General features: G+C 70.5%; 50 protein-coding genes (1 of these 50 only partly in view). 23 read left to right on the top strand and 27 right to left on the bottom strand.

From position 1 onward, the window contains the following. From carB to ACVFYP_RS07950, 3 genes are all read left to right on the top strand, one after another. Positions 1–3,031 carry the 3' portion of a carbamoyl-phosphate synthase large subunit gene (carB, locus tag ACVFYP_RS07960; RefSeq protein WP_499199629.1) on the top strand. Its footprint begins 215 nt before the window's first position, so only the last 3,031 of its 3,246 coding nucleotides appear in the window; its start codon lies off the left edge, out of view; the stop codon is at positions 3,029–3,031. A 140-nt stretch (positions 3,032–3,171) separates the two neighbouring features. Next, complete coding sequence (greA, locus tag ACVFYP_RS07955; RefSeq protein ID WP_499199628.1) at positions 3,172–3,645, top strand: transcription elongation factor GreA; 474 nt, start codon at positions 3,172–3,174, stop codon at positions 3,643–3,645. 15 nt (positions 3,646–3,660) lie between these two features. Further along, complete coding sequence (locus ACVFYP_RS07950; RefSeq protein ID WP_499199627.1) at positions 3,661–4,887, top strand: threonine ammonia-lyase; 1,227 nt, start codon at positions 3,661–3,663, stop codon at positions 4,885–4,887. 7 nt (positions 4,888–4,894) lie between these two features. Here ACVFYP_RS07950 and ACVFYP_RS07945 read toward each other — a convergent pair whose 3' ends face one another. The 3 genes from ACVFYP_RS07945 to ACVFYP_RS07935 form a co-directional block, all read right to left on the bottom strand. Beyond that, positions 4,895–5,446 carry a nucleotide exchange factor GrpE gene (locus ACVFYP_RS07945; RefSeq protein WP_499199626.1) on the bottom strand — a complete coding sequence of 184 codons (552 nt, stop codon included), beginning with the start codon at positions 5,444–5,446 and terminating at the stop codon, positions 4,895–4,897. Between the two features lie 129 nt (positions 5,447–5,575). Beyond that, positions 5,576–7,036: a methyl-accepting chemotaxis protein gene (locus ACVFYP_RS07940; protein ID WP_499199625.1), complete on the bottom strand. Its 1,461-nt coding sequence runs from the start codon at positions 7,034–7,036 to the stop codon at positions 5,576–5,578. Between the two features lie 5 nt (positions 7,037–7,041). After that, positions 7,042–7,431, bottom strand: coding sequence for a hypothetical protein (locus ACVFYP_RS07935; RefSeq protein WP_499199624.1), 390 nt, complete (start codon positions 7,429–7,431; stop codon positions 7,042–7,044). Positions 7,432–7,539: 108 nt separating this feature from the next. Between ACVFYP_RS07935 and murJ the strand changes: the two genes are divergently transcribed. Next, the gene (gene murJ / locus ACVFYP_RS07930) at positions 7,540–9,096 is read left to right on the top strand and encodes a murein biosynthesis integral membrane protein MurJ (protein ID WP_499199623.1); all 1,557 of its coding nucleotides are present in this window, start codon (positions 7,540–7,542) and stop codon (positions 9,094–9,096) included. 121 nt (positions 9,097–9,217) lie between these two features. Here the strand turns inward: murJ and ACVFYP_RS07925 are convergent, their stop codons facing one another. From ACVFYP_RS07925 to ACVFYP_RS07895, 7 genes are all read right to left on the bottom strand, one after another. After that, complete coding sequence (locus tag ACVFYP_RS07925) at positions 9,218–9,610, bottom strand: DoxX family protein (RefSeq protein ID WP_499199622.1); 393 nt, start codon at positions 9,608–9,610, stop codon at positions 9,218–9,220. Between the two features lie 99 nt (positions 9,611–9,709). After that, a complete protein-coding gene (locus ACVFYP_RS07920; RefSeq protein ID WP_499199621.1) occupies positions 9,710–10,294 on the bottom strand; it encodes a nitrile hydratase subunit alpha in 585 nt (194 codons plus the stop codon). Further along, a complete protein-coding gene (locus ACVFYP_RS07915) occupies positions 10,294–10,581 on the bottom strand; it encodes an SH3-like domain-containing protein (RefSeq protein ID WP_499199620.1) in 288 nt (95 codons plus the stop codon). Before ACVFYP_RS07915 ends, ACVFYP_RS07920 begins: the two co-directional genes overlap by 1 nt. Further along, on the bottom strand, positions 10,578–10,877 hold the full coding sequence (locus ACVFYP_RS07910) for a nitrile hydratase (RefSeq protein WP_499199619.1): 300 nt from the start codon (positions 10,875–10,877) through the stop codon (positions 10,578–10,580). The genes ACVFYP_RS07915 and ACVFYP_RS07910 overlap by 4 nt, the downstream gene beginning before the upstream one ends. Before the next feature lie 10 nt (positions 10,878–10,887). Then, entirely contained in the window at positions 10,888–11,817 is a 930-nt protein-coding gene (locus tag ACVFYP_RS07905) for an SH3 domain-containing protein (RefSeq protein WP_499199618.1), read from the bottom strand. An 81-nt stretch (positions 11,818–11,898) separates the two neighbouring features. Further along, positions 11,899–12,273 (bottom strand): DsrE/DsrF/DrsH-like family protein, encoded by a 375-nt coding sequence (locus tag ACVFYP_RS07900; RefSeq protein ID WP_499199617.1) that lies wholly within the window; start codon positions 12,271–12,273, stop codon positions 11,899–11,901. Beyond that, entirely contained in the window at positions 12,270–13,094 is an 825-nt protein-coding gene (locus tag ACVFYP_RS07895) for a HesA/MoeB/ThiF family protein (protein ID WP_499200462.1), read from the bottom strand. Before ACVFYP_RS07895 ends, ACVFYP_RS07900 begins: the two co-directional genes overlap by 4 nt. A gap of 245 nt (positions 13,095–13,339) precedes the next feature. Between ACVFYP_RS07895 and ACVFYP_RS07890 the strand changes: the two genes are divergently transcribed. After that, complete coding sequence (locus ACVFYP_RS07890) at positions 13,340–14,023, top strand: SGNH/GDSL hydrolase family protein (RefSeq protein ID WP_499199616.1); 684 nt, start codon at positions 13,340–13,342, stop codon at positions 14,021–14,023. A 166-nt stretch (positions 14,024–14,189) separates the two neighbouring features. Here the strand turns inward: ACVFYP_RS07890 and ACVFYP_RS07885 are convergent, their stop codons facing one another. Further along, positions 14,190–15,581 (bottom strand): MBOAT family O-acyltransferase, encoded by a 1,392-nt coding sequence (locus ACVFYP_RS07885; protein WP_499199615.1) that lies wholly within the window; start codon positions 15,579–15,581, stop codon positions 14,190–14,192. 4 nt (positions 15,582–15,585) lie between these two features. Further along, positions 15,586–16,890 carry a GDSL-type esterase/lipase family protein gene (locus ACVFYP_RS07880; protein WP_499199614.1) on the bottom strand — a complete coding sequence of 435 codons (1,305 nt, stop codon included), beginning with the start codon at positions 16,888–16,890 and terminating at the stop codon, positions 15,586–15,588. A 105-nt stretch (positions 16,891–16,995) separates the two neighbouring features. Between ACVFYP_RS07880 and ACVFYP_RS07875 the strand changes: the two genes are divergently transcribed. Beyond that, positions 16,996–17,766: a DUF459 domain-containing protein gene (locus tag ACVFYP_RS07875; RefSeq protein WP_499199613.1), complete on the top strand. Its 771-nt coding sequence runs from the start codon at positions 16,996–16,998 to the stop codon at positions 17,764–17,766. 18 nt (positions 17,767–17,784) lie between these two features. Here the strand turns inward: ACVFYP_RS07875 and ACVFYP_RS07870 are convergent, their stop codons facing one another. From ACVFYP_RS07870 to ACVFYP_RS07860, 3 genes are all read right to left on the bottom strand, one after another. After that, a complete protein-coding gene (locus ACVFYP_RS07870) occupies positions 17,785–18,135 on the bottom strand; it encodes a bleomycin resistance protein (RefSeq protein WP_499199612.1) in 351 nt (116 codons plus the stop codon). Then, on the bottom strand, positions 18,132–18,740 hold the full coding sequence (locus ACVFYP_RS07865; RefSeq protein WP_499199611.1) for a nitroreductase family protein: 609 nt from the start codon (positions 18,738–18,740) through the stop codon (positions 18,132–18,134). Before ACVFYP_RS07865 ends, ACVFYP_RS07870 begins: the two co-directional genes overlap by 4 nt. Positions 18,741–18,837: 97 nt before the next feature. After that, on the bottom strand, positions 18,838–20,541 hold the full coding sequence (locus tag ACVFYP_RS07860; RefSeq protein WP_499199610.1) for a DUF6311 domain-containing protein: 1,704 nt from the start codon (positions 20,539–20,541) through the stop codon (positions 18,838–18,840). A 239-nt stretch (positions 20,542–20,780) separates the two neighbouring features. Here ACVFYP_RS07860 and ACVFYP_RS07855 point away from each other — a divergent pair, with 239 nt between their 5' ends. Beyond that, the gene (locus ACVFYP_RS07855) at positions 20,781–21,521 is read left to right on the top strand and encodes a superoxide dismutase (protein WP_499199609.1); all 741 of its coding nucleotides are present in this window, start codon (positions 20,781–20,783) and stop codon (positions 21,519–21,521) included. A 36-nt stretch (positions 21,522–21,557) separates the two neighbouring features. On the opposite strand, the gene ACVFYP_RS07850 is transcribed toward ACVFYP_RS07855, so the two are convergent. Then, positions 21,558–21,890, bottom strand: coding sequence for an NIPSNAP family protein (locus tag ACVFYP_RS07850; RefSeq protein ID WP_499199608.1), 333 nt, complete (start codon positions 21,888–21,890; stop codon positions 21,558–21,560). A gap of 164 nt (positions 21,891–22,054) precedes the next feature. Here ACVFYP_RS07850 and phnC point away from each other — a divergent pair, with 164 nt between their 5' ends. Genes phnC through phnE (ACVFYP_RS07830) form a run of 4 tightly spaced genes read left to right on the top strand, consistent with a single transcriptional unit; the run spans position 22,055 to position 25,725 of the window. Then, positions 22,055–22,888: a phosphonate ABC transporter ATP-binding protein gene (gene phnC, locus ACVFYP_RS07845; RefSeq protein WP_499199607.1), complete on the top strand. Its 834-nt coding sequence runs from the start codon at positions 22,055–22,057 to the stop codon at positions 22,886–22,888. Positions 22,889–22,940: 52 nt separating this feature from the next. After that, positions 22,941–23,933: a phosphate/phosphite/phosphonate ABC transporter substrate-binding protein gene (gene phnD, locus ACVFYP_RS07840; protein WP_499199606.1), complete on the top strand. Its 993-nt coding sequence runs from the start codon at positions 22,941–22,943 to the stop codon at positions 23,931–23,933. A 14-nt stretch (positions 23,934–23,947) separates the two neighbouring features. Beyond that, positions 23,948–24,856: a phosphonate ABC transporter, permease protein PhnE gene (gene phnE, locus ACVFYP_RS07835; protein ID WP_499199605.1), complete on the top strand. Its 909-nt coding sequence runs from the start codon at positions 23,948–23,950 to the stop codon at positions 24,854–24,856. A gap of 5 nt (positions 24,857–24,861) precedes the next feature. After that, complete coding sequence (phnE, locus tag ACVFYP_RS07830) at positions 24,862–25,725, top strand: phosphonate ABC transporter, permease protein PhnE (protein ID WP_499199604.1); 864 nt, start codon at positions 24,862–24,864, stop codon at positions 25,723–25,725. Positions 25,726–25,727: 2 nt separating this feature from the next. On the opposite strand, the gene ACVFYP_RS07825 is transcribed toward phnE (ACVFYP_RS07830), so the two are convergent. Both ACVFYP_RS07825 and ACVFYP_RS07820 read right to left on the bottom strand, forming a co-directional pair. After that, positions 25,728–26,963 carry an MFS transporter gene (locus ACVFYP_RS07825; RefSeq protein ID WP_499199603.1) on the bottom strand — a complete coding sequence of 412 codons (1,236 nt, stop codon included), beginning with the start codon at positions 26,961–26,963 and terminating at the stop codon, positions 25,728–25,730. After that, the gene (locus ACVFYP_RS07820) at positions 26,960–27,631 is read right to left on the bottom strand and encodes a nitroreductase (protein ID WP_499199602.1); all 672 of its coding nucleotides are present in this window, start codon (positions 27,629–27,631) and stop codon (positions 26,960–26,962) included. The genes ACVFYP_RS07825 and ACVFYP_RS07820 overlap by 4 nt, the downstream gene beginning before the upstream one ends. Positions 27,632–27,799: 168 nt before the next feature. Between ACVFYP_RS07820 and ACVFYP_RS07815 the strand changes: the two genes are divergently transcribed. After that, positions 27,800–32,944 (top strand): two-partner secretion domain-containing protein, encoded by a 5,145-nt coding sequence (locus ACVFYP_RS07815; protein WP_499199601.1) that lies wholly within the window; start codon positions 27,800–27,802, stop codon positions 32,942–32,944. Between the two features lie 12 nt (positions 32,945–32,956). On the opposite strand, the gene ACVFYP_RS07810 is transcribed toward ACVFYP_RS07815, so the two are convergent. The 3 genes from ACVFYP_RS07810 to ACVFYP_RS07800 all read right to left on the bottom strand — a co-directional run bounded on the left by ACVFYP_RS07810 (position 32,957) and on the right by ACVFYP_RS07800 (position 36,430). Further along, entirely contained in the window at positions 32,957–33,811 is an 855-nt protein-coding gene (locus ACVFYP_RS07810) for a hypothetical protein (RefSeq protein ID WP_499199600.1), read from the bottom strand. Beyond that, positions 33,808–35,010, bottom strand: a complete 1,203-nt coding sequence (locus ACVFYP_RS07805) for a hypothetical protein (protein ID WP_499199599.1) — start codon at positions 35,008–35,010, stop codon at positions 33,808–33,810. Before ACVFYP_RS07805 ends, ACVFYP_RS07810 begins: the two co-directional genes overlap by 4 nt. A gap of 67 nt (positions 35,011–35,077) precedes the next feature. Beyond that, a complete protein-coding gene (locus ACVFYP_RS07800) occupies positions 35,078–36,430 on the bottom strand; it encodes an APC family permease (protein WP_499199598.1) in 1,353 nt (450 codons plus the stop codon). A gap of 142 nt (positions 36,431–36,572) precedes the next feature. On the opposite strand from ACVFYP_RS07800, the gene ACVFYP_RS07795 reads away from it, so the two are divergent. The 3 genes from ACVFYP_RS07795 to ACVFYP_RS07785 are packed head-to-tail and all read left to right on the top strand — an operon-like array spanning position 36,573 to position 39,552. Continuing rightward, the gene (locus tag ACVFYP_RS07795) at positions 36,573–37,544 is read left to right on the top strand and encodes a Bug family tripartite tricarboxylate transporter substrate binding protein (protein ID WP_499199597.1); all 972 of its coding nucleotides are present in this window, start codon (positions 36,573–36,575) and stop codon (positions 37,542–37,544) included. Continuing rightward, positions 37,544–38,047 carry a tripartite tricarboxylate transporter TctB family protein gene (locus ACVFYP_RS07790; protein WP_499199596.1) on the top strand — a complete coding sequence of 168 codons (504 nt, stop codon included), beginning with the start codon at positions 37,544–37,546 and terminating at the stop codon, positions 38,045–38,047. The genes ACVFYP_RS07795 and ACVFYP_RS07790 overlap by 1 nt, the downstream gene beginning before the upstream one ends. Next, on the top strand, positions 38,047–39,552 hold the full coding sequence (locus tag ACVFYP_RS07785) for a tripartite tricarboxylate transporter permease (protein ID WP_499199595.1): 1,506 nt from the start codon (positions 38,047–38,049) through the stop codon (positions 39,550–39,552). Before ACVFYP_RS07790 ends, ACVFYP_RS07785 begins: the two co-directional genes overlap by 1 nt. Positions 39,553–39,585: 33 nt before the next feature. On the opposite strand, the gene ACVFYP_RS07780 is transcribed toward ACVFYP_RS07785, so the two are convergent. After that, positions 39,586–41,148, bottom strand: coding sequence for an ABC transporter substrate-binding protein (locus ACVFYP_RS07780; protein WP_499199594.1), 1,563 nt, complete (start codon positions 41,146–41,148; stop codon positions 39,586–39,588). A 172-nt stretch (positions 41,149–41,320) separates the two neighbouring features. Here ACVFYP_RS07780 and ACVFYP_RS07775 point away from each other — a divergent pair, with 172 nt between their 5' ends. The 7 genes from ACVFYP_RS07775 to ACVFYP_RS07745 all read left to right on the top strand — a co-directional run bounded on the left by ACVFYP_RS07775 (position 41,321) and on the right by ACVFYP_RS07745 (position 48,013). Beyond that, positions 41,321–42,175: a metallophosphoesterase family protein gene (locus ACVFYP_RS07775; protein WP_499199593.1), complete on the top strand. Its 855-nt coding sequence runs from the start codon at positions 41,321–41,323 to the stop codon at positions 42,173–42,175. 141 nt (positions 42,176–42,316) lie between these two features. Further along, a complete protein-coding gene (locus ACVFYP_RS07770) occupies positions 42,317–43,342 on the top strand; it encodes an ABC transporter substrate-binding protein (protein ID WP_499199592.1) in 1,026 nt (341 codons plus the stop codon). Position 43,343: 1 nt separating this feature from the next. Continuing rightward, positions 43,344–44,387: an ABC transporter substrate-binding protein gene (locus tag ACVFYP_RS07765; RefSeq protein WP_499199591.1), complete on the top strand. Its 1,044-nt coding sequence runs from the start codon at positions 43,344–43,346 to the stop codon at positions 44,385–44,387. A 14-nt stretch (positions 44,388–44,401) separates the two neighbouring features. Continuing rightward, positions 44,402–45,355, top strand: coding sequence for an isopenicillin N synthase family dioxygenase (locus ACVFYP_RS07760; protein WP_499199590.1), 954 nt, complete (start codon positions 44,402–44,404; stop codon positions 45,353–45,355). A 101-nt stretch (positions 45,356–45,456) separates the two neighbouring features. Beyond that, positions 45,457–46,308 (top strand): 3-deoxy-8-phosphooctulonate synthase, encoded by an 852-nt coding sequence (gene kdsA / locus ACVFYP_RS07755; RefSeq protein WP_499199589.1) that lies wholly within the window; start codon positions 45,457–45,459, stop codon positions 46,306–46,308. Next, positions 46,305–47,039, top strand: coding sequence for a 3-deoxy-manno-octulosonate cytidylyltransferase (locus ACVFYP_RS07750; RefSeq protein WP_499199588.1), 735 nt, complete (start codon positions 46,305–46,307; stop codon positions 47,037–47,039). The genes kdsA and ACVFYP_RS07750 overlap by 4 nt, the downstream gene beginning before the upstream one ends. Beyond that, positions 47,036–48,013, top strand: a complete 978-nt coding sequence (locus ACVFYP_RS07745) for a KpsF/GutQ family sugar-phosphate isomerase (protein WP_499199587.1) — start codon at positions 47,036–47,038, stop codon at positions 48,011–48,013. Before ACVFYP_RS07750 ends, ACVFYP_RS07745 begins: the two co-directional genes overlap by 4 nt. Before the next feature lie 2 nt (positions 48,014–48,015). Here ACVFYP_RS07745 and ACVFYP_RS07740 read toward each other — a convergent pair whose 3' ends face one another. The 3 genes from ACVFYP_RS07740 to ACVFYP_RS07730 are packed head-to-tail and all read right to left on the bottom strand — an operon-like array spanning position 48,016 to position 51,697. Then, positions 48,016–50,019 (bottom strand): tripartite tricarboxylate transporter permease, encoded by a 2,004-nt coding sequence (locus ACVFYP_RS07740; RefSeq protein WP_499199586.1) that lies wholly within the window; start codon positions 50,017–50,019, stop codon positions 48,016–48,018. Continuing rightward, a complete protein-coding gene (locus tag ACVFYP_RS07735) occupies positions 50,019–50,759 on the bottom strand; it encodes an aspartate racemase/maleate isomerase family protein (protein ID WP_499199585.1) in 741 nt (246 codons plus the stop codon). The genes ACVFYP_RS07740 and ACVFYP_RS07735 overlap by 1 nt, the downstream gene beginning before the upstream one ends. Continuing rightward, complete coding sequence (locus tag ACVFYP_RS07730) at positions 50,759–51,697, bottom strand: tripartite tricarboxylate transporter substrate-binding protein (protein WP_499199584.1); 939 nt, start codon at positions 51,695–51,697, stop codon at positions 50,759–50,761. The genes ACVFYP_RS07735 and ACVFYP_RS07730 overlap by 1 nt, the downstream gene beginning before the upstream one ends. A gap of 155 nt (positions 51,698–51,852) precedes the next feature. Between ACVFYP_RS07730 and ACVFYP_RS07725 the strand changes: the two genes are divergently transcribed. Continuing rightward, a complete protein-coding gene (locus ACVFYP_RS07725) occupies positions 51,853–52,875 on the top strand; it encodes an ABC transporter substrate-binding protein (protein ID WP_499199583.1) in 1,023 nt (340 codons plus the stop codon). Positions 52,876–52,923: 48 nt separating this feature from the next. Here ACVFYP_RS07725 and ACVFYP_RS07720 read toward each other — a convergent pair whose 3' ends face one another. Both ACVFYP_RS07720 and ACVFYP_RS07715 read right to left on the bottom strand, forming a co-directional pair. Next, on the bottom strand, positions 52,924–53,934 hold the full coding sequence (locus tag ACVFYP_RS07720; protein WP_499199582.1) for an SMP-30/gluconolactonase/LRE family protein: 1,011 nt from the start codon (positions 53,932–53,934) through the stop codon (positions 52,924–52,926). 122 nt (positions 53,935–54,056) lie between these two features. Continuing rightward, positions 54,057–54,962 carry a PfkB family carbohydrate kinase gene (locus ACVFYP_RS07715; RefSeq protein ID WP_499199581.1) on the bottom strand — a complete coding sequence of 302 codons (906 nt, stop codon included), beginning with the start codon at positions 54,960–54,962 and terminating at the stop codon, positions 54,057–54,059. Between the last annotated feature and the right edge of the window lie 75 nt (positions 54,963–55,037).

Below are 55,037 nucleotides of genomic sequence, written 5' to 3'. Positions count from 1 at the left end.
GATGGTCGAGAAGATCATCGCCAAGGAACGGCCGGATGCGCTGCTGCCCACAATGGGCGGGCAGACCGCGCTGAACACCGCGCTCAAGCTCGCCGAGGCCGGCGTGCTGGAGAAATATGGCTGCGAGCTGATTGGCGCGAAGGCGGAGGTGATCGACAAGGCGGAGGACCGGCTGAAGTTCCGCGATGCCATGTCCAAGATCGGCATCGAAAGCCCGAAATCCGCCATCGCGCACACCATGGAACAGGCGCGCGCGGGCCTGGAACAGGTCGGCCTGCCCTGCGTCATCCGCCCGAGCTTCACCCTCGGCGGTACCGGCGGCGGCATTGCGTATAACCGCGAGGAATTCGAGCAGATCGTCGCCGCGGGCCTCTCCGCCTCCATGACCACGGAAGTCCTCGTCGAGGAAAGCGTGCTGGGCTGGAAGGAGTATGAGATGGAGGTCGTGCGCGACAGCGCCGACAACTGCATCATCATCTGCTCCATCGAGAATCTGGACCCGATGGGCGTGCATACCGGCGACAGCGTGACCATCGCCCCCGCGCTGACGCTGACCGACAAGGAATACCAGCGGATGCGCGATGCCAGCATCGCCTGCCTGCGGGAGATCGGCGTCGACACCGGCGGGTCCAACGTGCAGTTCGGCATCAACCCCGTCGATGGCCGCATGGTGGTCATCGAGATGAATCCGCGCGTGTCGCGGTCTTCCGCGCTGGCGTCCAAGGCCACCGGCTTCCCCATCGCCAAGATCGCCGCGAAGCTGGCGGTGGGCTACACGCTGGACGAGCTCAAGAACGACATCACCATGGTGACTCCGGCGAGCTTCGAGCCGACGATCGACTACGTCGTCGTGAAGATCCCGCGTTTCACCTTCGAGAAATTCCCGGGCACGCCGGCGACGCTGACCACCTCCATGAAGTCGGTCGGCGAGACCATGGCGATCGGCCGTTCCTTCGCGGAGGCGCTGCAGAAGGGCCTGCGTGGGCTGGAGACGGGCTTCACGGGGCTCGATGAGATCGAGGTGCCGGGCGACGGTTCCCACGCCGCCATCCGCACCTCCCTGGCGACGCCGAAGCCGGACCGCGCGCTGGTCGTGGCGCAGGCGCTGCGCGCCGGCATGTCCGTCGAGGAGATCCACGAGGCCTGCCGCTTCGACCCCTGGTTCATCCGCGAGATCGCCAAGATCGTCGACGCCGAGACGGAGGTGAAGGCCGAGGGCCTGCCGAAGACCGCCGACGGTTTTCGCACGCTGAAGGCGCTCGGCTTCGCCGATACGCGCCTGGCAAAGCTCACCGGCAAGACCGAAGCGCAGGTGTTTGCCGCGCGCGACGCGCTGGGCGTGCATGCCGTGTTCAAGCGCATCGACACCTGCGCGGCGGAGTTCGCTTCCGACACGCCCTATATGTATTCGACCTATGAAGGCGGCTTCGGCGCGCCGGAATGCGAATCCCGGCCGACCAACCGCCAGAAGATCATCATTCTGGGCGGCGGGCCGAACCGGATCGGCCAGGGCATCGAGTTCGACTATTGCTGCGTCCATGCCTGCTACGCGCTGCGCGATGCCGGCTACGAGACCATCATGGTCAACTGCAACCCCGAGACGGTCAGCACCGACTACGACACCTCCGACCGCCTGTATTTCGAGCCGCTGACAGCGGAGGATGTGCTGGCGATCTGCCGCAAGGAACAGGAAAGCGGCGAGCTGCTGGGCTGCATCGTGCAGTATGGCGGCCAGACTCCGCTGAAGCTGTCCCAGGCGCTGCACAAGGCCGGCATTCCGATCCTCGGCACCAGTGCGGAGGCCATCGACATCGCCGAGGACCGCGAGCGCTTTCAGCTTCTGCTGAAGTCGCTCGGCCTGAAGCAGCCGCAGAACGGCATTGCCCGGAACCTCGATGAGGCCTTGGTGGAAGCCGAGCGCATTGGCTACCCGGTGGTCGTGCGCCCGTCCTACGTTCTCGGCGGCCGCGCCATGGAGATTGCCTACACCCCGGCGCAGCTCCGCCGCTTCGGCGCAGAGGCCGTAAAAGTGTCGGGCGAGAATCCGATCCTGATCGACCAGTACCTGGCCGATGCCATCGAGGTCGATGTGGACTGCATCGCCGACGAGACCGGCGATGTCTACGTCGCCGGCGTGATGGAGCATATCGAGGAAGCCGGCATCCATTCTGGCGACAGCGCCTGCTCCCTGCCCCCCTATTCCCTGCCGCCCGCCATCATCACGGAGCTGAAGGCGGAGACGGAGGCGATGGCCAAGGCCCTGAAGGTCAAGGGCCTGATGAACGTGCAATACGCGGTCAAAGGCGGCGAGATCTTTGTTCTGGAGGTGAACCCGCGCGCATCCCGCACCGTGCCCTTCGTCGCCAAGGCCACCGGCATCGCCGTGGCAAAGATCGGTGCGCTGGTGATGGCCGGCGCGCATCTGAAGACCTTCGGGCTGGACGATACCGCCGTGTCACGCCACGTCGCGGTCAAGGAAGCCGTCTTCCCCTTCAACCGCTTCCCGAATGTGGATGTCATCCTCGGCCCGGAGATGAAATCGACCGGCGAAGTGATGGGCCTCGACCTGTCCTTCGAGAAGGCTTTTCTCAAGTCCCAGATGGGCGCGGGCGTAAAACTGCCGGAGACGGGCACGGCCTTCCTCTCCGTGAAGGATAGCGACAAGGCCGGCGCCGTCACCCTGGCGCGCCGCCTGATCGAGATGGGTTTCCGGATCCTTGCCACACGCGGCACCGCCGCCCGGCTGCGGGAGGTCGGGCTGGACTGCACGGTGATCAACAAGGTTGCCGAAGGCCGGCCGCATTGCGTCGATGCGATCAAGTCGGATGCGATCCAACTGGTGATCAACACCGCCAGCGGCGGGCAGAGCGTCTCCGACAGCTTTGACATCCGCCGCAGCGCCCTGACGCACGGTGTCCCGCACTACACGACACTCGCCGGCGCGCGGGCCGCGGTGCATGCCATCGCCGCCCTGAAGGGCGGAACACTTGATGTAACGCCCCTTCAGGCCTATTTTACACGCTCATTCTGAGCGGGCGGGGATGGGATCATACCCTTCCCCGCCTCGCCTGTTTCAGCGCGCCCCACGATCAGCCTGCCTGTCACCAGCCCCGTTTCAGGGCGCTGGCCAACAGCGGGCCGGGCGCGGGGTGCCCGGAGGAAGGACGCGACGTGCAGAAGTTCCCGATGACCGCGGAAGGCCTGGCTCGACTGACGGAGGAGCTGCGTGAGCTCAAGGTCGAGGAACGCCCCGCCGTGATCCGCGCCATCGCGGAAGCGCGGGCGCATGGAGACCTGTCCGAGAACGCCGAGTACCACGCCGCCCGGGAACGCCAATCCTTCATCGAAGGCCGCATCGCGGAGCTGGAATCGGTCATCCCCTCCGTCGAGGTGATCGATTCCACCAGCTTCACCGGCGACAAGGTGCTGTTCGGCGCCCATGTCACCGTGGTGGATGAGGAGACGGAGCAGGAGAAGACCTACCGCATCGTCGGCCAGTACGAAGCCGATATGAAGAATGGTTCGATCTCCAACTCCTCCCCGCTCGCCAAGGCGCTGATCGGCAAGAAGGTCGGTGACAGCGTGGAGGTGCCGGCCCCGGGCGGCGCCAAGGTCTATGAGATCGCTGGCGTCCGCTTCGTTTAAGCCATGAGCCCCGTGGTGAGCCTGACGCCGGTCGAGGCGCCCTCGATCGGCCTGGCGGATGTCCGCGCCGCCGCCGCTCGCATCAAGGGCGCGGTGCTGCGCACGCCGACCATCTTCTCCGACGCGCTGTCCCGCGCCACCGGCGCGCGGGTGCATCTGAAGCTCGACAATCTTCAGGCCACCGGCGCCTTCAAGGAACGCGGCGCGGCCAATCGCATCGCCCTGCTGACGCCGCGCGAACGCGCCGCCGGCGTCATCGCCATGTCCGCCGGCAACCATGCCCAGGCGGTTGCCCGCCATGCCTCGCTGGCCGGCATCAGCGCCACCATCGTCATGCCGCGATTCACCCCCGCCACCAAGGTGACCCGCACCGAGGGCTGGGGCGCCAAGGTGGTGCTGCATGGGGAGACGCTGGCGGAGGCTGCCGCCCATGCCCATGAGCTGGCGCTGAAGCAGGGGCTGACCTTCGTCCACCCCTATGACGATGTCGCCGTGATCGCCGGCCAGGGCACCGCGGCCCTGGAAATGCTCGAAGATTTCCCCGATCTCGACACGCTGGTCATCCCGGTGGGCGGTGGCGGGCTGCTGACCGGCTGCGCCGCCGCGGCGCTGGAGATGAAGCCCGGCATCCGCGTGATCGGCGTCGAGGTCGAAGGCTACCCCGCCATGGCCCAGCGCCTAGCCGGCCAGCCGGTCTCGGTTGGGGGCCCGACCGTGGCGGAGGGCATCGCCGTGCGCGACGTGGGCGAAGTGCCCTATGCCTGGCTCAAGCGCATGGGCATCGAGGTTCTGGTCGCCCCCGAACGCAGCGTCGAACAGGCCATCGCCCTGCTGGCGGAGGGCGCCAAGCTGGTGGCGGAGGGCGCCGGCGCCGCCGGCCTCGCCGCCCTGCTCGCCCATCCGGAGCGTTTTGTCGGCCGCAGCGTCGGCATTCCGATCTGCGGCGGCAATATCGATGCCCGGGCGCTGTCCAACGTGCTGCTGCGCCAATTGCTGCGCGACGGCCGCATCCTGCGGCTGCATTTCGACATTCCGGATCGGCCCGGCATGCTGGCGGACATCGCCGCCCGCATCTCCACCCTCGGCGGCAATGTCATCGAGGTGAACCACCAGCAGCTTTTCGGTGCTCCGACGGTTCAGAGCACCGAGCTGTATCTGATGGTGGAGGTGCGTGACGGCGCCCAGGGCAACGCCATCATCGCAGCCCTGCAAGCCGCCGATTACGTGGTCCGGCGGGGCTAGCCCCGCCCTACTTTCCCGCCACCACCACCATGGCCGGCTTCAGCAGGCGGCCATGCAGGGTCCAGGCGGGCGTCCAGGCCTGGATCACGGTGCCAGGCTCCGTGCCCTCCGGCGCCGGCTGCTCGGCCATCGCCTGGTGCAGCTCCGGGTCGAAGGCTTTGCCCGTGGCGTCGAGCCGCGCGATCCCATGGCGTTCCAGCATGGTGACAAAACCGCGTTCCACGCTGTCGAAACCGCCGCGCAGCTTACCGATCAGCTCCGGCTCGTCCTCGGTGGGGGCGGGCAGGCTGTCCAGGCCACGGCGCAGGTTCTCCGCCGTCTCCACCACGTCGCGGGCGAATTTCTGCACGGCGTAGAGCCGCGAATCCTCGATCTCGCGTTTGGTGCGGCTGCGGAGGTTCTGCATCTCGGCCTCGGCCCGCAGCCACTTCTCCCGCATCTGGCCCAGCTCCGCCTCCAGCGCGGCGATGCGCTCGGCATCGCTTTGCGGCGGCGCGGCCTCGGTGGGGGCTTCGGCCGGGGTCTCGGCGGGGATTGGCGTGTCCTGGGTATCGCTCATGGATCGGCTGTCTGACTCGCGCGAAGTGGGTCGGAATCGCTGGCCCTTCACCTAGGCGCCCGGTGGCGGCGGGGCAAGCACTTGCACCCACCGCCAGCTATCCTCATGAGGCATCCCCATGCGCCATTCTCAGGCGGCGCGCAGCCCGTCCACCGTCGCCTGCAAGGAATGCCGCAGCGCGCCGGCGCTGTCGTCCAGGGTGCGGGACGTGTCCTCGATCTGCGCCACCGCCTGGGCGGTGGTCTCGATCGCGGTCTCCGCCCGCAGCACGGCCTCCGCCGCGCGTTCGGTGCTCTGCGCCACGCGGGCGGCGGTATCCGCGATCTCCCGCGTCGCGCCGCCCTGCTGCTGCACGGCGCTCGCCATGGCGGCGGAAACCTGTTCCAGCTCCGCCACCACTTCCGCGATGCCGCGGATGGCCTGCACCGCCTCGCCGGTCGCGGCCTCGATGCTGCCGGCCTGCTGGCCGATCTCCTCCGTCGCCTGGGCGGTCTGGGCGGCCAGCGCCTTCACCTCCCCTGCCACCACGGCAAAGCCCTTGCCGGCCTCTCCGGCGCGGGCGGCCTCGATCGTGGCGTTCAGCGCGAGCAGGTTGGTCTGGCCGGCGATGGCGCCGATCAGGCGCACCACCTCCCGGATCCGGCCGACGCCCTCGGACAGGCCGGCGACGATGCCATCCGTGGCGCGGGCGCGCTCGGCGGCGCTGCGGGCGACCTGGGCGGCGCTGGCCACCTGGCGCGTCACCTCCTGCACCGTCGCGGCCAGTTCCTCCGCCGCCGCTGCCACGGTCTGCACGCCGGCGGCGGATTCGGATGTGGCGCGCGCCGCGTGCTGGGCGGCGTCGGTGCCGCTCTGGCTGGCATGGCCGAGGCCCTGGGCGGCGCCGGACAGGCCCCGCGCGGCGCTGGTCAGCTTGCCGGCGAGCCCGCCCACCTCGCTTTCCACCTGATCCGCCAGGTTGACGCGGCCCTGCCGCGCCGCCTTTGCAAGGTCGGCGTCCCGCGCCAACTGGCGGGCATGTTCCGCCTCCTCCCGCTGCCGGGCGGCCTCGGCCTCGGCCAGGGCGGAGCTGGCGGTGGCGGCGGCCTTTTCCAGGCTGGCCAGCAGCAGCAGCAGGCTCGCCGCCTCGCCCACCAGGATGGAGGCATGCAGCGCGACGCGGCCGAGCGTGCCGGTGCCGCTGAACACCGCCATCGGCGCCAGCTCGTTCAGCAGGGTGTGGTGCAGCGCCACGGTCAGCGTGGCGAGCAGGATGGCGCGGCGGTCCACCAGCCCGGCCAGCACCGCGAGGGCGGCGAAATAGGCCATGTGCATATCTGTGCGCAGCGCGGCCGGCGCCACCCAGACCAGGACCGAGACCTGCACCATCAGCGCCACCGCCATGGTCTGGCGCGCCGCTGGCCGCGACGGGTCGCGGAAGCCCACGGCCAGGGCAACCAGCGCGACGAGCGCCGCGAGGCCCGTGCCGCCCCAGATCTCCTCCATCGAATCGTCCGAAAGCCAGGCCACCGGCCCTGTGATGAGCGCCAGGATGCCGAGCAGCACAAGCAGCCCGAGGCCGGTGCGACGGCGAAGCAGATCAAGATCCATGTGGTTCAGCCTCTCCTTGAGGCGGGTACGTCAGTGGTATTGGCGGTGCAGGGGGCGCGGCCAAAGGCGGGCAGGGCGAACCAGGCGCCCGGCGGCGCCGCATCCGCCGTGGAAGGGGGCGCGACAAGCGCCAGGGTGAAGGGGCCGAGCCGCCGCAAGGCGATCGGGTCCCAGCCCGGATGGGCCAGGACCTGGACCAGCGCCTCGGCTTCCGTCACGCCGGCCGGGAAGACCAGCGCAAGCGGATCGCCCGGGCGCGGCTGCGCCTGAACCACGCCGAGACCGAGCGTGGCAGCGGCCAGCAGCAGCAGCGGTGCGGAGGTAGCGAGTCGACTTTCGGGCCGAGCCGTCGCGCCGAGAAACATCCGATCGCGGCCGGCGGGCATATTGGGCATGGTTCGAGTGTGACGGGACTCTGCCGAACAAACGCTTAATCGCATGTTCGGGCCAGCGTGCGACGGCGGGCGATTCCCGTCGGTCCGGTTCCGGCCTACACAGGCCGGATGCTACGCAGCGTCTTCACCGTCGGCGGCTGGACCATGGCGAGCCGCATCCTCGGCTTCGCCCGGGACATGCTGATCGCGTCACGCCTTGGCGCCGGGCCGGTCGCCGATGCCTTCTTCATCGCCCTCAAACTGCCGAACCTGTTCCGGCGCCTGTTCGGGGAGGGCGCCTTCAACGCCGCCTTCGTGCCCGCCTTCGCCGGCAGCTTCGCGCTGGACGGGCCGGCCAAGGCGCGGGCGCTGGCCAATTCCCTGGCCGGGCTGATGTCGATCTGGCTGGCCTTCCTGGTGATCCTCGGCATGGTCTTCATGCCGCAGCTGCTGTTCGTGCTGGCGCCGGGCTTTTCGGGGGAAAGGCTGGATCTGGCGGTGGAGATGACGCGGATCACCTTCCCCTATCTGCTGTTCATCTGCCTGGCCGCGCTGGTCTCCGGCGTGTTGAACGGCATGAACCGATTCGGCGCGGCCGCGGCGACGCCGGTGCTGTTCAACCTGACTTCCATGGCGGCGCTGCTGGGCCTGACCCCCTTCGTGGCGACGGCGGGGCATGCGCTGTCCTGGGGCGTGATGCTGTCGGGCATCCTGCAGCTCGGCCTGCTGCTGGTCGCGGCGCGGATGGTGGGGATGACGATCAACCCGCTGTCGCGGCCGGTGCTGACGCCGGATGTGCGGGCGGTGCTGCGGCGGATGGTGCCGGGGCTGTTCGGCGCGGGCGTCACCCAGCTCAACCTCGCCATCGACGTGGTGCTCGCCTCGCTGCTGCCGGCGGGGGCGGTGAGTTTCCTGTATTACGCCGACCGGGTGGCGCAATTGCCGCTCGGCGTCATCGGCGCGGCGGTGGGCACGGCGCTGCTGCCGTTGCTGGCGCGGCAATTGCGCACCGGCAAGGCGCTGGCCGCGCATCGCAGCCAGAACCGCGCCATCGAGCTGTCCCTGGCCTTCGCCCTGCCGGCGGCGCTGGCCATCGCCGTTACCGCGACGCCGATCATCATGACCCTGTTCGAGCGCGGCCTGTTCGACGCCCGCGCCACCGCGGCCACCGCCGCGGCGCTGGTGGCGGGCGCCATCGGCCTGCCGGCCTTCGTGCTGGTCAAGGCGCTGACGCCCGGCTTCTTCGCCCGCGGCGATACCGCGACGCCGGTGAAGGTGGGGCTGGTGGTGGTGGCGCTGAACCTGGCGCTGAACCTGGCGCTGATTCCCTTCCTCGCCCATGTCGGCATCGCGCTGGCCACCTCCATCGCCGCCTGGGTGAATGTGGTGATCCTGGCGGTGCTGCTGACCCGGCGGCGGCAATTGGTGCTGGACCGGCGGCTGCGCCGGCGCGCGCCGCGGCTGCTGGCGGCGGGGGTGGTGATGGCTGTGCTGCTCTGGGCGATGGCAGGGGCGCTGTTCCCGCTGGACGGCACGCTGGCGCGCTTCGCGGCCCTGGCGGCGCTGATCGCCGCCGGCATGGTCACCTATTTCGGCAGCGCCCAGGTTCTGGGGGGCATGGACCTGCGGGAGGCGGCGCGGATGCTGCGCCGCCGCCCGGCTTATACCAACGGCCCTGTCGCGTGACCGCTCCGGGGCCGCCCTCATACGCCGGGCGGAAACCTCCGGTTTCCTTGGCTTCGCGGCACTTGCCGCGGCGCCCATTCGGGCGCTCGGACCGGTCAAAAGACCGGTCCGCTGGTATTCATCAGCGACGCGAGGCGTCGACACTCCAGGGCCCCGGCCCGGCCGCGACGATGTAGAGGAAGACGAAGCAGTACAGGATGGCCGCGTCGCCGCCATTGTTCACCGGGAAGAAGTCCCGCGGCGCATGCGCCAGCCAATAGGCCGCGGCCATGGTGCCGGAGGCGAGGAAGGCCGCCGGCCGGGTGAACAGACCCAGCGTCAGCAGCACGCCCGTCATGATCTCGATCACGCCGGCGATCCAGGGCAGCGACATCGCGGCCGGCCCGCCACCGGAGCCAGCCGGGAAGCCCAGCAGTTTTTGGGTGCCGTGCTCCAGGAAGAGCAGCGCCGCGACGATCCGCAGCACGGAGAGCAGGCGCGGCGCCCAGAGGGCCAGCGAGGTTTCGGTCGACATGCAGTGATCCCATGGACAATTCAATGGGATGGCATGTGGTTGCTGCACCGCACAATACGACGCCCCGACGGCACCCGCTCGCGCAGCCGTGACTTGAAATCAGCCCACCAGGGGCAGCCGGGTCCCCACCAGCACGTCGCGGCCGATCAGCCCGGCAAGCCGCGTCGCATCCCAGCCCTCGGTGCCGGCGGGGCGCAGTGGCAGCACCATCCAGCGATAATCAGCCGTGCTGTCCACCACGCGAACCTCGGTATCCGCAGGCAGGGTGGTGCCCCATTCGGCCAGGACGCCGCGCGGGTCCCGCACCGCGCGGGCGCGGTAGGCGGCGGATTTGTACCAATGCGGCGGGTAGCCGAGCACGGCGCGCGGATAGCAGGAGCACAAGGTGCAGACGACCAGGTGATGCACCCCCGGCCGGTCCGCCAGCACGCCAAGCGGCGGTGCCCCGGCCATGGAAACGCCCATCGCCTCCGCCGCCTGGCTGCCATCGCGCAGCATCAGCGCGTGGTAGTCCGGATCGGTCCAGGCGCGGGCCACCATGGCGGCGCCGATGCGCGGATCGGCGCGGTCGGTGCGCTCGATCTGCGCGGCGATCTGCGCCTCCGTCACCACGCCACGGGCGGCCAGCGCCGCCGTGAAACGGTCGAGCAGGGCAATGCTGTCGGGGCCGGGGGCGTGGGCCATCAGGCGGCGGGCTCCAGCCAATGCTCGTAGAGCTCCACCAGCACCGTGTCGCCGGCCTGGCCCTCGTTCCACAACGACGGCTGCTCGAAGCGGACGTGATACAGCGGGATGGTCGCCGCCGGCCGGGCGAAGGCCAGGTCCTCCGGATTGCGGAAGGCGCCGAGCTGGCGCTCCACGAACCCTTCCCGCCCGCGCAGGTAATGCGGCGTGCGGATATGGCAGGGGCCGCGCGTTTCGGGGAAATCCGCCTTCACGCGGATGCGGGCACCGGGCGTGAAGCGGGTCATGGGCGCAGCTCCTCCGGAAGGACGACCCCCTTTTCCAGCATCAGGGCCGTGATGGATCGCAGCCAGCGTTCGTAATAGCCGAGCGCGTGGTACTCGGCCTCGGGGATGGCCTCCACGCCACGCCGCAGTTCATCCACCGTCATCAGACCGCGCTGGGCCAGCAACTGCCGCAGCGCGTCCACGCGCTTGCCGAAGGCGTCGGGCGGGGCCTCGTCATCCGGCTCCACCGGGGTGCAGCGGAAGCGGGGGGCGCCGCCAATGTCGTGGGTGGCAGGGGGTGGGGCTGCGTCGGGCATGCCCGGAAGCCTATTTCACTTCCTCGTCGCTGCCCACGCCCCAGATCTCGGCGCGGCGCAGAAAACCGCGATGGCTCGCCACCTGCACTTCGCACCAGCTGCTGCCGGCCGCGCATTCGCGGATGCGGGCGATGACGCCGGGGCTGATACGCGCCACCGCCGTTGCGCCCTCCTCCGCCCGGCGGCGCAGGGTTGCCTCGCTTGCGGTGCTGACCGGCTGGGCGCCGGCGGCGGCTGAGGCGGCGGGGCGGACCAGCACGGTGCGGCGCCCGGCCAGGGTCGAGGAATGCACCCAGCCCTCGGCCCCGTCCGGGTCGCGGATGCGCCGCCAGAGCTGGAATTCCCCGATGATCTGCACCGGCAGGTCGCGGCGCTGGAAGGTCCATTCGATCGGGTAGGAGGTGCTGGGCCCGACCCGCATATTCACCTCATCCGAGCGCAGGGAGGCGAAGCGCGGCAGCGGCAGGCCGGTGACGGAGCCGGTGCTGGGCGCGGCCGGGCTGGGCGGCAGAGTGGGTTCCGGCGGGCGCGCGGCGGCCGCCGCTGCGGCAGCGGCCGCCGCGCCAGCGGGGGCCGCGGCGGGGCGGCGGTTCGGCGGCGGGCTGGGCCGGCCCACGGTGGGCGTCGCCGTGCGGCCGGGCGGATTGGGCGCCGACGGGCGGGCCGGCGCGGCGGAGGGCTGGCTGCGCGGCGGTGTCGCGGCACGGGGCTGTGGCGTGGGGGTCGTCGTGGGAGTCGTCGCGGGGGCGGCCCGCCGGGCTGGCGGGGCGGCCAGGTTGCGCGGCTGTTCCCCCGGCACAGGCTGTGCGGCGGGTGGGGCGCTGGGGCGCGGCGGCGGCAGGCTGCCCTGGGCCGGCGCCAGGCTCGACTGCGCCAGCGCCGCCCCGGAGGCCAAGGCGAGCAGCGACAAAGCGAGCAGGGCGGGACGGACAGGAGACATGACCGATCCCTCCCCCATTCCGCCGTATTCGGTCAAGCGCGCAAAGCGCCGCCAGCCGCTGCCAGCCCGTGGCGCGGTCAACTAAAGCGTGACGATCTGCCCCGCCCCGATCGCCGCCAGGAAGGTCACCACGCCGGCCACCTCCACCCCGGGCGCCAGCGCCGCCGGGACCAGCCCCTCGGCCTTCAGCCCGGCCTCGCAGGCGATTCGGCGGATGCCAAGCTCGGCAGCGGCCTCCGCCAGTGTGGCAATGGTCGCGACTCCGATCTCGGCCAGATGGGCCTCCCGCGCATCGGCCAGCAGGGGCGAGTCGGACAGGAACAGGCGGCAGCCGGCATTGGTCGCGAAGACCGCCACCTCCCGCCCGATCGCCGCGGCGCCGGTGGCCAGCACCAGCGCGTAATGGGCGCGGTCATGGTCGCCGGAGAGCAGCAGGATGCCGAGCGGCGCGGTCACACCGCGCAGACCGGCGCCGCCGGACTGGCATGGGCGGACAGGTCATGGATGGTGGGATTCTCGCCACACAGGGCGCAGGCCGGGTCGCGGCGCAGCTTGACGGTGCGGAAGCGCATATCCAGCGCATCCCACAGCAGCAGGCGGCCGGACAGGCCCTCGCCGATGCCCATCACCAGCTTCAGCACCTCCGTCGCCTGCAAGGTGCCCATCACCCCGGTGACGGCGCCCAGCACCCCGGCCTCCGAACAGCTGGGCACCAGCCCATCCGGCGGCGGTTCCGGGTGGAGGCAGCGGTGGCAGGGATGCGGCGCGCCCTCATGCCCGCGGAAGACGGACAGCTGGCCTTCGAATCGCAGCACCGCGGCGGAGACCAGCGGGCGGCCGAGCAGGTGACAGGCATCGCCCAGCAGGAAGCGGGTGGCGAAGTTGTCGGTGCCGTCGCAGACCAGATCGTATTTCGGGATATTGGCCCAGGCCCAGTCGGCATCCAGCCGCCGCGCATAGACTTCCACCTCGGTTTCCGGGTTCAGCCGGGCGATGGTCTCGGCGGCGCTTTCGGCCTTGTTGCGGCCGATCCGGTCGGTGCTGTGGATGACCTGTCGTTGCAGGTTCGACAGCTCCAGCCGGTCGTCGTCGATCAGCCCAAGCTTGCCGATGCCCGCCGCGGCGAGGTAGAGGCCCAGCGGCGAGCCCAGCCCGCCGGCCCCCACCAGCAGCACGCGCGCCTGGCGCAGCTTCGCCTGGCCGATGGCGCCCACCTCCTCCAGCAGGATGTGGCGGGAATAGCGGCGGATCTCCGCCTCGGAGAAGTCCAGGTCCATGGCGCCGATATGGGCGCGGCGGGGGCTGGCTTGCAAGCGGTGCGGCAAGGGTTCACCGCCGGTTAGCGGAAGCGGTGGCAGATGCTACCGCAAAAGGCGGATCGGTCACTTGACCGATCCGAGCGCCCGAACGGGCGCCGACGCTTATGCGTCATGCCGAAGGCATGCCTTCGGCATGACGAAGCCAAGCGCGCGGAGCGCGCGCCCGGCGTTTGAGGGCAGTGTGAAGGGGATTTGGATTGCGGATGCGATGGCTGGCCTGTGCGGCACTGGGATTGGGGCTCTGGGCGGCGGTGCCAGGGCGGGCCGAGGCGGCCTGTCCGGACCTGCTTCTGGGCGACAGTCTCGCGGTGGGCATGGCCGACCTCGCCCGCGCCGAGGGTTTTCAGGTGGTGGCGCAGGGCGGCGCCGGAATCACCTGGCTGCGGCAGCAGACGCCGCGCTGCGTCGACCGTCTGCTGCTGGTCTTCGGCACCAATGACCTGCGCGGCCTGGCGCCGGAGGCGGCGGAGGATTACGCGCGGCAGATCGCGGCGGTGATGGAACGCTGGCCGGCGGCGCGAATCGTCTGGGCGACGCCGGGCTGCTTCGCCCGCGACCGGGCGCTGGAATCCGGCAGCCAGTCGCTCGACCGGGCGCTGCTGCGGGCACAGACCGTGGCGGATGCCAGCCTGGCGCATCTGCCGGCGCTGCATCGTGGCCGGGTGGCGCGCTGCGACTATCCCAGCGCCGATGGCGTGCACCCGACGGCGGCGGGCTATCGCGCCTGGTGGCAGGGCTTGCAGGGGGTGATGGCTCAGCGCCCCAGGCCGAGCAGCCCGCGCGCCGCCTCCGCCGACTCCGTCACGCCCAGCATGGCCATGGCGCCATCCCAGCTTTCGGCCACGACGATCAGCGCCTCCGTCCCCGGCAGCACCGGCAGGCCATAGGCGGCATCGAGGATCGCGCCGGACCGTCCGGCCGCGAAGACCAGCAGCGCCAGCCCCACCACCCAGGCCGCGCGCCCGGTCGTCATGGTGGCGGAACGCGGCGAGAAATCGTCGGGCCGGGTGCTGGGCGTCTGCTGGAGCCAGGGTTGGCGCATCGGCTGTTCCCTCAGAACTGGAAGTAGATGAAGGGCGCCACGCCCTCCGGTGCCGCCAGGATGATGGCGAGCATGGCGAGGCCGAAGACCAGGCCGAGCAGCGGCGCGGGCAGCGGTCGCAAGGCCGACTCCAGCCGCTGGCGCAGATCCGGTGGCAGGAAATGCAGCGCCAGGCCGAGGGCGATGATGGCCAGCAGGCGCGCTGTCCAGGCCGTATCCGCGGCACCTGCCAGCAGCCCCTGCCCCAGCGCGCCGATCGTGGCGAGGTCCGGCGCGCGGAACAGCACGAAGGCGACGACCACGATGTGGAAGGTGATCGCCCAGCGCAGGAAGCGGCCCGCCGCACTGGCCGGCACATCCCGCAGCCCCAGCCAGCGCTCCACCACCAGCGCCGCGCCATGCAGCGCCCCCCAGGCGACGAAGGTCCAGGCGGCGCCGTGCCAGATGCCGCCGAGCAGCATGGTCACCAGCAGATTGCGCGCCGTGCGTCCCTCGCCGCCCCGGCTGCCGCCCAGCGGCTTGAACAGGTAGTCGCGCAGCCAGGTCGACAGGGAAATGTGCCAGCGCCGCCAGAAGTCGGAGAGGGTCAGGGCGCGGAAGGGCTGGTTGAAATTCTGCGGGAAATGGTATCCGAGCAGCGCCGCCAACCCGATCGCCATGTCCGAATAGCCGGAGAAATCCAGCCAGATCTGGATGGTATAGCCATAGCAGGCGAGCAGGATGTCGCCCGCCCCGAAGCCGGTCGGGTCGCGGAAGACGGGGTCCACCAACCCGCTCGCCAGCTCATTCGCCAGCAGCATCTTCTTGGCCAGCCCGCCCAGGATCAGCAGCCCGGCCATCACCACCGGCACCCGCCAGCGATCCGGCAACTGCGAGAGCTGCGGCAGGAAATGCGCGGCGCGGACGATGGGGCCGGCGGCCAGATGGGGGAAGAAGGTCAGGTAGACCAGCACCTTCAGCGGTCCGCGCTCCGCCGGCACGTCGCCGCGATGCGCGTCGACCATGTAGGAGATGGCCTGGAAGACGTAGAAGGAGATGCCGACCGGCAGCAGCACCTCCGGCACTGGCAGGGGCGGCAGGCCCAGCGCGACTCCGAGGGGCGAGGCCTCCCGCGCCAAGAACCCCGCATATTTGAACCAGCCGAGCCAGAGCAGCGTGCCGGCGATGCCGACCCCCAGCAGCCCGGGCCGCCGGCGCTCCGCACAGAGCAGCCCGAAGCCCCAGGCCCAGAGGCCGAAGACCAGCAAGGCGAGGCAGAAGACCAGGCTGAAGGCGGAATAGAAGACCAGACTCGCCGCCAGCAGGAAGGGCAGCACGGCGCGCGGCGCCTGGCGCACCAGCAGCCAGTGCGTACCGAAGACGCAGGCGAAGAAGATCGCGAAAAGCCCGGTCGGAAACAGCATGGCGTCAGGCCGCGGCCCCGCCCAGGCCCGCGCCACGCAGCAGATGCGCGTGCAGCCGCTCCGCCGTCAGCCGGTAGCCATCGGTGGTGAAATGCACCAGGTCCGGCCGCATCAGGGGTGGGCTCGCACCGGCCAGGCTGGGCAGGCGGCAGAGTCCGCCGGTCACCTCCTCCGCCCAGTCGAAGAAGCCGACTCGCTCGGCGGCGGCCACGCGGCGCTGGGTGGCGCGCACCGCCGTCAGCGCCGGCAGGGGCGTGACCGGGCAGGCGCCGCGGCCGCGGCGGATCGGGCGGCCGGCATCAGGCGCGCCCATCAGCAAGATGCCGCTGCGGGGGCTGGCGGCGCGCAGCGCGGCGATGCGGCGGGACAGGGCCTGGCCATAGGCGGCCGGGTCGAAATCCCGGTCGGTCGCCTCATTCGTCCCGTATTCCAGGATGATGAGCGCCGGCGACGCCACCGCCAGCTCCTGCCGCAGGATCGCCGGGTCGCGGTTGTCCAGCGTCGCCAGGGTGGCACCGTTGATGCCGAAGGATTCCACCATGGCGCCGCGGCCGCGCCGGTCGACACCCCAGCCGAGTAGCGTCACCGGCCCATCGCCCATCAGCTCCAGTGTCACCGAACGTTGGCCGGGCGGCAGGTCCAGCCGGATCAGGCGCAGCCGGGGCGTGTCGGTGCGGGTCGCGCGCGGCGTTTCCGGAATGCCGGCGCCGAGCAGCCGGAAACTGCCGCTTTCCGGCCCGCAATGCAGCGTGAGATGCAGCCGGTCGAAGCCAAGCGGATCGGCGCTGGCCAGGCTGAGACGGTCACCCGCCTGGCTGCCGGTCAGGCGATAGCCGGCCAGGCCGAAGGGACCGGGGGTGGCGGCGCGCAGCGCATGGGCCGTGCTCCAGCTGCCCTCCTGCGACAGGGTGATGCCGGCGGGCACGAAGCTGCTCTGCGCCCGGCCTGGGGGCATGCGACCGGGGCCGACGGCGCCGAAGCGCGCCTGCAACAAATCGCGCAGCCGCTCCGCCATGCGCGGAAAGGCGATGTGGCTGTCGCCCAGCATCAGCACCAAAGCGCGGCCCTGCCGTCCGGCCTCCAGCCCCCGCAGCGCGGCGCCGAGCGGGGCGAGGGGGTTGGCGGCGGGGCTCGCGGTGAGCAGCGCTTCGAAATCCGGGTCCGGGCCGGGGTCCAGCCCTTCCGCACGCCGCGCCGCCTCGGCGGGCGGGGTGCCGCCGGGCGTGGTGTCGCTGCGGCAGCCGGGCAGCAGCGTGGCGAGGCCGAGTCCTGGCAAAAAGCCGGCAATTAGGCGGCGTCGTTCCAACATCCTGCGGTCGCCGTCCTTATCTCGTTCACGCTCCGCTGCTACTCTGCCGCAATTCCCCGTGGATGCGGAGTGCCCCGGATGCGGCCTGGTCGCGATCCTGCCGTTTTGACCCGTCGTCGCCTGCTTCTGACCACCGCCCTGGCGGCCGCCGGGGGGGGTGCGCGCGCGGAATCCGGCGCGGAACGATCGCCCGGGCCGCCCCCTGTGGTGCCGCCCGACCGGGTGAACCTGCTGTTCCTCGGCGACTCCCTCGCCCAGGGCATGTTCCTGGCGCTGCATCCCGTGCTGCGCCGGCGCGCCACGCCGCGCCTGATCAACGGCACGCTGCACGCCACCGGCGTGACCCGCACGGATGAGCATGACTGGACCGCGGTGACCCGCGACCTGGTGGCGCAGCACCGACCGCAGCTCGTCGTCTTCTGGATCGGCGCCAATGACTTCCGCCCCCTGGTGGTGCGGGAGGAGCGCACCCGCCACCGCTTCGGCACCCCCGGCTATGCCGAGCATTACGGCCGGCGGGTGACGGAGATGGTGTCGCATGCCACCCAGGCCGGCTGCCGCGTGGTCTGGCTCGGCCTGCCCAATATGCGCGAAACGCAATTCGCTGGCGCCGCCCGGCAGCTGAACAGCATCCAGCATGACGCCGCGGAGGCCGCGGGCGCCGTCTGGGTCGATACCTGGGAGGCGACCAGCGACGCCCAGGGCCGCTTCCTGCCCGCGGTGGCGATGGAGACCTCGACCCGCAGCTTCCGGGCGGAGGATGGGGTGCACTTCACCGGCTGGGGCTATCTGCGCATCGGCACGCTGCTGTTCGACGCCGCCGCCGAGCGTTTTCCGGAATTGGCGCCCGGGCTGGGACGGCTGACCGACGCCTGAGGCGTCGGCCCCGGTTGGCTAAACCTCCGCGCAGCCGAAGCGCAGCAGGTTGCCGTGCGGGTCGAGCAGGTGGAATTCGTGCATGTTCCACGGGCGCAGCTCGAAGGGCGACAGGCCTGGCACCTCCGCCTCCTGGAATTCGGCGTGCAGCGCCGGCACCTGCCCGCCCCGGATGTAGCAGGAGCTGCGTTCCGGATGGGTCTGGTCGTCGCTGAGCCAGAAATGCAGCTCCATCGCGTCCCGTTTCACGATGGCATAGTCCGGGCCATAGGCCTCTCCCGCAAAGCCCAGACGGTCACGGTAGAAGGCCAGCGTCTCCGCCAGGTTGAGCGAGGCGAGGACGGGGATGCATTGGGCGAGGTCGGTCATGCCGGCTGCCAGTCGTGCCAGAGCCCCTCGGGCGAAGACCGTTGCGGGCGGGGGCGCTCGGCCTCCGGCGTGCCGACATAGATCCAGCCCAGCAGCCGGTCGGTCGCCGCGAAGCCCAGCGCGGCCTTGATCGCCGGGTCCTGCAAGGCGCCGGAGGACAACCAGCAGCAGCCGAAGCCCATCGCGTCCAGGGCATTGAGGAAGTTCATGATGCCGGCCGCGGCGGTGGCTTCCTGTTCCCAGGCCGGGATCTTGGAATGCGCCCGCAGCACGGCGCCAGCGGCGACGACCAGCGGCGCGCGCAGCGGCTTGCCGCGTTCCAGGTCGAGCCGCGCCTCCGTCGTCTCCGGCTCCCGCGCCTTCAGGGACTGGGCGAGCAGATCGCCAAAGGCGGCGCGGGCCTCGCCCTGGATGCCGACGAAGCGCCAGGGACGCAGCCAGCCATGGTCGGGGGCGCGGATGGCCGCGGCGACGGCCAGCGACAGCGCCGCCGCATCCGGCGCCGGGTCGTGCAGCTGGCGTGGCGGGACGGAGGCGCGGGCGAGCAGGGCGCGGACCGCCTCATTCGCCGGGGCCGTGGAGATGGGAAAGGGCGCTTCGGGCATGGTCGTCCTGCGGCGAGTGGCAGACCCCAGATGATGCGAATCATTCGCAATTACAAGTCTCGGATTGTCACGGCCGGGCGCGACCGCGCCGCGGCCTTCAGCGCGCGAACCAGCCCGGCGCAAACACCTGCAGACCATCCTTCACCGCCAGCAGGTCCCGCGTCGGATCGGCCCGCGCCGCCACCAGGGCCAGCGTCTCGGCATCCCGCAGTACATAAAGCGTCCCCCGCTCCCACCGCCCCGCCGCCAGCGCGGCGCGGCCGCGGCGTTGCAGGCGGCGCAGCGCCGCGGGATCGACGCGGGAGTGATAGGCGGCATCGGTCGGGATGCCGCGCGGCGCGGCGAAGCGGGACAGCGGCTCCCAGGCAGGTCCGAAATTCGCCGCCGGCACCGCGCGCAGCCGCTGGTAGCGCCGGCCGGCTTCCGCCCAGAAGGGATCCGGCAGGCGTTCCGCCGCCACCGCCGGCGCGGCGGCGACCAGGGCGCGGAAGCGGCCCATGCCGGCCTGGATATCGACCACCTGCACCAGCAGCAGCGCGCCCAGCAGCCAGCGCGCCTGCACCACCGGCAGCCGCCGGACCACCACCACCACGCCGCAGAACAGCGCCGTATAGGCCAGCGGCCAGAAGAAACGCTCCGAGGCGCGCAGCATATCCGCCACCCGCTCCAGCGGCGCCGGCAGTTCGAATTGCAGCACCTCATGCCCGGCGATGGCGACATGGTTGGATAGGGCGAAGGCGAGCATGCCCAGCAGCATCAGCGCCAGCATCGGAAAGCGGCGGATCGCGTCACGCAGCGCGCCACGCGGTGCCAAGGCGAGGGCCAAAGCGAGCAGCACCAGGATCCCGGCACCGAGATAGGACCCGCCGGCCTCCCAATGCCGCAGCCCGGGCAAGGCGGGCAGCAGCCGGCCCCATTCCGTCGCGTCGAAGGGGGCGGTCAGGTCGAGCTGGGAATGGCCGTAATGCACCCCCATCGGCACCACGTCGCCGGCCAGGGTGAAATACCCCGCCAGCCACAGCGCACCTCCCATCGCCGCCGGCACCAGCAGAAGCTGTGCGCCGAGCGACTGCCAGGCCAGCCCGTCGCGGGCGCGGCCGAACCAATCCGCCACCCAGAGCCCGCCGCACATGGCCATGACATAGGGGTTCAGCATGGCGACCACGCCGAGACAGCCGGCCCATTGCAGCGCCTGCCGCCGTGGATCGGGCCGCAGGCACAGCCACAGCGCCCAGAGCATCGCCCATTGCGAGACCAGGGCGAAATGCCCGCCCATGCGGTTCAGCAGCAGCGGCTGCCAGACAAACAGCAGCGCGGCGAGCGCCCGGCTCGGCGCGTCCTCCACCTCCAGCGCCAGCAGCCGCCAGGCGAAGGCGCCCTGCAGCGCGGCGCTCAGCACCATCCAGGGACCCCAATATTGCGGGATCTCGACCAGCGGACGCAGCGCCTTGGCCAGGAAGGCCATCAGCGGCACCACATCGACGTAGAAGATGGCGCTGGAGAGTTCGAGCCCGTAATCCGGATTCAGCCCCGGCGGCCAGGACCAGGGGGCGGGAGCGAAATAGGTCCAGGCCATCAGATAGGCGACCGGGTCCGGCCCCAGCGTGCCATGCAGCAGCCAGCCGAGGTCATGGATGTCCAGGATGCGCGGCCCGAGCGTCGCGATGGCGGCCAGCCCGCCGCCGAGGACGGCGACCAGCAGCATGGCCCTGTGCAACAGCGCGGAGTTGGGCCTGGCGACCGAAGGGGCAGCCAGGGCAGGGCCGGAAGTCGGCGGGGCGACGCTGTCAGCCTGGATCATGCTTTTGCCACCATGGGACCGACATTACGGTCGTTGCTGAGTCCGGCGCGCCGATGGTCGGGTTGCGGCTTATCCTGGGCATCTTGTCGCCCAGGCCATGCATTCACGAGCTTGTGAGGCTAGCCCTGTGCGGGGAAGGGAGCAACCTCCGGCGCTCCGCGGGCTTCCTCCTGCGGGCGCACCGGCACTGAACGGGCGGTGCCGGCCGGACGTCCCCCAAAATCCAAGGAACGCCTTCCATGAACCTGCAACGCCGCAGCCTGCTCCGGGGCCTCGCCCCGCTTTCCGCCGCCATGGCGCTGCCCGTCTGGGCCACCCCTCGCGCCGCTTTGGCCCAGGCGCCGGCTCCCACCGGCCCCTACACCCAGGCCGCCATGCCCTATGCCTTCGGGGCGAATGAGGCGGCGATCGATGCCAGGACGATGGAGCTGCATTACCGCTTCCACCATGGCGGCCAGGTGGCCGGGCTGAACAATGCGCTGCGCGAGCATGGCCAGCTCTCCGCCCTGCCGCTGGACCAGCTGCTCGGCAAGCTGGGCGAGGTGCCGGAGGCGGTGCGGACGGCGGTGCGCAACAATGGCGGCGGCCATGCCAACCACACGATGTTCTGGGAGATCATGGGCGGGTCCGGCGGCGAGCCGCAGGGCGAGCTGGCCGAGGCCATCACCCGCGACTTCACCGATTTCGCCACCTTCCGCAACCGCTTCAACACCGCGGCCAATGGCGTCTTCGGCAGCGGCTGGGCCTTTGTCACGGTGAACCGCGAGGGACGTCTCGCCTTGGTCACCAAGCCCGGCCAGGACAGCCCGCTGATGGATGGCCAGCGCGTGCTGATGGGCAATGACGTGTGGGAACACGCCTATTACCTGCGCTACCAGAACCGCCGCGCCGAATACACCGGCAACTGGTGGAGCGTGCTCGACTGGCAGAAGATCGCGGCTCGCTATGCGGCGGCCAAGGCCGGCACGCTGACCGTCTGATCCGAAAGGGCGGGGCCTCGCGCCCCGCCCACAAACCTACTTCTTGGCCTGAAAAGCGCTGAAGAAGCCGGTCGGCTTGATGATGCGGTTTTCCATCTTCACCAGAAGGTTCCTGGCACCGGCCTCGGCCAGGTATTCGCCCCAGGCCGGGTCGGCCGCCATGGCGGTGCGGCGGCGTTCACGGTCGCCCTGGTCGGCATAGCCCCACATATGCACCACCGTGTTCAGCGCGCCTTCGACGGTGGTGTACCAGCCCAGGCAGTTCTCCAGGTATTTCAACTGGATCGGCCAGGCCTTCGCCTCATACAGCGCCACGAATTCCGGCAGCTTGTTGGGCAGCGTGGTGTAGATTCGTAGGTCGACGATCATCTGGGGCTCTCCCGTTGCGGGACCAGCATGGCGCGCCAGCGGCCCGCCGCCCAGACGGGGTGTGGACACCTCGGGCCGGATATCCGCTGCAATCCGTTCATCATCTGGCTGTCACAGGGACGTCATGGGGTGCTTGTATAGCCCGGCTTGAGAAGGGGCATTCCATGCTGGAACTGCGGGGCCTGACGCGGCGCTTCGGCGCCGTCACGGCCGTCAACGATGTGCGGTTGGTGATACCGGACGGCCAGATGGTCGGCGTGATCGGCCGCTCCGGCGCCGGCAAATCCACCTTGCTGCGCATGATCAACCGGCTGACGGAACCCTCCGCCGGACAGGTCCTGTATGGCGGGCGGGACATCACCGCGCTGCGCGGGGCGGAGCTGCGCCGCTGGCGCACCGACTGCGCCATGATCTTCCAGCAGTTCAACCTGGTGCAGCGGCTGGACGTTCTGACCAATGTGCTGGTCGGCCGTCTGAACCACCGCCCCGGCATCATGGGCACCGTCACCAGCCTGCTGAAGATGTTCACCGCCACCGAACGCGCCATGGCGCTCGCCGCGCTGGACCGCTTCGACCTGGCGGAGGTCGCCCTGCAACGCGCCGACACGCTCTCCGGTGGTCAGCAGCAGCGCGTCGCCATCTGCCGCGCCCTGTTGCAGCAGCCCAGGCTGATGCTGGCGGATGAGCCCATCGCCAGCCTCGACCCGCGCAACGCCAAGACGGTGATGGACGCGCTGCGCCAGGTGAACCGGGAGGACGGGATCACCGTCCTGACCAACCTGCATCACCTGAACACCGCCCGGCAGTACTGCGACCGCATCGTCGCCATGCAGGCCGGCCGGGTGATGTTCGATGGTACGCCCGCCGAGCTGACCTCCGCCCGGGTGCAGGAGATCTACGGCGTCACCGAGGATGAGTTCGAGGAACAGGCGCAGGAAGCCGTCAACCCGGCCGCGCGCCCGTCCCTGCCCGCAAAGTCCGGCCTCGCCCTCGCCTGAGCGCGGCGGTGTGGTCGGCGGAATCCCCAAGCTCCCCCTGGAGAGAACCGCAATGATCACCCGTCGTCTTCTGGTTGCCGGCGCCTCGCTGGCGCCCCTCGTCGGTGCGACGCTGGCGCCCTTCGCCGTGGCCGCCCAGACCGCGGCCCCCACCGCCATGCCGGCCACTGGCCGTCGCGCCTGGGCGCAGCAGGTGCCGCAGCTTCGCCTCGGCCTGCTGGGCGGTGAGAATGAGCAGGACCGGCTCGGTCGCTACGAGGCCTATCGCGCCTTGCTGGAGACCACCTTCGGCATCCCCGTGCGCCTGTTCCCGGCCGCCGACTATGCCGGCGTGATGCAGGCCTTCAGCGCGAAGCAGATCGAGGGTGCCGCCATGGGCGCCTCCGCCTATGCCGGCGCCTGGCTCGACACCAATGGCGGCGTCGAGCCGCTCTTCGTGGCGCGGGAGGCCGATGGCGGCATCTCCTACGTCTCCGTCATGGTGGTGCGCGCCGATAGCGGCATCACCAGCCTGGAACAGCTCCGCGGCAAGTCGCTCGCCTGGGCCGATGCCAATTCCACCTCCGGCTACCTGGTGCCGCGCTCCGAGCTGCGCGCCGCCGGCATCGGCACGGAAAGCGGCCAGTACTTCTCCCGCACCGGCTTCGGCGGCGGGCATGAGCAGGCGGTGGTGGCGGTGCTGCAGCGCCAATACGATGCGGCGGTCACCTGGGCCTCGGGCCAGGGCGAGGTCAGCCAGGGCTTCACCCGTGGAAATCTGCGCGCCATGGTGGAAAAGGGCATGCTGAACATGGCCGATCTGCGCATCATCTGGACCTCGGCGCCGATCCTGAACGGCCCGATGACCGTGCGTTCCGACCTGCCGGCCGCCTTCAAGAAGGACTTCACCGATTTCCACCTGGCGCTCGCCACCGCCCATCCGCAGATCTACGCCCAGGTCGAGCGTGGCGGCGGCCAGGGCTATGCCCCGGTGACGCATGACATGTTCGAGCCGATCGTCCGCCTGCGCCGTGAAGAGGCGGCCGAGCGCCGCCGCCGTTCCTAAGGCCTATTGATCGCATGGATGCCGCGCTGCCCCTGACCACCTCCGCCCGCGGCGCCATCGCCCGGGGGGAGGCTGAATTCCAGGCGGCGCGGCGACAGCGGCGGCGCGCCACCCTGCTCTGGGGCGCCATCCTGCTGGTCTGCCTGCTGCTGGCCGCGCGGCTGTCGGAGATGACGCCGCAGGCCTTGGCCGATGGCCTGCCGCGCATCGGTGAATACTTCTGGCGCATCCTGCCAACCCTGCGGTGGGAGACGCTGTTCGCGGACTGGGAGACGGAGGGCAGCCTGGCGGGCTGGTTCTACCGCCTCGACAAATGGGCCTGGCTGATCTTCGAGACCAGCCAGATGGCCCTGCTCGGCACCTTCTTCGGCACGCTGATCGGCTTCGCGCTGTGCTTCGTGGCCGCCCGCAATCTGGCGCCGACGCCCTGGGCCTTCCATCTGGCGCGGCGCTTCCTGGAATTCTGTCGCACGGTGCCGGAGATCGTCTTCGCGCTGATCTTCGTCTGGGCCTTCGGCATCGGCCCGATGGCCGGCATCCTGGCCATCATCATCCATACCGCCGGCGCCAACGGGAAGCTGTTCGCCGAGGTGGTGGAGAATGCCGAGACCTCCGCCATGGAAGGCGTGCGGGCTGCCGGCGGCAACTGGTTCCATCGCGTGCGCTTCGGCGTGCTGCCGCAGGTGGCGCCGAACTTCCTCAGCTACGCGCTGCTGCGCTTCGAGATCAATGTGCGCGGCGCCAGCGTGCTGGGCTTCGTCGGTGCCGGCGGCATTGGCGAGGAACTCTATCACGTGATCTCCTTCAACTATTACGAGGAGATCAGCGCCATCATCGTGCTCATCATCCTCAGCGTGGCGTCGATCGACATGATTTCGGAAAGGCTCCGCCGGCAGTTGTCGGCCGGCGCGGCGCGGGGCTGAGACCGATGGCGATCGCAACCCCTACACCGGGCCAGATCAAGCAGTGGCGGGCGCGCATGCCGGCGGCCTTCGGGGTCAGCCCGGCGACGCGGGCGCTGCGCTGGGTCGGCGGGCTTGCCGCGCTCGGCTGGTTCGTCTTCCTGTTCTGGTGGTTCCAGATCACGCCCATCCGGCTGTGGAACGGGCTTTCGGGCCTTGGCACCATCGTCGTGCTGATGATCCCGCCCTCCCCCGGCGCGCTCTGGCTGGATATCCTGAAAGGTATCGCCGAGAGCGTGGCCATGGCCTTCCTCGGCACCTTCATCGCCGCGGTCATCGCCGTGCCGTTGGGCTTTCTGGGCGCCGGCAATGTGGTGGTGAACACGCTGGCCCACTTCTCCATCCGCCGCGTCTTCGACGGGTTTCGTGGCGTGGACCAGTTGATCTGGGCCTTGGCCTATGTGCGCGCCGTGGGTCTCGGCCCGCTGGCGGGCGTGCTGGCCATCGCCACCGCCGATATCGCCGTATTGGCAAAACTCTATGCCGAGGCGATCGAGACGGCGGAGCGCAAGCAGGCGGAGGGCATCGACGCCGTGGGCGGCAACAAGCTGCTGCGCACACGCTTCGGCCTGCTGCCGCAGGTTCTGCCGGTGATGATCGCGCAGGCGCTGTACTTCCTGGAAAGCAACACGCGCTCCGCCAGCGTGCTCGGCATTGTCGGCGCCGGCGGCATCGGCCTGGCCATCGCCGAGCGCATCAAGATCCGCGCCTGGGACGAGGTGGCCTTCATCATCATCCTGATGCTGATCACCGTGGCGATCATCGACCAGATCTCCAGCCGCATCCGCCGCAAGCTGATCGGCGGGCGGGAAGCGCTGACCCCGCGCTAGAGCTATTTGTTTTTGCGGCTGCGGATCAGCAGCCAGCTCATGATGGCGAGATTCACCGCGTTCCAGCCGATGCCATTCAGGAAGGCCATGGCGTAGCTGCCGGTCCAGTCGAAGACGAGGCCGGACAGCCAGCCGCCCAGCGCCATGCCCAGCAGCGTCGCCATCAGCACGATGCCGACCCGCGTGCCGGCCTGGCGCGCCGGAAAATACTCCCGCACCACAACCGCATAGCTCGGCACGATGCCGCCCTGGAACAGGCCGAACAGGGCCGAGATCAGGTAGAGCGACACCAGGCTGTCGAAGAACAGGTAGAAGGCCAGCGCCACCGCCTGCAGCAGCGACCCCAGCAGCAGTGTCGCCAGCCCGCCGATCCTGTCCGCGATGAAGCCCGATGCGATGCGGGAGACGATGCCGCAGGCCAGCATCAGGGACAGCATCTCCGTCCCCCTTGCCACGCCGTAGCCCAGGTCGCCGCAATAGGCGACGATATGTACCTGCGGCATCGCCATCGCCACGCAACAGCCGACGCCTGCGATACAGAGCAGCGCCGTCAGTGTATTGGGCCGCAGCCCGAGCGGCCGTGCCGCGGCCGGCGGCGGCGCCCCCGCCGCGCGCGGCACCAGGCGCGGCATGGGCGCGCGGGTACGCAGCAGCAGGGCCAAGGGCAGCATGGTGACCAGCAGAGCGAGCCCCACCAGCAGATGCGCCGTCCGCCAGCCCTGCGCCACGATCAGCGCCTGGAGGATCGGCGGCCAGACCGTGCCGGCCAGGTAGTTGCCGGAGGCCGCCAGCGCCACCGCGATGCCGCGCCTTCGCCGGAACCAGAGCGAGGCATCGGCCATCAGCGGCCCGAAGGCGGCGGACGACCCCAGCCCGCCGATCAGCACCCCCTGCGCCAAAGCAAAGGCCATCAGGCTGCCGGCCATCGAGGCCAGCACATAGCCGGCCGAAAGCATCACCGTGCCGAACAGCACCGGCACCATGATGCCGAAGCGGTCCGCGAGCCGGCCCATCAGGATGCCGCCCAGCGCGAAGCCGATCATGGTCAAGGTATAGGGCAGCGAGGCGTCGGCGCGGCTGGCGCCGAATTCCGCCTGCACATGGGGCAGGGCCACCACCACGGTCCACATGCCGGCGCCGCCCAGCGTCGCCAGTCCGACGATCGCCGCCAGCCGGATCCAGGCCTGGCGGCTGTCGATCAGCGCCTCCGCCGGGTCGGGCGATTCGGCTGGCGTCACGCCTCCGGCCCGAAGGTGGCGAATTCGGCCAGCGGCTCGCGCTCCGTCACCAGCCGGTTCACCGCGGCCTCGGGGTCGGCGAAGCCGAGCGACATGCCGCAGACCAGAACCTGATCCTCGCGGAGGCCCAGCACCCGGCGGACGATGTCGTGATGGTCGCACCAGGCGGCCTGGGGGCAGGTATCCAGGCCCAGCCCCCGCGCGGCCAGCATGACGGATTGCAGGAACATGCCGTAATCCAGCCAGGACCCCTGTTCCATGTCGCGGTCGATGGTGAAGAACAGCCCGACCGGCGCGTCGAAGAAGTCGAAGTTCCGCAGCCGCTGCGCCAGCCCCGCCGCCCGGTCGCCGCGCGCCACGCCCGCCAGCTCGTAAAGCCCGAAGCCGCAGGCGCGGCGGCGCGCCTGATAAGGCTCCCGCCACTGGCGCGGATAGTAATGGTATTCGCGGGGCGCCAGAGCACCCGCCGCATGGGCCGCGCGCACCGCCGCCGCCAGCCGCGCCCGCTCCGCCCCCTGCGTCACCCGCACATGCCAGGGCTGGATATTGGAACCGGAGGGGGCGCGGGCGGCGGCTTCCAGCAGGCGCTCCAGCGTGGCGCGCGGCACCGGGTCCGGCCGGAAGCCGCGGATGGACCGGCGGCTGGCCAGGGCCTCGAACACATCCATGTGAGGCGTTGTCCTTCTCGCGCCACGTCGGGCGGCGTTATCCCTTTGTTCATCCTGCGGTGGGGACCGGCCCGGCGCAACCCGTTCACCTGTGGGTAATTATTTAGACCAGTGTGGGTAAATTATTCATCTTTCACACCATAGGGTTGATGAAGCAGGATGCGCGCCATGCGCCGTTCCTCATTGCTTACCGCCGTCTTCGCCATGCCCGGCCTCACCCTGCCGGGCTTCGCCGCCGCGCAGGCCACGGATGCCCGACCCCAGGGCGGCGCTGTGGTGGCCGGCCAGGCCAGCATCAGCCAGACCGCCAGCCGCACCCAGGTGCAGCAGACGACGGACCGCGCCGTGCTGGAATGGCAGTCCTTCAATGTCGGCGCGAACCATCAGGTTGATATCCGCCAGCCCGCCGCGACATCCTGGTCGCTGAACCGGGTCACCGGCCCCGACCCCTCCGCCATCGCCGGGCGGGTCACCAGCAATGGCGGCGTGGCGCTGGTGAACCCCAATGGCGTGCTGTTCCATCAGGGCGCGCAGGTGGATGTCGGCGCGCTGATCGCCACCACGGCCGACACGGCCAACCGCGCCTTCATGGAAGGGCGGATGAATTTCGACCGCCCCTCCCCCCGCCCCGGCGCCCGGGTGGAAAATCGCGGCCGCATCACCGTGGCCGATCGCGGACTCGCGGCACTGGTCGCCCCTGAAGTGGCCAATTCCGGCATCATCCAGGCCCGGCTCGGCCGCGTCGCCTTGGCGGGCGGGGAGGCCTTCGCCCTCGATCTCGCCGGGGATGGGCTGCTGTCGCTGGATGTGACGCAGCAGGTCCGCAGCGCCCCCAATGGCGCCACCGCCCTCGTCACCCAGACCGGCACGATCGAGGCGGAGGGCGGATCGGTGCTGCTCACCGCCGCCGCCGTCTCCGGCGTGCTGGAGACGCTGGTGCAGTCCGGCGGCAGCATCAGCGCCCGGCAGGTGGCCCTGCGGACGGAAGGCGGCGGCTTGCGCATCGATGGCGCCCTGGCCGCCCAGACCATCGAGGCGACGGCCAGCGGCACCGTGCAGGTCGCCGGCACAGCCCGGCTGCGCGCCGCGCCCGGTGGGCAAGTGACGCTCGGCGCCGGGGCCGAGAGCCGCCTCGGCCAGCCCCGCCGCCTGTCCGCCCGCACCCTGGTGGAACGCGGCGCGGAGATCGAGGCGCCCGGCGGCACCGTCATTGTCCATGCCGCCGAACGCACCGAAATGCGCGGCACCATCCGCGCCGAGGGCGGCGCCATCGAGGTGTCGTCCCGCGGTGCGCTGGCGCTGGATGGCGTGATGCAGGCCGGCGAGGGCGGCCAGGTGCTGGTGGACCCGGAGACGCTGCGCATCGTCGCCACCCTCAGCGGCGCCACCGAACCGGCCGAGATCACCGCCAGCGCCATCGCCGCCGTCACCGGAAGCCTGACCTTGCAGGCGGAACGGACGATCCGTGTGGAGACGGCGGTCAACAAGACCTCCGGCCCGCTGACGCTGGAGACCACCAACACCACCGCCGCGGCCGGCGAGGGCATCCAGATCCTCCGCGGCCTGACGGTGACCGGCGACCTGATCCTGCGCTCCGCCGGGGACATCACCCAGAGCAGCACCGGCGCGCTGAATGTAGGCACGCTGGAGGCGCATAGCAGCGGCGGGATGGTGCGGCTGAACCAGGCCAATAACAGCATCCGCGCCATCGCCGGCGGCAGCGCCGCGACGCGCTTCGACCTCAGCAGCCGGCTGGCGATGACGGTGGATGGCGCGCTGACCGCGGCCGATATCTCGCTGGACACCTTGCAGACCATCGGGCTTTTCGCGCCGATCACGGCCAGCGGGGCACTGGACCTGATCGCGCTGCGCGGCGTGACGCAGCAGCCGACCGGCGCCGCCGTTTCGGCCGGGCTGCTGCGGCTGGACTCGGCCTTGGGCGAAGTCAGCCTGCAAGGCGCGGGCAATCGCATCGCCCAGCTCGGCGATTCCTTCGTGCCGCGCGGCCTGTCGCTGCTGAACGGCCAGGGGCTGGAGGTGGTGGGCGGCATCAATGCCGGGCCGCTGCTGCTGGATATCCGGGGCGGCGACCTGACCCAGGCGGCCAATTCCCGGGTGATCTCCGAAAGCCTGAATGTTCAGGTGCTGGACGGTTCGGTGCGGCTGGATGGCCCGCAGAACGGGATCGCGGAGCTTTATGGCCGGGCCGGCGACGTGCTGCATATCGCCAGCCAGGGCAACCTGCTGATCGCCGCCGCGCTGGCAGCGCCCGAGGTCACGCTGAACATCGGCGGCAACATCGCCCTGGACCAGGGCGGCCGGCTGACCACGCTGCGGCTTAACCTCGATGCCGCCGGCAGCGTGACCCTCGTCGATCCCCAGAACGCCATCACCAGCCTCGGCACGCTGCGCAGCGATGGCGCGCTGGCCCTGTCCACCAATGGTGGGCTGACGGTGGAAGGCAGCGTCACCGCGCCCTCCATCCGCCTGAGTGCCGGCGGCGCCCTGCTGGCCGGGATGGGCAGCGCCCTGGTGACCGATCTTCTGACGCTGCAAGGCAGCAGCGTGCGGGTGGAGGGGACCGGCCACAGCTTCGGCCGGCTCGGCGCCGGTGGCGCCAGCGGGGACTTCCGGGTCGCCGCCCCCGGCGCGCTGCGGGTGGAGGGCGCCCTGACGGTGGGCGGGGCGCTGGTGCTGGAAGCTGCCTCGCTCGCCCTGGATGCCACGGTGGGTGCCGGCAGCGCCACGCTGCGCGCCAGCGCCGGCGACATCACCCAGACCGCCGCCTTGACCACTGGCGCGCTGCTGGCCGAGGCGCCGGCCGGTTCCGTGGTGCTGGAGGCGGTGGGCAATCGCGCCACCCAGATCGCCGGCCAGGCCGCGGGCCAGTACCGCTTCGCCGGCAGCGGCGATGCCGTGCTGGGGGATCTTTCGGCCGCCGAGGTGGCGCTGCGCCTGACCGGCAGCCTCACCCAGAACCCCCTCGCCGCCGCCGGGCTGCGCACCGGCCTGCTGAGCCTCGACCTCGGTGGGCGGGCGGAGCTGCGCGCCGCCGCCAATAGCATTGCCAGCCTTGGTGACGTGACCGCGCCGCTGGGTCTGGCGCTGGCCACCGATGGCGCGCTGAGCCTGACCGGGCCGGTCGCGACCAATGGCGAGGCCTGGTTCAACACGCCGCTCGGCCTCAGCCAGACCAGCGGCGGCCGCCTCTCGGCGGGGCTGCTGACGGTGAATGCCGGCAGCGGCGACATCACCTTGGAAAATGGCGGCAACAGCCTGCCACGCATCGGCGCGCTGACGGCGGGCGGCGACATCCGGCTGGTGACCGCCGGCACCATGGCGCTGGAAGCACCGATCACCGGTCAGAACCTCGTCTCCCTGCTGGCCGGTGACAGCCTGACCCAGGCGGCGACTGGCGCCGGCATCACCGCGCCGATGATCCAGGCGCGCTCGATCTTCGGCAGTGTTTCGCTCTGGGGCACGGGCAATCTGCTGGGCGCGGTTGGCGCCAGCGGCGCGGCGGGCGATTTCGCCCTGGCGCAGGAGGGGCTTTTCGCCCTGGCCCTGGCCGGGCCGGTGGCGGCACCCAACCTCGCCTTCCGCACCGAAAGCGGGCTGTCCGACCTGGCCGGCGGATCCCTGCGCGGCGCGAGCCTGACGCTGGAAACCGCCGGGCCGGTGCGGCTGGACGCGGCGGGGCGGCATTCCATCAACGCGGTGGGTGGACAGGCGGGCAGCCTGGCCCTGGCGGTGGACGGCCCCTTGCAGGTGACGGCGGCGTTGGACGCGCCGGGCGCGCTGAGCTTGTCGGCCAGTTCGCTCGACATCCTCGCGCCCGTCTCCACCAGCACCGCGCAGTTGGAAGCGACGTCGGGCGATATCACCCAGACGATGCGTGGCGCGGGCCTTTCGGCCACGCTCCTCTCCGCCCGGGCGCTGAACGGGCAGGTGCTGCTGGATGGGCAGGGCAACCAGGTGGCGGCGCTGGGCCAGGGCGCGGCGCTGGGCGTCTTCGCCCTGGCGCAGGAAGGCAGCGCGCCGCTGCGCCTGACCGGCGACCTGACGGCCGGCACGCTGTATCTGCGGGCGGGGGCGGGCATCGTGGACAGCCCGGGCATGACCCTCTCGGCCGGGCTGCTGCGGATGGACACGCCCGGCGCCGTGGATTTCTCCAACACCCATGCGGTGAATCGCCTCGGTGGGCAGGTCGGCGCGCTGCGCATGGCCAGCGCCGGCGCCCTGGCGCTGGACGAGGCCCTGGATGTCGCCGGGGTGCTCGACCTGTCCGCCACCACGCTGCATCTCGCCGCCCCCCTGCGGGCCGGCGCGGCGACGCTGGTGGCGCGGGAGGGTGACATCACCCAGGCGGCGAGCGGCGCCGGGCTGCAGGTTGGCGCCGCGGGGCTGAGCCTGTCCGCCGCCGGATCGGTGATGCTGGAAGGCGTGGGCAACAGCCTGCCGCTGCTGCGCGCCGCCAGTGCCGGCGGCACTCTGGGTATTCTGGCCGATGGGGCGATGACCCTGGGCGGCACCGCCAGCGGCAGCGAGGTGGTGCTGCGCGCCGCCGGACCGCTGCGGCTGGATGGCGCGGTGCTGGAGGCTGATCGGGCCGTGCTGCTGGCCAGCCCGCAGGGCTTCACCGCCGGCGCCGCCAGCCGGCTGGTGGCGCGAGATTCGGCGCAACTGCCGCTGCTGCTGCTGGACAGCCGGGCCAATGGGCTCTCCGCCATTCCCGCCGGGCTGCAACCCGACCAGCCGGGCCTGACCCCGGCGCAGCAGTCGACGCAGCTGGCCAGCTTCGGCCCGGTACAGGCAGCACCCGGCGGCTCCGCGGTGTTCGACCTGAATGCGGGCGCCTCGCCGGTCTTCCTGCTGCTGGATGGCGGCTCCGCCCTCGGTACGGTCGAGGCCGGGCGGCTCGGCCTGCTGGCCCAGGGCGGCTCCGCCTTCATCCTGGGCGTGCTGGGCGGGGTGGGCGGGGAGGCTGCGGCGCAGCTTGTCTCGGTTCCGGCCTCCGGCAGCAGCTACCAGTTCAACAACTGCGTCATGGGCTCCGCCTTCTGTTCCGGCGCGCCGCCGGTGCAGCCGGAGATCCCGGTCGATCCGCCCGTGGTCACGCCGCCGGTGGTGGAACCGCCCGTGGTGGAAATTCCGATCGAGCCGCCGGTGGTGACGCCGCCGGTGCTGGTCTCCCTCAGCCTCGCCTTGCCGGCGGCGGATACGGCGCCCCGGCTGGTCGAATGGGACCTCCGCCACAGCGTGCCCACCATGCTGCTGCCGCAGCGGCGCGAGGATGATGAGGAGGAGGAGTAGCCGCCTGCCCCCTCAGCGCCAGTTCGCCAGCCCCTCCATCAGGCCGCGCAGCATCCCCGCGCCTTCCGCCACGCCGTCCATCCGCAGCGGCCGGCCCGCCGCATTACCAGGGGCGGTGGCGAAGGCGGCGCGGTCCTGTGCCAGTTCGGCGGCGGAAAGCCGGCCGTCGCCGTCATAGTCCAGGCTTTCCACCAGCAGCCGCGCGGCGGCGAGGCCCGCCAGACCGCCGACGCCGAGCGTCGCCACCATGGCCTCCTGCCCCGCGCCTTCCTGCACCGCCGCCAGCCAGGCGGCGCCGCGCAGCAGCCGGGCGATTTCGGCGGAGGAGAGCAGCCGGTCGCCGCTGACATCGCCCTGAGCCAGGATGGCGGCGGCGCAGGCACCCGGGGTGCCGCTGCCGCAGCCGGCCTCCAGATGTTCCAGCGCCGTCAGGAAGGCCGCGCCTTCGCCATGCAGGGCGGCGAGCGCCACGGGCGGGGCGGCGCAGCGGTGCCAGGCCTCGACCTCCGTGTCGCCGGGCAGGCGGTCGTCACGCAGCTTGGCGTCGGGCTCCGCCGTCTCCAGCCCCGAAGCGGCGGGGCGCAGCAGCAGGCGCGGCGCGGTGGGGCCGCCGGCGGTGCCGAGGCTCCAGCCTTCCAGCGCCCGCATCTCGCGAAAGCGGAACAGCTGGGATGAATCCTGCTGCACCCGCGCCACAGCGCGCGGCGTGACCAGCAGCATCGTCTCCGGATCGGCGCAGTCGCCGAGGAACCAGGCGCCGCGCAGCGGCTCGGCCAATCCCTGGTCCAACCCCTGGGCCCGCACGGGGGCGCAGGCCAGCAGCAGGGCGGTGGCGATCGCCCAGGCCTGCTTTCCAAAGCATGTCATGGCAGCGCGATCTCCTGCTCCTCGCACAGATCCACGCCGGGGCGCGTCACCTCCCGCCCATCGCGGAACACCGCGACGAGATCGGCGCGGCAGGCATCGCCATCGGGCAGGTCGAGCGCCAGCGTTTCACCCACGCCGAGCACATCGGCGCCCAGCCGGTCCGCCCCGCGCGGTTCGCCGGGCGGGGCGGCGTAAAGCTCCACGATGGGCAGCGTGCCGGCATTGCGCAGCGTCAACTGGGCGGCGACCGGGGCGGATTCCGCCGCGGACATGGCCGGAGCCTGCTCGCCCACCACCCAGCCGGGGGTGAGCAGGATGCGCGGGGTGGCGCAGACATCCACCTCCCGCCGCTCCTCCGCCCCGCCATTGGGGAAGACGATGCGCAGATCGACCACGCAGTCGCCCCGCACCTCCAGCTCTGTCTCCTCGCCCACCGCCAACGGGCCGGTGGCGGCCAGGCGGTCAGGACCCCAGTCACCGTCATTGCTGGCGGCGGCATAGGCCTCCTGCACCGCCGCCCGGTGGCGGTTGGCCAGGACAAGGGAATGGCTGGGGCGAGGAATGCCGCTGCGGTCGAAGACCACGCCGCGCTCGGCGCAGAGGTCGAAGGCGGGCTTCACCTCCTCCAGGTCATCCGCATAGACGGCGCGCAGGTCGAAGACGCAGGCGCGGGTGCGGATGCGCAGACGGAAACCCTCCCCGGGCTCCACCACCTCCGTGCCCAGCCGGTCCGGACCCCAGCCTTCCGCGCTGTTGGGGGCGGCGTAGAATTCCCGCAGCACCATCTCCGACCGATTGGCCACGGCCGCCTCCAGCGTCGGCATGGCGGGGTCGCCGAAGATCAGGCGCTGGTTGCGGCAGATGTTGAAGGCGCCGCGCGGCTCCTCCCGCCCATCCTGCCAGACGGCGATGACATCGAAGACGCAGACGGATTGCCGGCCGAGCCGGACGCGCGCGGTGGTGCCCGGCGCCACCACCTCACTGCCCAGCCGGTCAGGTCCCCGATCGGTCTGGCCCGGCGGGAACAGGTACAGGAAATGCAGCGCGAGATCGGTCTCGTTCTGCACCATCAACTGGCGGTTCTGCGCCGTCTGCTGCGCCAGCGCAGGGCCGAAGGCCAGGGCGAAGGCAAGGACCGCGCAGGCGAAAACCGGGGCGCAGGCGCGCAAGAACGGCAACGGGGCCGGAACACCGCGCATCAGAACCCAAATCCCTTCTGGATGGCTCAAGAATGCGGAGTGGCGCGCCGCCGCGCAAGACCTGCGTTCAGCTCTGCATCGCCTCCGCCGTCACCTTCGGCCGCAGCAGCGCATAGGCCACCAGGATCAGGGCGATCAGCGTGCCGGCCAGGGCCGGGGCGCGCCAGTCGCCGGTGCCCAGCCGGTTCAGCAGCAGCGCGCCGCAGATCAGGGCACCGGCCGCCGGCACCGGCCAGGGCACCTCGAAGCCGCCCTTCTTCTCCCCAGGCCGGCGCTGCAACACCAGCAGCGCCACATTCACCACGGTGAAGACCGCGAGCAGCAGCAGCACGGTGGCGGCGGCGAGCTGGCTGATATCGCCCACCAGTATCAGCGCCACCAGCACCGGCAGCAGCGCCAGAGTCGCCACATGCGGCGTACGGCGCCCCGCATGCACGGCCGCCAGCGCCTTCGGCATCAGCCCCTGCCGCGCCATGCCGAACAGCAGGCGAGAGGCGGTGACGTAGTTCAGCAGCGCGGTATTGGCCACGGCGAAGACGGTGATGGCGACGTAGAACCAGCCCGGCGCCCAGGGCGCGGCGCGGGCCATCACCTCCGCCAGCGGCCCCGGCGCCGCCGCCAACTCCCGCCAGGGCACCACGGACACGGCGGTGACCGCCACGGCGATGTACAGCACCGTCGCCACCAGCATGGCGCCGATGATGCCGAAGGGCAGGGTCCGGCGCGGGTCGCGCGCCTCCTCCGCCACATTGATCGTGTCCTCGAAGCCGATGAAGGCGAAGAAGGTCAGGATCGCGCCGGTCATCAGGAAGGACAGGCCGATGCCATCGGCGCTTGGCGTCTCCAACAGGTCGGCGCTGCCCCAATAGGGAATGCCCACGGCGATCACCAGCAGCAGCCCGGCCGCCTCCACCGTGGTGCAGACGATATTTGCCCACATGCTTTCCTGGATGCCGCGCAGCACGATGCCGCAGATGATCAGCAGGAAGCCCAGCGCCAGCACGATGGCCGGCACGCCATCCAGCCCCGCCAGCCGCAGCAGGTTCTCCGCCACCACCCGCGACTGGGTGGCGACGGAGGACAGGCCGGAGGCCATGACCGCCAGCCCGACCACCCAGGTCAGCAATGGCCGGGCGAAGGCGCGCTGGGTGATGGTCGCGGCGCCGCCCGCCTGCGGGTAGCGACTGCCGAGCGAGGCATAGGACAGGCCGGTGAGCAGCGCCGCCACCATCGCCACCAGGAAGCCGAGCCAGATGGCCGAGCCCAGCTCCCCCGCCGCGCGGCCCACCAGCCCGTAGATGCCGGCGCCCAGCATGCCGCCGAGGGTGTAGGCGAAGAGCTGGAAGGGACCGATGCTGCGCGCCAGGGTGGGTTCGGCGGCCGGCCGGTCGGGAATGTCGGTGGCGGAGGATGCGGACATGCGGCGGAACTCCTTCACCCACCAGGACGCGTGACGAATAGGCAAGGTTCCGCTACCCCGTGGCTCGCGGCGCGTTCCCCGCCTTCCGGCGCGACGGAAGGCTGATTAAGCTGTTCTCCGGAATGCGCCCACAGGAGGAAACATGACAAGCCGACGTACCCTGATCGCCGCGACAGCGGGCCTGGCCACGGCCGGTCTGCTCGGCCGCTCCGCCTCGGCGCAGCAGCGCTTCGAGAGCCTCTTCGTCTTCGTCCCCGCCGGCCCCGGCGGCGGCTGGGATGGGCTTGGCCGCGCGCTGGAGCAGGCCTCCCGCGCTGCCGGCCTGGTCGGCAGCTTCCAGTTCGAGAATGTCGGCGGCGCCGGCGGCATGGTTGGTCTGCCGCGCTTCATCAGCCAGCGCCGCGGTCGCCCGAACGCCCTGATGGTGGGCGGCGCCGTGATGGTGGGCGCCGGCATCACCAACCGCACCCCGGTCAGCATCCGCGACGTGGTGCCGATCGCGCGCATGACGACGGAGCCGGGCATCATCGTGGTGCCGGCGAACAGCGAGTTGCAGACGCTGGCCGACTTCACCAATGCGCTGAAGGCGAACCCCGGCGGCGTCGCGGTGGCCGGTGGCAGCGCCGGCGGCATCGACCACATCATCCTTGGCCTGATGCTGAAGTCGCTCGGCCGCAATGCCCGCGAAGCCAGCTACGTGGCCTTCGCCGGCGGCGGCCCGGCCCAGGCGGCGATCCTCGGCGCGCAGGTGAAGGCCGGCATTTCCGGCGTTTCCGAATTCAGCGAGCAGGTGAAGGCCGGCCGCATGCGGGCCCTGGCCACCACCGGGGAGACGCGCAGCCTGGACGGCGTGCCGACGCTGAAGGAAAGCGGCATCGACATCGTCATGGGCAATTGGCGCGGCCTGTTCGGCGCCCCCGGCATCAATGCGGCGCAGACCCGCGCGCTGGTGGATTACGTCACCGCCGTGCACGCGGCCCCGGCCTGGCAGGAAATCCTGACCACCCGCGGCTGGGATGACGCCTTCCTGGTGGGCGACGCCTTCGCCCAGTTCCTGACCCGCGATCACAGCGAGACGGAACAGGTTCTGCGCGACATCGGCCTCGCCACCTGATGCCGAACAGCACGGCCCGCCGTGGCCCCGACCTTGCCGCGGCGCTGTTCGTGCTGGCGGTCGGCCTGCTCGCCGCCTGGCAAACTGCCATCATCCCGACCTCGCCGATCTATGCGCAGGTCGGGCCGAAGTTTGTTCCGGCCCTCGTCGCCGCGGTGCTGGTCGTGCTGGGCGCCGGCCTCACCATCGTGGCGCTGCGCCGCGGCTGGTCGCAGGACATCGAGGAATTGCAGGATGCGGCGCCGCTGAATATGCGCGCGCTGGGCCTGCTGCTGGCCGGGCTGCTGGCGAACCTGGTGCTGATCGAGCCCTTCGGCTTCACCATCGCCGCCACCGCGCAATTCGTGCTGGTGGCCGCCGCCTTCGGCTCCCGCGCCATTCTGCGCAACTTGATCATCGCCTTCATCGTCTCGCTGACCGCCTACGGGCTTTTCGTGAAGGGGCTCGGCGTGAATATCGGCGCGGGCGTGGTGGAAACACTGGTCTTCGGAGATCCCGGCTGATGGGGGCGATCGAGGGCCTGACACTCGGCTTCAGCCATGCGCTGAGCCTGTCCAACCTGGGCTGGGCGCTGCTCGGCTGCTTCCTCGGCACCGCCATCGGCGTGCTGCCCGGCATCGGCCCGGCGCTGACCATCGCGCTGCTGCTGCCGATCACCTTCAGCGTCTCCGCCACCGGCGCCTTCATCCTGTTCTGCGGCATCTTCTATGGCGCGATGTATGGCGGCTCCACCACCTCCATCCTGCTGAACACGCCGGGGGAATCGGGGTCGATCATCACCGCGCTCGAAGGGGCGAAGATGGCGAAGAACGGCCGCGCCGGGCCGGCACTCGCCACCTCCGCCATCGGCAGCTTCGTGGCCGGCACCGTGGGGACCATCGGCATCGCCTTCCTCGGGCCGGTCGTCGTCGAGCTGGCCCTGAAGCTTGGCCCGGCCGAGTACTTCATGCTGATGGTGCTGTGCTTCGTCACCGTCTCCGCCGTGCTCGGCGGGTCCGCGCTGCGCGGGCTGACCAGCCTGGGCTTCGGGCTGCTGCTGGGGCTGGTGGGGGTGGACCTGCAGACCGGCCAGCCCCGCCTGACCTTCGGCGTGCCGGAATTGCTGGATGGCGTGAACGTCGTGCTCGTCGCCGTCGCGCTGTTTGCGGTGGGGGAGACGCTGTACCTCGCCTGGCGCTACGTCGAAGGCCCGGTCGAGGTGCGCCATGTCGGCAGCATCATGATGAGCAAGTCCGACTGGAAGCGCTCCTTCTGGCCCTGGATTCGCGGCGCCGGCCTCGGCTTTCCCTTCGGCGTCATGCCGGCCGGTGGCACCGAGATGCCGACCATGCTGAGCTACTTCCTGGAACGGAAGCTGGTGCGCCCGGAACATGAGAAGGAATTCGGCACCACCGGCGCCATCGAGGGCGTGGCCGGCCCGGAAGCGGCGAACAATGCCGCGGCCGCGGGCGTGCTGGTGCCGATGCTGACTCTGGGCCTGCCGACCAGCGCGACGGCCGCCATCATGCTGTCCGCCTTCCAGTCCTATGGCATCCAGCCCGGGCCGCTGCTGTTCACCAGCCAGGCCGATCTGGTCTGGACCCTGATCGCCAGCCTGTTCATCGCCAATGTCATGCTGGTGGTGCTGAACCTGCCGCTGGTCGGCCTCTGGGCGCGCATCCTCAAAATCCCGCAGCCGCAGCTCTATGCCGGCATCCTGGTCTTCGCGACCATCGGCACCTACGGCATCAGCAATTCCGTGATCGACCTGGTGCTGCTCTATGGCATCGGCATCATCGCCATGTTCATGCGCCGCTTCGACTTCCCCGTGGCGCCGGTGGTCATCGGCATGATCCTCGGCCCGATGGCCGAACAGGCGATGCGCCAGGCCCTGACCATCAGCCAGGGCGACTGGACCGTCTTTGTCACGCGGCCGATCAGCCTGGTGATTCTACTGATCGCCATCCTCGCCCTGGCCGGCCCGCATGCCTATGCGGCCTGGCAGCGCCGGCGGCCCAGCGCGGCGTGAGGGAAGGGAGGGCCCTTCGCCCTCCCCGCCCCGTCAGGCGAAGCGCAGGTTATCGGGCCGCAGGTCCATGAAGTAGAAGGTGTAGGGCCGCCACTGGATGTTGCGGCGCATCGCGTAGAATTCGCCCGGCTGGTACAGCACCGTGCCCGGTGCCTCATCCTCCCAGGCATCCAGCATGGCCTGGAACAGCACCTTGCGCTTCGCTGGGTCGGTTTCCGCTTCCAGGGCGCGGCCGGCGGCGTTGAAGGCCTCCGTGCTGCGGAAGGCGCCGTTCACCTGGAACCAGCTCGACGGCCCCCAGGAAATCCACAGCCCGCCCAGCGGGTCCGGCAGGCGGGTGGAGTTGGAGTTGTTGCCGATCTGCTGGCCGGCGGCGCGCATCTGCGCGAAGTTCTCCACCACCTGGAGCTTGGCATTGACGCCGACCTCCCGCCACATTTCCACCGCCACCTGCGCGGCGCGCAGCGCATTGGTGTAGTAGTTCGGCATGGTGCGGTAGACGATCTCCTGGCCGTTATAGCCAGCCGCCCGCAGCAGGCGACGGGCGCCGGCCGGGTCGTGGCGCAGCGCGCGGCCTTCGAGGAACATCTGGCCGTATTCCGGGTAGTTGTGGCCCGGCGGCACCACGGCCTTGCCGTCCCACAGCGTGTCCACCAGAAGCTGACGATCCAGCGCCAGGCCCAGCGCCTGCCGAACGCGCTTGTCGCCCATGCCCGGGCCGCGCTCGTCGAAGGTCAGCACGTGGGAATTGGCCAGGACCACGTCGCGCACCACGATGCCCTCCGCCCGGCGCAGCGCGCCGATCTGGTCGGGGGGCACGTTGGTGATGAGGTCCACATCGCCGGCCTGCAACGCCGCCACGCGGGCGGCGAGTTCCGGGATCTGCCGGAACACCACGCCGCGCGCGGTGGGGCGGCCCATCCAATAATCGTCGAAGGCATCCAGCACGATGCGCTGGTCGGCCTGCAGGCTGCGGACCTTGTAGGGGCCGGTGCCGACCGGGGCGCGCGAAAAGCCCTCGAAGCCCAGCTCCTCATAGGCGCGCTTGTTGACGATCCAGCCGCACCAGCTCGCCAGGCGCTGTTCCAGCAACACATCCGGCACGCGGGTGGTGAAGCGGACCGCGTTCTCGCCCACGGCTTCGACACCGGCGAGGGTGGCGAAATAGGACCGGGCTTCGCGCATCAGCGCGTCGGGGCCGAACATGCGCTGGGAGGTGAAGGTGTAGATCACATCCTCCGCCGTCAGCAGGTCGCCATTGTGGAAGCGCACGCCGGGGCGGAGTTGCAGCACCAGGGAGGAGGCGCTTTCGCGTTCCCAGCTCGTGGCCAGATGCGGCTTGAGCGTGGCGCCGCCACCATCCGGGCTGCCGAGGAAGTCACGGCGGATCAGCGTGTCGAAGATCGAATAGGTGACGCGCGTGCCGACATTGGACAGCTCGCGCGCCGGCTCCAGCGTCGGCGGCACTTCCGCCACGCCGATCGTCAGCAGCGGCCTGGTACCGGAGGGGGCCGGCTGGGCAAGGGTGGGACGGTTCTGAATCAGCGCGGGCAGCGCCAAGCCAGCGCCGATCAGGCTGCGGCGGGGAAGCATCATGGCCGGGGACTCCTCGGTATTCGGCGGGGCGGAACCTGCCAAAATTCGATGATGGTCCGGCGACGGTTCGGCGTCGGCGCGATGACGTCGCGCATCTGACGCCAAACCGTCATCGGTACGCAGTCTGGGCGCCGGAGAATGGGCCCTCATCCTACGACGAGGCCTGCGAGACATGCCGCCGATCCGGCTGGTGCATGTGACGGACACGCATCTGTCCGCCACCCACGACTACTTCCGCGACAACTGGGCAGCCTTCCGGGCTGAGATGGCCGCTGCGCCGCCGGACTTCCTGGTGCATGGCGGCGACCTGTCCTTCAACGGGCCGGCGGCGGAGGGCGACCTCGTCTTCGGGGCGGCGGAGCTGGCGCGGCTGGGCCTGCCGTACCGCGTCATCGCCGGCAATCATGATGTGGGGGAGGCACCGGCCTTCTCCCGCCTCGACCAGCCGGTGAATGCGGCGCGACTGGCGGCCTGGCAGCGGCATGTGGGGCCGAGCTGGTGGGTGCAGGACCTTGGCGACTGGCGGCTGGTCGGGCTGGACACGGCGCTGATGGGCAGCGGCCTGGCGGAGGAGGCCGAGCAGGCCGATTTCCTGGCACAGGCGCTGGCCGGGCGAGCGGGGCGGCCGGTGATGGTTTTCGTCCATATGCCGCCCTTCGACGGCGATGTGGCGGAGATCGCCTTCAGCACCTCCGTCATCCCGCATGCGCCGCGCAGCGCGCTGCTGGAGACCTGCGCGGCGGGCGGGGTGAAGGTGATCGCCTGCGGGCATCTGCATGTGTACCGGCGCCTGCGGTATCGCGGCATGGAGATCGTCTGGGCGCCGCCCACCGCCATGGTGGATGTGCGCCGCGGCCTGACCCAGCGCCGTCGCTTCCCGCGGCCGGGCTATGTCGAATGGGTGCTGGACGGCGCGCGGGCCACGCACCGGCTGGTGGAGCCGCCGCGCATGTTCGTCATCGACATGTCGGGCTGGACGCGGCTGAACGGCGGCACCACCACCACCCTGCCGCCCCGCGAAAGCTGAAGCGCCGGGCAGTCGCCCGGAGTGGCTGCCCGGATTTGCGGCGATATTCGCGCCGGCCACGGCTCCAGGCGTGGCCGCGTTCTTGCAAAGTCCCTGTGGCCGGCCGCGCATCCCCGCGGCCCCCTGCCTGGGGATTCCCGCATGACGTTCTCCCGCCGCACGCTTGGTCTGGCCGCCGCCGGCCTGCTCGCCGCCCCCCGCCTCGGCATCGGCCAGGCCCTGCCGCGCGTGAAATACCAGGTGGACTGGGCCTTCCAGGGGCCCAACGCCTACATGCTCTATGGTCGCCAGCAGGGCTTCTTCCGGGATGCCGGCATCGACATCCAGATCGACCGCGGCTTCGGCTCCGGCCGCGTGCCCATCGATGTGGCCGGCGGTGCCTATGAAATCGCCCAGGCCGATATCAACCCGGTCATCAAGTTCATCGCCGAGAACCCCAATGCCGGGCTGATGGTGGTCGGCGTCTTCGGCGACCGCAGCCTGCTCTGCGCCACGGTGAAGGCGGATGGCCCGATCCGCGTGCCGAAGGATTTCGAGGGCAAGACCCTGGCGGCGCCGGACAGCGATGCGGGCCGCCAGATCTTCCCGGCCTTCGCCCGCGCCGCCGGCATCGATACGGGCAAGGTGAACTGGCTGACGGTGCGGCCGGAGCTGCGGGAGCCGATGCTGGTGCAGGGCCGCGCGGATGGCATCACGGGCGCGGCCACCAGCACGGGGATGTCGCTGAAGGCGCTCGGCATGGATTGGCCGCAACAGCGTATCCTTTGGTACCGCGACTACGGCCTGCCGCTCTATGGCACCTGCTGGCTGACCACGAAGGACTATGCCCGGCGCAATCCGGAACTGGTCCGCGCCGTGGTGAAGGGCGGCATTCGCAGCCTCCAGGCGGCCCATGCCGACCCCGCCGCCAGCATCGCCGCGCTGAAGGCCGCCGAGCCGCTGACCGACGTGGCGATCGAGACGGAACGCCAGCAGGTCTCGATCCGCGAAATGGTCGTCTCCCCGCATGTCATGGCCAATGGGCTGTCCGCCGTGGACCCGGCGCGCTTCCAGCTCGGCCTGGCGGCGGTGGAGGAGGCCTATGGCATGACGCCGAAGCTGAAGCCGGAGGATGTCTATACCGACGCCTTCCTGCCGCCCGCCGCCGAACGCCGGCTGATGGGCTGATATGGCCGCCTTCTCCCGCCGCGGGCTGCTGGCCGCCGCCCTGGTGGCGCCAGGCCTCGCCGCGCCGCGCATCGGCAGGGCGCAGGCGGCGACACGGCTGCGCTTCACGCTGGACTGGGCGCTGCAAGGGCCGAATTCCTACGCCCTGCTGGGGCGGGAGAAGGGCTTCTTCCGCGCCGAAGGCATCGACCTCGCGCTCAGCCGTGGCTTCGGCTCCGGCCGCGTGCCGGTGGATATCGCCGCCGGCACCTTCGAGATGGGCCAGGCGGACATCAACCCGACGCTGAAATTCATGGCCGAGAACCCGAATGCGGGGCTGGTCGTGGTGGCTATCGCGGCGGACCGCAATGGCATGTGCGTGACGGTGCGGGAGGATGGGCCGATCCGCACACCGAAGGAGCTGGAGGGTCGCAGCCTGGCGGCACCGCAGGAGGATGCGGGGCGCCAGCTTTTCCCGGTCTTCGCCAGCCGCGCCGGCTTCGACGCGGCGAAGGTCGGCTGGCAGACGGTGCGGGCGGAGCTGCGGGAGCCGATGCTGGTGCAGCGCCGCGCCGATGGCATCACCGGCATCGTCACCTCCACCGCGCTGTCGCTGAAGGCGCTGGGCATGGACCTGCCGCAGCAGCGCATCATGTTCTACCGCGACCATGGGCTGGACCTGTATTCCACCTGCTACCTCACCACCCGCGCCTATGCCGCCCAGCATCCGGAGGTGGTGCGCAGCGCCGTGCGGGCGCTGTTCCGCAGCCTCGCCTATGCCTGGCACCATGCGGAGGAAGGCATCGCCGTGCTGAAGCAGCAGGAACCGCTGACCGATGCCGCGATCGAGCTGGAGCGCTACCGCTTCAACGCAGCGCAGCACCTGATCACCGACAATGTGCGCCAGAATGGCTTCTCCAACGTCGATCCGGCGCGGCTGGCGCGCGGCATCACCGCGGTTGAGGAGGCCTTCGGCCTGCCACAGCGGCTGACGCCGGCGGATGTCTACACCGAGGACTACCTGCCGCCGCGCGCACAGCGGCTGCTGGATATCGGACTGTCGTGAGAAAGGTACCGAGCATGGACGCGATCCCGACCCTGGACTTTGCCGCCTTCCGGACCGGCGACGCCGCGGCGCGCGCCGCGGTCGCGCAGCAGATCGGCGCGGCCTTCGAACGCTATGGCTTCATCCAGCTCACCGGCCATGGCGTGCCGCAATCCGCGCTGGAAGGCGCCTTCGCCGCCGCCGAGGCCTTCTTCGACCGGCCGGAGGACTTCAAGCGCCTGGTGCAGGACCGGCGCAACAACCGTGGCTATATCCCGATGTTCGACACCGCCTTGCCCGGCCAGAAGCCCGGCGGGCATGAGGCCTTCTCCGTCGGCCATCTGACCCGCCCGGGCGACCCGGCGCTGCGCGAGCTGCCCTTCCATGCCGAGACGCCCTGGCCGGAGATGCCCGGCTTCCGGGAGCGGATCGAAGGCTGCTACGCGGCGATGTTCGCCCTGTCCCAGGACATCCTGGCGGCCGTCGCGCTGCATCTGGAGGTGGTCGAGGACTTCTTCGTCGAGGCCTCCCGCGAAAGCTATTCCAACATGCGGGTGGTGCATTACCCGCCGGCGGAGGCGATCGCGGAGGTCACAGATATCGGCGTGCGCGCCCATGCGGATGAGGGGCTGATCACCCTGCTGATCCAGGACATGAATGGCGGCTTGTTCGTGCAGGGACCCGCGGGCGATTGGCTGCCGGTGGTGCCGAACCGCGAGGCCATGGTGATCAATGTGGGCAAGCTGCTGCGGCGCTGGACCAATGGGCGCTACCAGGCGGCGATGCACAAGGTGGTCAATACCAGCGGCAGGGAACGCTATTCGATCCCGCTTTTCGTCCACCCCTCCTACCACACCCGCATCGACCCGGAATCGCTGGTCGGGCAGGCGCCGGCCGGGCCGGATTTCGCGCCGATCGTGGCCGGGGAGCAGGTTTATGCGAACTTCAAGGCCCGGCGGGTGTCGTGGCAGGAGGCTGCCAAGGCCTGAAAGGCCGGGTGCCCGCCATAGGGTAGGCGCCCGCCCCCTCGCATGCTAACGGCCCGCCTCCGGCCCGGGCCGCCGCCCGGCCGCATCCGTGAGGCCCCGGCATGTCCCAGATCATCTCCCCGCAGGTCGTGCAGATCGGCCCGGTTCGCCTCGGCAACCACCTGCCCATCGCGCTCATCGCCGGCCCCTGCCAGATGGAAAGCCGCGCCCATGCGCTGGAAACGGCGATCGCCCTGAAGGAGATCTGCGGGCGGCTCGGCATCGGGCTGATCTACAAGTCCAGCTTCGACAAGGCCAACCGTACCTCCGCCAGCGCCGCGCGCGGCCTCGGGCTGGCGGCCGCCTTGCCCGTTTTCGCCGAAATCCGTGAAAGCCTCGGCCTGTCGGTGCTGACCGATGTGCATGACGCCGGCCAATGCGCGCCCGTGGCCGAAGCGGTGGACGTGCTGCAAATCCCGGCCTTCCTCTGCCGCCAGACCGACCTGCTGCTGGCCGCCGCCGCCACCGGCCGGGCGGTGAACGTCAAGAAGGGCCAGTTCCTGGCGCCCTGGGACATGAAGAACGTCGCCGCCAAGGTGACCGGCGCGGGCAACCCGAACGTGCTGCTGACCGAGCGCGGCGCCTCCTTCGGCTACAACACCCTGGTCTCCGACATGCGGTCGCTGCCGATCATGGCGGCGCAGACCGGCCTGCCGGTGATTTTCGATGCCACCCATTCCGTGCAGCAGCCGGGCGGCCAGGGCACCTCCACCGGCGGCCAGCGCGAATTCGTGGAAACCCTGGCCCGTGCCGCCTGCGCGGTCGGCGTCGCCGGTCTGTTCATCGAGACGCATGAGGACCCGGACAACGCCCCCTCCGACGGCCCCAACATGGTGCCGCTGGCGCAGTTCGAGGGGCTGATCCGCCGGCTGATGGCGATCGACAGCCTGGTGAAGGGTTTTGACGCCGCATGAACCCCGTCATCCTGATCCCGTCGCGCATGGCGGCCACAAGGCTGCCGGGCAAGCCGCTGGCCGATATCCATGGCGAGCCGATGATCGTGCATGTCTGGCGCCGCGCGACGGAGGCCGCGATCGGCCCCGTGCTGGTCGCCACCGACAGTCCCGAGGTCGCACAGGCCGTCCAGGCCGCCGGCGGCCAGGTGGCGATGACCCGCGGCGACCACCCCTCCGGCACCGACCGCATCGCGGAAGCGCTGACCGCCTGGGACCCGGAGGGCCGCTACGACATGGTGGTGAATGTGCAGGGCGACCTTCCCACCATCGCGCCGGAAGCGATCCGCGCCTCCCTCGGCCCGCTGACCGACCCGGCGGTGGATGCGGCGACGCTCGTCGCGGAAATTCATCGGGAGGAGGAGCGCAGCGCGCCCTCCGTGGTGAAGATGGTGGGTTCTGAAATCGCACCCGGCCGCTTCCGCTGCCTGTACTTCACCCGCGCCACGGCGCCGACCGGCCCCGGGCCGCTGTGGCACCATATCGGCCTCTATGCCTGGCGGCGCGGCCCGATGCTGCGGATGGTGGCGCTGCCGCCCTCCCCGCTCGAAATCCGGGAAAAGCTGGAGCAGCTGCGGGCGCTGGAGGCCGGCATGCGGATGGATGCCGTGGCGGTGGATGACGTGCCGCTCGGCGTCGACACGCCGGAGGATCTGGAACGGGCGCGCGAGATGTTGCGGGGGCGGGCATGAGCGCGTCGGACCGCATGGCAACCCTGCGCCGCACCGTGGCGCTGGAAGCCGCCGGCCTGCAGGCGCTGGAAGCGGCGCTGGGTGGTGAATTGGGCGACCGGGTGCTGGCCGCGGTGGACCTGCTGATGGGCCTTCAGGGCCGGCTGATCCTGACCGGCATGGGCAAGTCCGGCCATATCGCGCGGAAGATCGCGGCCACGCTGGCTTCCACCGGTACACCTTCGCATTACGTGCATCCGGCGGAGGCCAGCCACGGCGACCTCGGCATGGTGACGCGCAGCGATGCGGTGATGGCGCTGTCCTGGTCCGGAGAGGCGCCGGAGCTCGCCAATATCATCGCCTATACCCGCCGCTTCGCCGTGCCGCTGATCGCGCTGACCGCCGGCGAGGACAGTGCCCTGGGCAGCGCTTCGGATATCTGCCTGACCATGCCGCGCATGGCGGAAGCCTGCCCGCACGGCCTGGCGCCCACCACTTCCACCACCATGACCCTGGCGCTGGGGGATGCCATCGCCATGGCGCTGCTGGAGGCGCGGGGCTTCTCGCCGCAGGATTTCCGGGAATTCCACCCGGGCGGCAAGCTCGGCGCCCAGCTTCGCCGCGCCCGCGACCTGATGCACGGGGCGGAGGAACTGCCACTGGTGCCGCTGGATGCGACGCTGGCGGAGGCGGTGGTGACCATGACCTCCCGCCGCTTCGGCGTCACCGGCATCATCGCGGCGAATGGCGCGCTGGCCGGCGTGCTGACCGATGGCGATGTGCGGCGCGCCTTGCAGAAGGGCGTGGCGATGGACAGCCCGGTGGCCGCGGTGATGACGGCGACGCCGCGCACGGCAGCGCCGGAGGCGCTGTCGGCGGAGCTGCTGGCGGTGATGAACGAGGCGCGGATCACCTCGCTCTTCGTGGTCGGGCCGGACCGCGTGCCGGTCGGTATCCTGCACCTGCACGATCTGCTGCGCGCGGGCGTGGTGTAGCGTTACGGCGAGGGCATCACCTCGCCGCCCAGTAGCCCGGGCACCAGCGGCGCCACCACGCCGCGCCAGAGCTGGCTTTCCACAAGCAAGGAAAAGCCGACCGGAACAGCGAGGGCGAAGATCGCCACCAGCGCCAGGGCGCGCCCCAGCGGCCGGCGCTGCACGCCGATCCAGAAGGCCGCCAGGAAGGCCGCCATGCCGGCGAGGAAGCCAAGCCACAGCGCCACCGCCAGAGCGGCCACCAGCAAGCCTGCCAGCCGCAGCGTGGCGCTGGCCTCCGGCACCGCTGCCGCCTCCCGCCCCCGCCAGGCCTGGACCAGCACCAGCGCCAGAAGCAGGGCGGCGAGGCCCAGCACGCCGGGCGCCACGCTGCCGCCCCGCCAGCCCGGCGCCATCGCCTGCCACAGCAGTGCCAGCGCCGATGCCAGCATCAGCCCAGCAAACAGGATGGCACCGGTGGAGAAGCCCGCCGCATCCGTCGCCTCCCGCCGCCCACGCGCCACCTTCGCGGTGCAGACCAGCGCCGCGATGGCGGTGATCGCCGCCAGCACGGCGGCCACCGGCGATCCGACGAAGACGGAGTAGTCGCCCAGCGAGCTTTGCAGCGCGGTGTAGAAATTCCGCTCGATCACATCGCCCAGCACGAAGCCGATGACCACGCCGATCACCGAATAACCGTAGAGCCGCAGGAAGGCGCCAAAGACGCCGATGCCGAGTAGCAACCCAAGATCGAGGAAATTCGAGCGCACGGTATAGGCTGACATCAGCGAGGCCACGAGCACCGCCGGCGCCAGAATGCCCATGTCGAAGCCCGGCAGCCGCGCCAGCCAGGGGCTCGCCGCCGCCGTGCCGACACTGGCCACCAGGTTAGAAAACAGCAGCCCGAAGACCAGCGCCCAGGCCAGGGCGCCATGGGTGGTCATGAAGCTCGGCCCCGGCTCCAGCCCGTGGATCTGCCAGGCGGCCAGCACCAGGGCCATCTCCGCATTGCCGGGAATGCCGAACAGCAGCGTCGGGAACAGCGCGCCGCCTTCCTTGGAATTGGTCGCGGCCTCCGTCGCCACCAGCGCGTCCTCCGCCCCCTTGCCGATCTGGCTGGCATCCTTCGTGGTGGCGACGGCGAGGTTGTAGGACAGGAATTGCGCTACGGTGCCGCCCACGCCGGGCAGCGCGCCCACGGCAGTGCCGAGGGCGGAGGAGCGCAGGAAGATGCCGGGGTAGCGGAAGGGCGCCTTCCAGCCATCCACCATCTGCTGCTTCCAGTCGTCGCCGACCCTGGCGATGGCATTGGTCGCCACGCCGGAGTCACGCCCCCGCGCCCAGACACCCGCCACCTGCAACAGGCATTCCGAGACGACGAGGAAGCCGATGATGACAACGACGATCTCCAGCCCATCCAGCAGATAGCTGCTGCCGAAGGTGAAGCGCGGCACCGGCAGGCGCGGCCCGCCCATGCCGATGATGGCCAGGAAGACACCGATGGCTATGGCGATCAGCCCCTTGGCCGGCGACCCTGCCACCGCCAGCACCATGGTCACCAGCCCGAAGACCGCGACCCAGAAGGTCTCGGCCGGGCCGAAGGACAGCAGGAAGGGCAGGAAGACCGGCACCAGCGCGATCAGCACCACCACGCCGAAGACGGCGCCGAGCCAGCTGGCGGAAGCCGAGAGGTTCAGCGCGAAGACGGCGCGGCCGGCGCGCGTCATCGGATAGCCTTCCAGCGTCGTCGCCGCATTCTGCGCCGTGCCGGGAATGTTCAGCACGATCGCCGTCACCGCCCCGCCATTGCCGGCGGCGCCGATGATGCCGGCGAAGAAATACATCGCCTGGGCCGGGGTCCACCAATAGGTCAGCGGCAGGAAGACCGACATGGCCGTGATGGATTGCAGCCCCGGCAGGATGCCGAAGACGTAGCCGACGACGGTGCCGAAGATCATGAAGACCAGCGCGTCGAAGGTGGTGGCCTGGGCCAGGCCTTCCATCAGTGCGGCGGCGAGGTTGTCCATCAGCCGGCGAACCGATCGAGCAGCATGCCATGCCCCGGGGCGATGCCGGTGACGCCGAGCGCGCGGAAGGCGGCCAGGAAGTCGGCGTGGTTCTGGGCCACCACCGGCTTGCCCAGGCGGGCTTCCAGCGCCCGAACCACCTCCACCGCCGGCACCTGGCCGGAGGGCAGCCAGATGGCGTCGAAATCCGGATCCTCGGCCGCCGCGTCCAGCGCGGCGCGGAACAGCACATCCGGCGGGATATCCTGCAGGAAGTCGAAATGCGCGGGCACGCTGGCGATGCGGGAGAAGCTGTAGCCCTCCGCCTCGACGAAGGCACGCATCTGGCCGTTCAGCGTTTCGTGGAAGGGGGTAACGGCCAGGATGCGCTTCGCCTCCAGCGCCGCGAAGGCATCCAGCGCGCAGCGAATGGTGGTGCCGCAGGGGATGCCGTTGGCCATTTCCGCCATCTCGGCCAGCAGCACGCGGTCATAGCCCGGCCCCTGCGCCACCACGATGGGGGAGGCGACGTGCAGGATGAAATCCACCTTGCGCGCTGCCAGGTAGCGGACCGACTCCTTCAACTGCGCCAGCGCCTGTCCGTACTGGTTGCCGGCCCAGCCGCCCATGCCGGTGGTGATGCCGCAGATCATCACCCCTTCCGGGGCGATGCGTTGGAAATCTAGCGGGATGCGTTCCAGCACGGTCGGGCTGATGACGCCGATCCGCGCTCGCCAGCCGGGCAGCAGCAGGCTCTGCATCAGAAGGCGCCGCGCAGCGTGGCGGCGTTCTGCGCCAGCAGCGCCTGGGCGCGGGCCAGGCTCTCCGGGTAGGTGGAGGAAAAGGTCCAGTCGCGTTCCAGCTGCGCCTGGGCGACGAAGGCTTCCCATTCCGGCTTGGTCATCGCCGCGTTCAGCGCCGCGATCAGCCGGTCCCGGATCGCCACCGGCAAGGCCGGCGGGGCGGCGACGCCGCGGATCACCGTGACATCGGACAGGTTGGCCAGGTTGATGTCATTCAGCGCCGGCAGTTCCGGCAGCCGCGCATCCCGCTGGCCGGACCAGGAGAGCAGCGGCCGCACCGCATTGGCCGCGATATGGTCGCGCCAGAGCGTCGGGCCGAGCGAGGCGACGTCCACATCGCCCCGCACCGCCGCCAGCACCAGCTCCGGCGGCCCCTGGACGGAGACGAAGGCGACCGGGAAGCCGAACTGCGCGCCCAGCAGCGCGCATTGCGCGGCGCCGGTGGAAATACCGCCAAAGGTGCCGCAGCGCACCGGCTGGCGCAGGCCGCGCAGGGCTTCCAGGCTCGCCACCCGGCCGCGGGCGGAGGCCACCATGGTCTGCACCCCGGCCGAGAAATGACCGAGCCAGGTGAAGCGCATCACGTCGAAGGGCTGCGGCTGGACGATGGCCAGCGCCATCTGCGCCACCGGGTCGCCATAGCCGATGGTCTGGCCATCCGGCGCGGCGCGGTAGATGCGATTATAGCCATTGGCGCCGGGGATGTTCTGGACCGCGACGGGCACGCCGAGCTCCGCCGCCAGCAGCGGCGCCACGACGCGCATGTTGCGGTCGGCGAGCGACCCGGCGGTGAAGGGCACCACGATCTCGATCGGCCGCGTTGGCTGCCAGGGCTGGGCCATGACCGGGCTGGCGAGTGCCGCAATCGCGGCAAGCATCACTCCGAGGAATCGCATCGCTCGCATTTGTCCTGTCCTTTCTGCCTCCCGCACAGGATCGGGCGCGAAACCACCCCTGTCCAGCGTTCCGGCGATGCCACTTCGCGGCACGGCAATTGCTGAACAGCCAAGGCGTCGCGCGCTGCGCGATCCCTGATCGGAGGCTGCCCAAGATGCACGCATTCACCCGCCGAAATGTCCTGACATCTGCCCTGTTGCTGCCCAGCCTGGCCGCACCCGCCCTCGCCCAGGGTGCGCGCCGGCCGGTCAAATTCTGCCTGGACTGGGCCTGGCAATCCGCCCATTCCGCCTGGACGCTCGCCGCCGACCGCGGCTACTTCGCGGAAGCCGGGCTGGATGTGCAGATCGACCGTGGCTTCGGGTCGGGGGACACGCTGACCAAGGTCGCCGCCGGCACCTATGACATCGGCTTCGCCGACACCAACCTGGCGCTGAAGTTCAACCACGAGAATCCGGGCAGCCAGGTTACCTCGGTCTTCGTGCTGTATGATGCCTCCCCCAATGCGGCGATCTTCCTGAAATCCTCCGGCATCACCAAGCCGAAGGACCTGGAGGGGCGCAGCGTCTCCGTCTCCCCGGGCGAGGGCACGCATCTGCTCTTCCCGATCTTTGCGCGCGCGAACCAGCTGGATGTGTCGAAGATCAACCTGCTGTCGGTGACGGCGCAGCTGCGCGACACCATGGTGTTGCAGCGGCGGGCGGATGCCACGCTGGGCTTCCTGACCACCACGGCGCTGAACCTGGTGGGCTCCGGCGTGCCTCTGCGTGACATCGGCTGGCTGCAATACAACCAGTGGGGCGTGCAGCTCTATTCCTCCGGCCTTGTGGTGCGGAAGGCTTTCGCCGAGCAGAATCCGGATGTGGTGCGCGGCTTCAACCAGGCGACCATCCGCGGGCTGCGCGCCATGCTGGCCGAGCCCGACGCCGCCATGGCGTCGCTGAAGCGGCGGGAACCGCTGATCGACACGGCGGTGGAGATCGCGCGCAATGAGCTGATCAATGAGGTCGCACTGCTGACGCCGCATGTGCGCGCCAATGGCGTCTCCTCCGTGGTGAAGGAGCGCTTCGAGACCTCCGCCCGCCAGGTGGCGGAAGCCTTTGGCATCCCGGTCACGCCGACCATGGACTTCACCTATACGGACCGCTTCCTGCCGGACGACCGCAAGATCGTCTGATGGCGCAGCCCCTCCCCCGCATCCCGCGGGGGAGAATCCGCCAAAAACTTAGCCGTAGGCGACGCCCTGCGTGTTCACATACAGGGCGTAGAGCGACCGGCTGGCCGGCATGAACAGCCGGTTCCGGAAGCGCCCACCAAAAGTCAGGTTGGCGCAGCGTTCCGGCAGGCGGATATGCCCGATCGGCGCGCCATCCTTGTTCAGCACCCGCACGCCATCCAGCTCCGGCGTGCCCATGCCCCAGCCGCACCACAGATTGCCGTCGACATCGACGCGGAAGCCGTCCGGCGTCTCGCCATCCTTGCATTGGTGGAAGATGCGGTTGTTGGTCAGGCGGCCGTCATCGCCGACATCGAAGGCGCGGATCACCCGCGGCGTCGCCGCCGCCTCCACCACATACAGAATCCGCTCATCCGGGGAGAAGGCGAGGCCATTGGGCCGGCCGACATCGCCGGTGGCGATGCTGATCCGCCCATCGGGCGCCACGCGGTAAAGGTTGGTCGGCAGTTCCGGCGTGGCCTGCTCGCCCTCATAGAAGCCCAGGATCCCGAAGGGCGGATCGGTGAACCAGATGCTGCCATCGGACTTCACCACCACATCGTTCGGGCTGTTCAGCCGCTTGCCGTCATAGCTGTCGGCGATGACGGTGATGCGGCCGTCCAGCTCCGTGCGGGTGACGCGGCGCGTCAGATGTTCGCAGGTGATGAGGCGGCCCTGGCGGTCGCGCGTATTGCCATTGGCGTTGTTGGCGGGTTCGCGAAAGACATCGACGCGGCCGGTCGATTCACTCCAGCGCATCATCTTGTTGGAGGGGATGTCGGACCAGACCAGGCAGCGCTGGTCGCCGAACCAGACCGGCCCCTCGCTCCAGCGGAAGCCGGTCGCCAGCCGCTCCACCGCCGCCAGCGCCAGGCGGTAGCGGTTGAAGCTGGGGTCCAGCACCTCGATGGAGGGGTCCGGGTAACGGCCGGGAGCTTCGCGCTGCGCGAAGGCGGGTGTGGCGGCAAGCGCGACCACCCCGCCGGCGGCGCCCAGCAGGGCGCGACGGCTGGAGGACATAAGCGATTCCTTCCCTTGTTCATTCCGGCCTCTGACGGGCCGGCGGGAGGCTCGCATGTCGTCCCAATGGGCCACAGCCCGCCGATCCTTGGCGGGGCGACATCACCGAAACGTGAGGCAGCTCAGCCGCGCAGCAATTCCTCGACCATCGCGCGACTCGGAGTCGCGCCGTCCCGCGCCCGCAGCCCACCGGCGGCGGAGGCGAAGCGCATGGCGTGGTCCACCTTCTGGCGCTCCGCGATGGCCAGCGCATAGGCGCCGTGGAACACATCCCCCGCCCCGGTGGTGTTGGTGGCCTGGACCCGGAAGGCAGGGGTGATGCGGGGTTCGGGGTCCTGCGCCGTCAGCCACAGCGTGCCCTTTTCCCCCCGCGTCACGGCGGCCACCAGGCAGCCCTCCGCGATCGCCTTGCGCAGCCCCTCGACCGGCCGGGCGCCCGGGGCGTAATTGGCCAGGCCGGGTTCGGAGAACACCGCATGATCGCTGCGCGGAATCAGGTCCAGCAGCAGGCGCGTCTCGCTTTTCTCGCCGTCGATCACGGTGGGGATGCCGCGGGCGCGGGCGTAATCCAGCGCGCGGGCGCTGCCCTCCGCCCAGCGCGGGTCGCATAGAAAGGCCTGGGCGCCGTCCAGGATATGCAGCGGCAGCCAGGCCGGGTCCGTACCCAGATTGTCGCCGCGATAGGCGTAGATGCTGCGCTCCCCCACCGGGTCGACCAGCACGGCGGAGACCGGGGTACGGCCGCCCGTCGCCTTGTGGCAATGGGAGACATCGACGCCCTGTTCCGCCAGCGCCTCCAGCAGAGGAGGCCCGTTGAGGTCATCCCCGACCCGCCCCCAGAAGACGCAGCGCCCGCCCAGCCGGGCCACGGCGACCGAGGCATTGGCCGCAAGCCCGCCCGCGCCGAGGCTGTAGCCGGTGGCGCGGTTCTTCGAGGGGGGTTGGACGATATCCTGCACGAGGAAAGTGTGGTCCATGACGACGCTGCCGAGGCAGACGACGATCGGCGGGAGGTCAGGCTCGGTCATGCCACCCAGGGTTCCATCACGCGGAGGGTTTCGCCAAGCGGAGATTGCGGCGACGCCGCCTCTGCCGGACTGGCT

This window comes from Roseomonas sp. F4 (assembly GCF_053891155.1).
Note: the sequence above shows the minus strand (reverse complement) of the source record. Positions and strands in the feature narration are given on the sequence as shown.

Bases quoted from the DNA above. Each gene is read 5' to 3' on its own strand.
- ACVFYP_RS07945 (WP_499199626.1), bottom strand. From the start codon at position 5,446: ATGAGCGATACCCAGGACACGCCAATCCCCGCCGAGACCCCGGCCGAA.
- ACVFYP_RS07940 (WP_499199625.1), bottom strand. From the start codon at position 7,036: ATGGATCTTGATCTGCTTCGCCGTCGCACCGGCCTCGGGCTGCTTGTG.
- ACVFYP_RS07935 (WP_499199624.1), bottom strand. From the start codon at position 7,431: ATGCCCAATATGCCCGCCGGCCGCGATCGGATGTTTCTCGGCGCGACG.
- murJ (WP_499199623.1), top strand. From the start codon at position 7,540: ATGCTACGCAGCGTCTTCACCGTCGGCGGCTGGACCATGGCGAGCCGC.
- ACVFYP_RS07925 (WP_499199622.1), bottom strand. From the start codon at position 9,610: ATGTCGACCGAAACCTCGCTGGCCCTCTGGGCGCCGCGCCTGCTCTCC.
- ACVFYP_RS07920 (WP_499199621.1), bottom strand. From the start codon at position 10,294: ATGGCCCACGCCCCCGGCCCCGACAGCATTGCCCTGCTCGACCGTTTC.
- ACVFYP_RS07915 (WP_499199620.1), bottom strand. From the start codon at position 10,581: ATGACCCGCTTCACGCCCGGTGCCCGCATCCGCGTGAAGGCGGATTTC.
- ACVFYP_RS07910 (WP_499199619.1), bottom strand. From the start codon at position 10,877: ATGCCCGACGCAGCCCCACCCCCTGCCACCCACGACATTGGCGGCGCC.
- ACVFYP_RS07905 (WP_499199618.1), bottom strand. From the start codon at position 11,817: ATGTCTCCTGTCCGTCCCGCCCTGCTCGCTTTGTCGCTGCTCGCCTTG.
- ACVFYP_RS07895 (WP_499200462.1), bottom strand. From the start codon at position 13,094: ATGGACCTGGACTTCTCCGAGGCGGAGATCCGCCGCTATTCCCGCCAC.
- ACVFYP_RS07890 (WP_499199616.1), top strand. From the start codon at position 13,340: ATGCGATGGCTGGCCTGTGCGGCACTGGGATTGGGGCTCTGGGCGGCG.
- ACVFYP_RS07885 (WP_499199615.1), bottom strand. From the start codon at position 15,581: ATGCTGTTTCCGACCGGGCTTTTCGCGATCTTCTTCGCCTGCGTCTTC.
- ACVFYP_RS07880 (WP_499199614.1), bottom strand. From the start codon at position 16,890: ATGTTGGAACGACGCCGCCTAATTGCCGGCTTTTTGCCAGGACTCGGC.
- ACVFYP_RS07870 (WP_499199612.1), bottom strand. From the start codon at position 18,135: ATGACCGACCTCGCCCAATGCATCCCCGTCCTCGCCTCGCTCAACCTG.
- ACVFYP_RS07865 (WP_499199611.1), bottom strand. From the start codon at position 18,740: ATGCCCGAAGCGCCCTTTCCCATCTCCACGGCCCCGGCGAATGAGGCG.
- ACVFYP_RS07860 (WP_499199610.1), bottom strand. From the start codon at position 20,541: ATGATCCAGGCTGACAGCGTCGCCCCGCCGACTTCCGGCCCTGCCCTG.
- ACVFYP_RS07855 (WP_499199609.1), top strand. From the start codon at position 20,781: ATGAACCTGCAACGCCGCAGCCTGCTCCGGGGCCTCGCCCCGCTTTCC.
- ACVFYP_RS07850 (WP_499199608.1), bottom strand. From the start codon at position 21,890: ATGATCGTCGACCTACGAATCTACACCACGCTGCCCAACAAGCTGCCG.
- phnC (WP_499199607.1), top strand. From the start codon at position 22,055: ATGCTGGAACTGCGGGGCCTGACGCGGCGCTTCGGCGCCGTCACGGCC.
- phnD (WP_499199606.1), top strand. From the start codon at position 22,941: ATGATCACCCGTCGTCTTCTGGTTGCCGGCGCCTCGCTGGCGCCCCTC.
- phnE (WP_499199605.1), top strand. From the start codon at position 23,948: ATGGATGCCGCGCTGCCCCTGACCACCTCCGCCCGCGGCGCCATCGCC.
- phnE (WP_499199604.1), top strand. From the start codon at position 24,862: ATGGCGATCGCAACCCCTACACCGGGCCAGATCAAGCAGTGGCGGGCG.
- ACVFYP_RS07820 (WP_499199602.1), bottom strand. From the start codon at position 27,631: ATGGATGTGTTCGAGGCCCTGGCCAGCCGCCGGTCCATCCGCGGCTTC.
- ACVFYP_RS07815 (WP_499199601.1), top strand. From the start codon at position 27,800: ATGCGCCGTTCCTCATTGCTTACCGCCGTCTTCGCCATGCCCGGCCTC.
- ACVFYP_RS07810 (WP_499199600.1), bottom strand. From the start codon at position 33,811: ATGACATGCTTTGGAAAGCAGGCCTGGGCGATCGCCACCGCCCTGCTG.
- ACVFYP_RS07805 (WP_499199599.1), bottom strand. From the start codon at position 35,010: ATGCGCGGTGTTCCGGCCCCGTTGCCGTTCTTGCGCGCCTGCGCCCCG.
- ACVFYP_RS07800 (WP_499199598.1), bottom strand. From the start codon at position 36,430: ATGTCCGCATCCTCCGCCACCGACATTCCCGACCGGCCGGCCGCCGAA.
- ACVFYP_RS07795 (WP_499199597.1), top strand. From the start codon at position 36,573: ATGACAAGCCGACGTACCCTGATCGCCGCGACAGCGGGCCTGGCCACG.
- ACVFYP_RS07790 (WP_499199596.1), top strand. From the start codon at position 37,544: ATGCCGAACAGCACGGCCCGCCGTGGCCCCGACCTTGCCGCGGCGCTG.
- ACVFYP_RS07785 (WP_499199595.1), top strand. From the start codon at position 38,047: ATGGGGGCGATCGAGGGCCTGACACTCGGCTTCAGCCATGCGCTGAGC.
- ACVFYP_RS07780 (WP_499199594.1), bottom strand. From the start codon at position 41,148: ATGATGCTTCCCCGCCGCAGCCTGATCGGCGCTGGCTTGGCGCTGCCC.
- ACVFYP_RS07775 (WP_499199593.1), top strand. From the start codon at position 41,321: ATGCCGCCGATCCGGCTGGTGCATGTGACGGACACGCATCTGTCCGCC.
- ACVFYP_RS07770 (WP_499199592.1), top strand. From the start codon at position 42,317: ATGACGTTCTCCCGCCGCACGCTTGGTCTGGCCGCCGCCGGCCTGCTC.
- ACVFYP_RS07765 (WP_499199591.1), top strand. From the start codon at position 43,344: ATGGCCGCCTTCTCCCGCCGCGGGCTGCTGGCCGCCGCCCTGGTGGCG.
- ACVFYP_RS07760 (WP_499199590.1), top strand. From the start codon at position 44,402: ATGGACGCGATCCCGACCCTGGACTTTGCCGCCTTCCGGACCGGCGAC.
- kdsA (WP_499199589.1), top strand. From the start codon at position 45,457: ATGTCCCAGATCATCTCCCCGCAGGTCGTGCAGATCGGCCCGGTTCGC.
- ACVFYP_RS07750 (WP_499199588.1), top strand. From the start codon at position 46,305: ATGAACCCCGTCATCCTGATCCCGTCGCGCATGGCGGCCACAAGGCTG.
- ACVFYP_RS07745 (WP_499199587.1), top strand. From the start codon at position 47,036: ATGAGCGCGTCGGACCGCATGGCAACCCTGCGCCGCACCGTGGCGCTG.
- ACVFYP_RS07740 (WP_499199586.1), bottom strand. From the start codon at position 50,019: ATGGACAACCTCGCCGCCGCACTGATGGAAGGCCTGGCCCAGGCCACC.
- ACVFYP_RS07735 (WP_499199585.1), bottom strand. From the start codon at position 50,759: ATGCAGAGCCTGCTGCTGCCCGGCTGGCGAGCGCGGATCGGCGTCATC.
- ACVFYP_RS07730 (WP_499199584.1), bottom strand. From the start codon at position 51,697: ATGCGATTCCTCGGAGTGATGCTTGCCGCGATTGCGGCACTCGCCAGC.
- ACVFYP_RS07725 (WP_499199583.1), top strand. From the start codon at position 51,853: ATGCACGCATTCACCCGCCGAAATGTCCTGACATCTGCCCTGTTGCTG.
- ACVFYP_RS07720 (WP_499199582.1), bottom strand. From the start codon at position 53,934: ATGTCCTCCAGCCGTCGCGCCCTGCTGGGCGCCGCCGGCGGGGTGGTC.
- ACVFYP_RS07715 (WP_499199581.1), bottom strand. From the start codon at position 54,962: ATGACCGAGCCTGACCTCCCGCCGATCGTCGTCTGCCTCGGCAGCGTC.